This is a genomic window from Bradyrhizobium australafricanum, assembly GCF_020329495.1.
Classification (GTDB): Bacteria; Pseudomonadota; Alphaproteobacteria; order Rhizobiales; family Xanthobacteraceae; genus Bradyrhizobium; species Bradyrhizobium australafricanum.
In genome coordinates, this window is sequence record NZ_JAGKJL010000006.1 from 1 (window position 1) to 57,671 (window position 57,671).

A 57,671-nucleotide genomic window follows, 5' to 3' on the forward strand; every position below is an offset into this window, starting at 1 on the left:
ACGTAGCGGGTGGCTCGGTCGATGGCGACAAAGGCATAGCTGGTGCGGCGCTGCAGTGCCGGCAGATACTTCACGTCGATATGGATGAAGCCGATACTGGCATTCTCGAAGACGCCGGCTTTGGGCTTGTCAGGCTTGGCAAGCCGGCTGATGCCATTGCGCTGCAGGCAGCGGTGAATAGCACTACGGGACAGCTTGGCGTTGATGCATCGCCGCATCACCTCAACGATGTCGTCCAGCGGCAATTGGAGCGACGTCCGCAGTTCACAAACGGCCCTTTCTTCAACCGCGGAGAGGCGCTGGTCGTGAGGTTCTTCGGCCGGTGCGAGCGGTCTTCGACCGTCGTGCGGCTGCGCCAGCGATAAATCGTGGTCTCGCTGACCCCCAATTCGGCCGCCAACTGAGCGACCGACTTCCGGCTGCGCTGGATGTAGGCACGTGTCTTCGGCGTCGTCGTGGCGTTCGCGTGCAAGCTCAGTTCCATGACACGAGGCGCTCCCTAACAAAGGCCACGCCTCGTTCTACACCGATTCCATCCAACCAATCTGCAGGGACCAAACACTTTCGCAGGGACGGCACTGAGTGTGTGAATCGTCCGAGCTTTGCATCTCGTTCCGTTTTGCAAAAGAGGCTTGCGCCGTCGGGCAACTCAGTGATTGGCGCTGGCGCCCTGCCCGGCTGGACGGCCTCGCCGCGACAACCAGGCTACGGCGCGATCCATATCCCAATCACGATGATGGCCAGTGATACGGCAATGACCAGCATATCGGTGGTGAGCCAATCGGGCATTCCGTTTGATGGCTGCTCGCTCATGTCCGCGACTCCTTCTGTTCGCGTCGAGCCGATATGCTGGAGTGGACCGGCGCGAACGAGGATGAACTGGTTCACATAAAGCTAGGAAAAAGCGGCAAATTCCGCGTGTTTTAGCGCGCTGAAGTTGCGCCACACGGTCGATCTGCCGCGCAGGTTTCTGAACATGTTCGACAACGCCGCCGCTTCGGCACAGTCACCATCGTCGTCGTTCAACGCGCTGCGAGAGGCGGCTGAACGTCTCCGGATTGTCGGCGCAACCCGGCGCCGACCTGCCGCCACGCGACAGGCCGCACACGGCCGACGAAGCGGCCGAGGTAGTGGACTCGCCGTCCCGTCCCGATCCTCACAGCACCTTGCGCTGTGCGAGGTTCTTCATCAGCGCACCGACGCCGAAGGTCCAGGGCTCGCATTCGTCGCTATTGCGCATCCGGTTGACCAGCTTGCCGAGCTGCGGCGCGGCGATGGTCACGATGTCGTCGCGCTTGTGGGTAAAACCCTCGCCCTTGGCATCGCGGTCCTTGACCGGCGCGAACATCGTGCCGAGGAACAGCGCAAATCCATCAGGATATTGATGCACGGGGCCGATGGTCTGGGCGACCAGGTCGGTCGGATCGCGGCTGATCTTGCTGATCGAGGAATGGCCCTCGAGCACGAAGCCGTCTGCGCCAGTCACGGTCAGGCCGACATCCATCTTCCTGACGTCGTCGAGCGAGAAGGTCTGGTCGAATAGCCGGAGCAGCGGACCGATCGCGCAGGAAGCGTTGTTGTCCTTGGCCTTCGACAGCAACAGCGCCGAGCGCCCCTCGAAGTCGCGCAGATTGACGTCGTTGCCCAGCGCGGCGCCGACGATCTTGCCGGCGGCGGAGACAACAAGCACGACCTCCGGCTCCGGATTATTCCAGGTCGACTTCGGATGCAGCCCGGCATCCATGCCTGATCCGACCGAGGACAGCGTCGGCGCCTTGGTGAACACTTCGGCGTCGGGACCGATGCCGACCTCGAGATACTGGCTCCAGGCATTCTGATCGATCAGCACCTGCTTCAGTTTCATCGCCTGCTCGGAGCCGGGCTTCAGCTTGGAGAGATCGTCGCCGACCAGGCGCACCACCTCCTTGCGGATCGCGTCCGCCGAGGACGGATTGCCGCGCGCCCGCTCCTCGATCACGCGCTCCAGCATCGAGATCGCGAAGGTGACGCCGGCGGCCTTCAGCACCTGGAGATCGACCGGTGCCAGCAGATGCGGCCTGGTCTTGTCGCGGCCGTCGGGCGGGGTGTTGGCAAGGATCGCCTCGAAATCGCCGATCCGCTCGCCGCGCGTGGCGCGCAGCGCGGCCGCGGGATCGCCTTCCTCGCAGAGCGAGCTCACCGTCGGGAACCGCGCCGTGACGTCGAACACGCCGTCTGCCCGCACCGCGACGACAGCCGGCCCGCCGGCCTGCGGCAGCCAGACCCGCCCGACCAGCGTGCCGGCGGTGCCGTCCTCCGGCAGGACGTCTTTTGGCGTGAGCGAAATCATCGGCACATCTCCCTTTTTGGTTTTGTCGGCTTGTTAGCACAGTCCGCCCGGCGGCGTGAAACAGCGGTCACGGCATTGTCATAGAGGGGTAACATCGCCCGTCAATGCTGCCGTCCGATCCATCTAACACACTGAAAGACGGACCTTCATGACGACCTCCGCCCTCACCGACGAAGCCTCCCGGGATGAAGCCTTGCGCGACGAAGCCTTGCGGGATGAAGCCTTGCGGGATGAAGCCTTGCGGGATGAAGCCTTGCGGGATGAAGCCTTGCGCGCCCGCATCCATCAGGAGATGGCCGACAGCCTCGACGAGGAACTCGAGCTCGAGCTCGACGACATGAGGCTCGACGAGCTCGACCATGACGGCGCCGCCGGCGGGCCGTCGATCGACCGCAAGTTCTATTTCCGCGAATTGCTGCGGCTGCAGGGCGAACTGGTCAAGCTACAGGACTGGGTGCAGCACGAGAAGAAAAAGGTCGTCGTGCTGTTCGAGGGCCGCGATTCCGCCGGCAAGGGCGGCGTGATCAAGCGCATCACCCAGCGGCTCAACCCACGGGTCTGCCGGATCGCGGCGTTGCCGGCGCCCAACGAGCGCGAGCGCACGCAATGGTACTTCCAGCGCTATGTCTCGCATCTGCCGGCCGGCGGCGAGATCGTGCTGTTCGACCGCAGCTGGTACAACCGCGCCGGCGTCGAGAAGGTGATGGGGTTCTGCAGCGACGAGCAGTATGAGGAATTCTTCAACTCGGTGCCGGAGTTCGAGCGCATGCTGATCCGCTCCGGCACCGTCCTCCTGAAATACTGGTTCTCGATCACCGACGAGGAACAGGCGTTCCGCTTCTCGATGCGGATCCAGGATCCGCTGAAGCAGTGGAAGCTGAGCCCGATGGACGTCGAGGCGCGGACCCGCTGGGAGCTCTACACCAAGGCCAAGGAAACGATGCTGGAACGCACCCACCTGCCCGACTCGCCATGGTGGATCGTCGACGCCGTCGACAAGAAGCGCGCCCGGCTCAACTGCATCTCGCATCTCTTGAGCCAGATCCCCTATCAGGCGGTCACTCACCAGCCGGTGGTGCTGCCGCCGCGCGTGCGCAACCCGGACTATCACCGCGGCCCGATCCCGCAGGAGATGTACGTGCCCGGACGATATTGATTCTGGGCACGAGCACGCTCTGTCCTCCCCCGCTTACGGGGGAGGATCACTAAATCGCGATAGTAGATTGTGAGGCAGCTCACTGGTCCTTTTGCGCCCTCCCTCTAAACCAGAGGTTGCTCGCAATTCGCGGGCTAGAAGGAGGCGTACGCTATGTTGAAAGAACATCTTGAAAGCAAAAGCTCGGCGACCGACCAGCCAGAAAGCTATAAGGGTGTTGCGACACATGCTATCCAAACCCTTGACCTCAGTTGGAGCGCGCCTATTCGTTACGGCGATTGCAAGCTGTCCGGCTTCTTGAACGGCACCCTGAACAACGGCCCCACTCTCAGGCTTCGTTCTGACGGAACAGCAGAATTGCTGGCAAAATTTTTCTCGACCGACGACGGTGATGTTTGGGTTATCGATCGTCTCGTTCTTTTGGACATTCACGGGACGGTGCTTTTTCAATTTCCACACCTTTCAAGCCCAGAAACCCAGACAGACAACCAAGTGCTCGATTGGGTAGCCGAACTGAGCTTCCCCGCCGTTTTCTTTTCTTCGGTCACAGGGGCGAACATGACCTATCGTTGCTAACCCCTAAGGGCGCGGTTCGCGGCTTATTCGACCTCCCCCACAAGCGGGAGAGGTGAAGTCCGGCACGTAGGCGACCGCGCCCTCGCCTCGCCTACCAATGGTGCAGGCGCGCGCACTTGCTGGCACCGGATACCGACGCTAGGCTTCCCCCGATCTGGTGCAGGGAGGCCCGCTTGACTCAATCCGACGACATCAAAATCTCCGAAGATCGCCGCGACGCGCTGCGCTATGCGCTCGGGATCGGCAGCGGCGCGGCGCTCGCGGCCGCGATGGCAACGCCGGCCTCGGCGCAGACGCCAGCCGACAACACGCTGGATCGCATCCGGGCCAACAAGGTGCTGCGGATCGCGGTGCTGCCGGGCGAGCTGCCCTATTTCAACAAGGACCTCGCCTCGGGCACCTGGTCCGGCTTCTCGATCGAGATGGCCAACGATCTGGCCAAACTGCTCGACGTCAAGCTGGAATATGTCGAGTCGACCTACGGCAATTCAATCCTTGATCTGCAGGCCAACAAGATCGACCTCGGCTTCGCGCTCAACCCGACGCCGCAGCGCGCGCTGGTGGTCGATTTCACCAATCTGGTGTTTCCGCATCCGTTCGGCGCGATGCTGAAGAAGGGGCTGGAAGCCAAGACCTGGGCCGACATCAACAAGCCCGAGGTCAAGATCGCGGTCGACGTCGGCTCGGCCAACGAGGCGGTGGCGCGCCGCTTTGCGCCGAACGCCACCATCAAGTCGCTGAAGTCGCGCGACGAGGTGATGCTGGAAATGTCGTCGGGTCGCGTCGATTGCGTGGTCAACGCGCTGGTGCTCGGGCTGACCGCGATCGCCAAGAACCCGAACCTCGGCACCTACAAGATCCTGGCCTCGCCATCGGTGACGATCGCGAGCGGCACGGCGGTACGGCGCGAAGCCGACAAGCGCTGGCGCGATTTCCTCTCGGTGTGGATCGACTACAACCGTGGCATCGGCCAGATGCGCGAATGGTTCGTCAAGGGCCTCGGCCTCGCCGGCGTCAAGCCCGAGGATGTGCCGGTGGAGTTGAGTATCTGAGGCGATTGCCGAGACGGCAGTGATCTCCCTCTCCTGCTTGCGGGGGAGGGCCGGGGTGGGGGTGTCGCCACAAGCGACGCCCTATGCATGGAGAGAGCCCCCACCCGGATCGCATCTAACGATGCGATCCGACCTCCTCCGCAAGCGGGAGAGGTCAAGCAACTCACACCTTGTCGTAGGTCAGCCCGCGCTCCAACCGCCTGGCCACCAGCGTCGAGGGGAACAGGATCGCGAAATAGATCAGCGCCACGATGGTGTAGACCTCGAGCGGCCGGTAGGTGTCGGCGTTGATCAAGGTCGCGTTGTAGACGAGATCGGGTACCGCGATGATCGAGACCAGCGAGGTGTTCTTGAGCTGCGTGACCGACTGGTTGACATAGGGCGCCATCATCGGCTTCAGCGCCTGCGGCAGGATCACGAGCCGCATCAGGCGCCAGCCGCGGAAGCCGAGCGCCTTCGCGGCGTCCCACTGCCCGACCGGCACGCTCTCGATCGAGCCGCGCACGATCTCGGCATAGAACGCGCCGCCATAGAGCGACAGCACGCTGACGGCGGCGACATGCGCCGGGATGTTGACGCCGATCACGACCGGAAACGCGTAGTAGAACCAGATGATCTGCACCAGCAGCGGCGTGCAGCGGAATGTCTCGATATAGGCGATCAGGAGCCAGTCGATCACCGGAATGCGCCGCAGCCGCAGCATGCCGACGATCAAGCCGATCAGGGTCCCGAGGATGATGGTGCCGATGGTGTAGGCGATGGTCCAGCCGAGCCCGAGCCAGAACAGATGGCTGTATTTGGCAAGGATGCCGAAATCCCAGACGTAGTTCATCCTGCCCCTCGGTTGCCGCGCGCTTGATCGCCAAACATTGCAGGCGGCCTCGCGCGAGTCACGCGATATACCGGGCGGGCGAAAATGCCTTCACCTCGAACGGCGGCGCATCGCCCGCGATCATCGCCGCAATTGCGGCGCCCGTTCCGGGGCCGGTGGTGAAGCCGATATGCTGGTTGCCGAAGGCGAGCCAGAGCCCGCGATGTCGCGGCGCCTCGCCGATCATCGGCAGGCTGTCGGGCAGCGTCGGCCGCGCGCCGCGCCAGCGCTCGCCGACCGCATCGCCAAATTCGACTACGCTGCGCGCCATCGGCACCACCGCCTCGAGCTGCGAAAAATTCGACGGCGCGTCGCGCGCGGTGAGCTCGACGCCGCTGGTGACGCGAACGCCCTGCTCCATCGGCGTCATCAGAAAGCCGCCCTCCGCATCATGGATCGGCCGCAGCAATTTGCGTGCCGGGTTCGGCACAAAATGCTGGTGATAGCCGCGCTCGAACGCCAGCGGCACGCGGTAGCCGAGCGGCCGCAGCAGTTCGGCCGACCACGGCCCGAGCGCGACCACGACGTGGCGCGCGGCGATCTCGCCGTCGGCGAGCTGCACGCGCCAGCCGTCGCCGTGCGGTTCGATCCGCCGGATCCCGGATTGCCTGATCGTGCCACCACCAGCGGCGAGCATCTGCGCGTAGGCCTTGACCACTGCGCCGGGTGAATCGACCGATGCCGTCTGCGTGTGCAGCAGGCCGACGCTATAGGCAGGGACGATGTTGGGCTCGAGCGCGGAGATCGCCTGGCGATCAAGCACCTCGCTCCTGATGCCGAACTCGGCGAGCGCTGCCTGCTCGGCCTGGGCGGCGGCGAGCCCGTCGCTGCGCCAGGCCTTGAGCCAGCCGGTCTCGCGGATGCGATGGCTGGCGCCGGCCTGCACGATCCAGTCGCGATGCAGCTTCAGCGAGGTCCCGATCAGGCCGTGCAGCGCGGCGGCGCGCGGTTTGGTCTGCGACGGCGTTGCCGCCGCGAGGAAGCGCATCACCCAGCCGGCATTGGCGAGCGCCCACGCAATGTTCCAGCGCAACGCCGGATGCGCGTTGGTCAGATATTTCGGCAGGTTCTTCAGCAGCGACGGCGTATTGAGCGGCAGGATCGAGCCCGAGGAGATGATGCCGGCATTGCCGTAGGAGGTTTCGCTGCCGGGCTCGCGGCGATCGACGACGATGACGGAGAGACCGCGCTGTTGCGCGGCGAGGCCCGCCGAGACGCCGACCATGCCGGCACCGAGCACCGCAACATCGACCTGCTCTGTTGGTTCGCCCTCGCTCATGGCGTCACATCAAGGTCAGGCCGCCATCGACCGGCAGCGTCGCGCCGGTGACGTGGCTCGCTTCCGGCGACAGCAGGAAGGCGACGACGGCCGCGACCTCGTCGGGCTCGGCCAGCCGCTGCATCGGATTGGCCTTTGCGACGCGCTCCCAGGTCGCGGTATCAAGCGCGCCGAACAGGCCGGGATCCTTGCGGGTGTAGCCGGGCATCACGGCGTTGGCGGTGGCGCCCGATGCTGCAAGCTCGACCGCGAGCGATTTCACCAGAACCTCGAGCGCGGCCTTCGCCGCGGCCGATCCCGGATAGGTGGCGCCGGGCACGAAGCGATGCGGCCCGAAGCTCGATACCGCGACGACGCGGCCTTGCGCGCTGCGCGTGAGGTCGGACAGCGCCGCCGCCGCGATTTCATGGAAGGCCGCCGCCATCACCGCGAAGGCGCGCTCCAGCGCCTCGCGCGGCAGGTTGGCGAACTCGCGCCTGTCGGCAAAGCCCGCGGCGTGCACGATGCTGTCGATCGGCCCGAACGCGGTGCGCGTTGCCGCGACCAGCGCGGTGCCGGCGCCGGCTTTGGCGAGATCGCCGGTGCTCACCTCGACCTTCGCGCCCTTGCTGCGGCATTCCTCCGCAACCGAATTCAGCCGCCCGAGGCCGGCGGCCTCGGTGCCCTGACCGTGCAGCATCAGGGATTGAGCGGGGCCGGCGAGCCGGCGCGCGACTGCGGCGCCGATGCCGGAGCCGCCTCCCGTGATGATCGAAATTCGCATGAGGTGCGTGCTGTCAGTGCGATAAGAGACAGCGAACTATAGGTTCGGCGTCACGAAATGCAAACCGCGCCCATCGTCGTTAGTTTAGCGCCGCGTTCAACGCCAAATCAGCGCCACGGCTCGACCAGGATCTTGGTGTGCGCCTCGGGATTGGCGAGATCCGCAAACGCCTGCGCGACGCCGTCGATGCCGACGCGGCCGGTGACCAGCGAGGCGGCGTCGACCTGGCCTTCCGCGATCAGGCGCAGCGAATAGGCGAATTCCTCGGGCGTGTAGCCGAGCACATATTGGACGTTGAGCTCCTTGATGATGCCGAGCATCGGCTCGGACTTGTCGGTCTCCATGCAGACGCCGACCACGACGACACGGGCGTTGCGCGGGGCGCCCTCGAACACCTGCTGCAGCACGCCGGGCACGCCGACGCATTCGAAGATCAGCGCGGGCTTCAGCGGCGGCAATAGCGCCTGCAGCGGCGGACGCGCCGCCTTCTCCGCGTCGGTCATCTGGGCGTGCTCGGCCCAGCTCGCATAGGGCTGCGTCCTGGCGGGATCGACCACCACATCGGCGCCCATCTTCTCGGCGAGCTGTCGCCGCGCCGGCGAATAATCCGCAGCAACGATCGGTCCGAGCCCCCTGATCTTCAGCGCCGCGATCACCGCCAGCCCGACCGGTCCGCAGCCGATCACCAGCGGCACCTCGCCGCCCCTAATGTTGGCCATCGCCACCGCATGCACGCCGACCGCAAGCGGTTCGGTGAGCGCGGCGTGCTCGGCCGCTAGCCCGTTCGGCACTTCGAGCAGCAGCGGCTCGCTGAGCAGCATCTGCTCGGCATAGCCGCCGAGATAATCGTTGGAATAGCCGATGCCCTTCGGGCCCTCCGGCGTCAGCAGCGCCGGCAGCGAGCACACTTTCGTCCCGGGCTTCAGCTTGCGCGTCGTGTTCGGGCCGTAGTCGAGGACCTCGCAGCAGAACTCATGGCCGAACACGACGTCGCGCGACAGATCCATCGGCGTGCGACCGGGCAGGAACTTGCTCAGCTCCACCATGCGGTGGGCATGCTTGCGTGCGTGCAGATCGGAACCGCAGATGCCGCAGGCGAGCGATTTGACCAGCACCTGGCCGGCGCCGGGCTTCGGCTCGGGCACCCGGTCGACGACCATCTCGCCGTTCCTGAAGATCGCTGCGCGCATATTCCCTCCCGCGTGGGTTTTGTCCCACTCATTTTGATGCGTATTTCGTCTCGCGAAATGCTGTCGCGGATCAAGTCCGGGACAAGCTTTCGCCGCAGGAGGCTATAGCACGGAGGGTCACCACGTATAGCGCATAACGCCCTTGCCGGCGTAAGACTGTGTCACGTTGGAGAATTCGCCCTCGAAGGTCGCAGCCGCCGACCAGCCGTTGCGCCACTTCAGCTCGGCGGAGGCCGTGGTCAGCGCCGAGTCGCTGGCCTGCGCCGCGCCGTTGACCACGAAGGCCGCGCCGGGCAGCGTCTGGAACACCGCACCAACGGTGCGGTCCGGATTGAAGTCATGCGCCCAGGCGACGCGGCCGCGCAGCGTCACGATGCCGCCGTCGACCGCGAACGACTTGTCGGCGCGCAGACCGAGTTCGCTCCTGACGCCGGTGACGCTCTTCGCGGCATAATTCAGCGCGAAGGCACCGCCGCCGGAGACCACGCTCTCCGCATAGGCCGGCAGCTCGAAGCTCGTGAACTGCGCCGCCGCATAAGGCGTCAGCCCGATCCACGGCGTGGCAGTGCGATAGCCGCCCTCGAGCCGGCCCGACCAGGCATTGGCATTGAAGTTGGCGCGCAGATGATCGGCGCCGGCCGCGGCGACGATGCGATCGGTGGTGACATCCTGCCAGCCATAGGCGAGCGCCGCGCTCAAGTACGCCGCGCCGACGCTGTGGCGAACGAACGCACCGGCCTGGAACAGATCAGAGCGGCCCCAGCCGAGACCGTTGACCCTGAAGCTGCTCGCGCCGCCGGCGAGCGCAAAGCCGGCAATGGTGTTCGGCAAGAAGCGGTAGTCGGCGCCAACCGCGGTGCCATAGAGGCTGCTGCTGGTGTTGTTCGAGCCCAGCACCGCATTGCCGCTGGTGGTCTGCGAGCCGCCATAGCCCGCCGCCCATACGCTCCAGCGCTGCTCGAAATCGACCAGCCGCGGCGGCGCCTTGGTGTAGATCGCGGCCAGCGCATCGCGCGGCTCGTTCTGGCGCGCCGCATAGGCGAGCGGCATGCTCTCCTCGGCGAACGGCGTCGCCCCCGCGCCGCCGCCAAACCCACCATCGCGCCCGGCGACGAACGGATCGGTCAGCAGACCGAGGAACAGGCCCATCGCGTTGAACGTCGCCTGCTGCGAACCGGTCGCGCCCTCGCCCGAGGCCTGCGTCAAGCCGGCCGGCGACAGCCCGGCGAACACCGCGTTGATACCGCCATTGGCGTTGAAGAAGTTCTGCAGTGTGGCGGCGACGTTCTGCTGATTGACGTTCAGCTTCGACTTCGCGCCGTAATCGAGCGTGAAGTTCAGATAGGTGTTGCTCGCGTCATAGCCGAGCGTCGCGACGAGGTTCGACGGCAGCCCGGTTGAATCGATACCGGCGAACGTGCCGTTGCGGCCGCCGGCCGCCGACAGGATGGTGTATTGCTTGGCAATCGTACTGCCGGCGGCGACGCTGACGCCGACCGATCCGGCCAGCGTCGCACTGCCGCTCACCTTGGCCAAGGTGGACGCCGTCGAATTGAGCCCGACGAGGTACAGTGCCCCCGACTGGAAGGCGAGGTTGCCCGCCACGTTCAGGGATGTGCCTGGTGTCGCGTTGCCGGGCATCAGGATACCGCCGCTTGCAATCGTCGTGTTGCCGACGGTGCCGATGCCGGAGAGCGCGCCGCCGGCATTCACCGTGGTGAGGCTCGACGAGGCGATCGAGCCGTCGACCTGCAGAATGCCGCCATTGACGACGGTGGTGCCGGTGTAGGTATTGGTGCCCGACAGGGTCAGCGTGCCGCTGCCGGTCTTTTCAAAATTCGCCGGACCGGTGCGACCGCCGCCGAAACAGCCACAGATATGGAATGGGTTCAACGGATCGAAGTCGGCAAGCACGCCGCTGAGCGTCGTCGAGAGATTATTGCTGCCAACGGCGAGGGTGTTGCCTGAGCCGATATAATAGAAGCCGGAGCCTGCGATCGAACCCGCGGTGATGCGCCCGTCGCCGTTCAGCCCCGTGCTGAGCGAGAAATCGACCAGTCCGGTGCCGTTGGTGATGAACTGTGCGTTGCCGCCGGTCGCGTTGTTGAAGAACTTAATGGTACTGCCGGCTTCAGTGGTAATGGTGGCGTCGCCCGCGGTAGCGAACGCCGTGAAGATGTGTTGGCTGCCGGCCTGGTTGTCGATAATCGCATTGCCCGCGGTGGCATAGGCATCGAACTGGAGAACGCCGCCAGCCCGATTGACGATCGTCGCGTTGGCCGCGGTCGGCGCCTCCACCGGGTTGATACCGACAGATCCGAAATAGAGCACGCCGCTGTTGTCGAAACTGGCGTTCGCCGCCGTGCTGTTCTGAAAAAAGGCGACCTGACCGCCCGCGAGCGTAACGATGGTTGCCGAAGCCGCAGATGAGGACTCGAAAAACTGCGTCGAGCCGCCATTGGTGCCGTTGGTGATGGTGGCCTGCCCTGCATTGGTGTGGCCCAGAAACACCGCGGCGCCGCCGTTGGAGTTGTCGATCACGGCCTTGGCGGCCGTGCTGGTGTCGGAGCCGCCGGGAGGACCAAACGCGTCGCCGAACACCACAGTGCCGCCGTTGGTGTTGGTGAACCTGGCGTTGCCGGCAGAACTGGTGTCGCGGAACACTGTGAGCGCACCATTGGTGTTGCTCACGGTGGCATTGCCAGCGGTGCTGCTGTCGCGAAACTCCGTGATGCCGAAATTCTGGTTGACGATCGTCGCCGTCGACGCCGTGGTGGAATTGTAGAACGTCGTGGTGGCGATCCCGTTGAAGCCGTCGTTGACGATCTTGGTGATGCCCGCGGTGTTGGCATTCACGATGTCGAACTTGCCGTCGACGGTGACCTCGCCGACGATCGAAGCGGTGTGGCTGGCGTCGCCGAGTTGCAACGTCGCGCAATCGCAGATCGTGGTGCCGCCGGTGTAGGTGTTGGTGCCGAGCAGCACGACGCGGCCGAGGCCGCCTGAATTATCCAGCACCGTCAGCTTGCCGGGGCCGTTGCCGTCGGCGATGTTGCCGGCGATCGTGAGCGTCACGCCATTGGCGTCGATCGCGCTGCCGATCGCCGACGTGTTGATCTTGAAGTTGTTGCTGAAAGTCAGGTTGATGAGGCCGTCGGCCTGAAACGAGGCATTGTCGAGCGTGACGGTGCCTGACCCGACCGAACTGTTGTTGCTGACGACAACGGTCGTATCGACCACCAGCGTGCCGCCGGAATAGGTGTTGGCGCCGGAGAGCTGCACATTGGAGAACGCGGACGCCGACGAGTCGATCAGGCGCAGAACCCCGGCGCCGACGCCGTCGGCGATCACGCCCTGGAGATTGACCTGGGCGCCGTTCGCATCGACCGTGCCGCCGGCCGCATTGACCGCGATGTTGTTGGCGAAGGCGACGCTCGAAACCGTCGGCGACTGCATCTGGAACGTGCCGCCATTGAGCGTGATGGTGCCGGTGCCGACCGAATCCGCATTCGTCACCTGCACGGTACCGGCGGAGATCAGCGTGCCGCCGGAGTAGGCATTGGTGCCCGCGAGCACCAACGTGCTGTTGCCGAGCTGCTGCACCATCGCCGGACCGCCAATGCCGTCGGTGAGGTTGGCGTTGATCGTGATGGTCTGGCCGTTGTTGGCCTGGTTGATCAGGCCGCCGGTCGGCCCGGACAGGCTGAAGCCAACCGGGTTGCCATTGATCGTGTAGGATTGCGAATTGGCGGTGAAGGTCCAGGACCCCGGCAGCATCAAGCCCGGCCCGATGGTGACCGTCGCCGATCCCGATGAATCGAAAATGGCTGACTGGTTCGGGAGGATCGGCGGCGCGCCGGCCGACGTGGTCGACCAGTTGGTCGGGAGTTCGTAGACATCGGTGCTCGTCGAGCTGCCCGTGCCGCCCCAGGTGTAGCTTTGCGCTTGTGCCGAGCCGGTCGGCAACGCGATTGCGCTGGTCAGGGCGCAGAGTGCCAAGGCCATCGCAGCGCGAGACGACCGACCGCCTGACAGGAAAAAGAACGAACCAAAATGCACGTACCCGACCCCCAAACGCTCTGCGGCGCTCTTGGGGCTAGGGTTAGCACGCGGCGAAGTGTGAGGTTGCCGATCGTTTCCGAAATCCGGTGATTCAGCGATCCGAGATCAAAGATTTCGTCCCGACTGTTGTACCCGCGCAACGCTAGTTGAAGCCGGCTTCGCAACCGACGCACGATTTCGTCCGGACGCTCAGGCGTTCGGCGACGGCTCGCTGGCCACGGTCAGCAGCTGCGACCGTCGGACGCGCTCGCGATGCGCGGTGTAGAGGCCTGAGGCGACGATGAAGCCGGCGCCGAGAATGGTCCAACGGTCGGGCACTTCGCCGAAGATCATGAAGCCGAGGATGCTGACCCACAGCAGCTGCGTGTAGGAGAACGGCGCGAGCACCGAGGCATCGCCATAGCGGAACGCCAGCACCACGATCCACTGTCCGACGGTGGACGCAACGCCGATCAGGATGCCGAACATGATGTCGTGCCAGCTCGGCGTGACCCAGACGAACGGCACCAGCGCGCTGACGATGGCGACGCCGACGATCGACGAATAGGTCATCACGGTGATCGGGCGCTCGCTGCCGCTCATCATGCGCGTCAGGATCAACGTGGCCGCCCACGCCAGCGCCGAGACGATCGGAAAGATCGCGGCGGGATGGAAGGCACTGGTGCCCGGCCGTAGGATGATGAACACGCCGGCGAGGCCGACCGCGGTCGCGATCCAGCGTCGCATGCCGACCCTCTCACCGAGGAAAGCGATCGACAGCGCGGTGACGAACAGCGGCGAGACGAAGCTGGTGGCGGAGGCTTCGGCGATCGGCAGGAAGCCGAGCCCCGTGATGAAGATCAACGAGGAGCCGAGCAGCGCGGCGCCGCGCAGCACGTGCAGGCCGAGACGGCTGCTGCGCAGCGCGAACAGCGGCGAGCCTGGCAGCATCGCCGGCGTCATGATCATCGCAAACACCAGGAAGCGGATCCAGGCGATCTCGATCGAGGGCAGCGTGGAGGAGAGATATTTTGCCGTGACGTCGGAGGTGCCCAGGAACACGGTCGACAGCAGGATCAGCGCGATGCCCTTGAACGGCCGGTCGGTGCGGGCGGGCGCCTTGCTTGTCGCTGCGGGCGCGGTCTTTGCGGGCAATGAAAGGGGAACGCTGTCCAGCCTGGCGGCCACGGCTGCGGGGGGCGGTGTCACGGCAATCTCGAAGGCAAAATAAAGGGAATCTGCTCCTCGTACAAAACGCCAATTCCGCCGCGAGAACAATGCCCGAAAACGGGACTCCGATATGCGCCAGCGCGCGCGACCGCCCGCCGCAGGCCGTGTGCCGCCGCAACTGCAACAGTTTGTTAAGAACTGTGTGGAGCGGAACGCGCTCAGAGCATCGGCAGCGAGCGTGGCTTCGGCCCGCGCGGGAACGCGGCATCGAGCGCGGCGAGTTCATCGCCGCTCAGCTTCAGAGTTCCCGCAGCCGCATTCTCTGCCGCGTGTTCCGCGTTCGACGCCTTCGGAATCGCGAGCACGGACGGCAGCCGCGTGAGGAAGCTCAGCGCCACCTGGCGCGGCGTTGCCTTGTGCGCCTGCGCGATCGATTGCAGCACCGAGCCGGCCCTGCTCGACGGCGAGGGAAAATCATTGTGACCGAACGGCGAGTAGGCGACGACGGCGACGCCGTGCTGCTCGCACCACGGGATCACGGCGTGCTCGATGGCGCGCTCCTGCAGATGGTAGAGCACCTGGTTGCAGGCAATCTTGCCTTCACCCGCGACATCGAGCAGTTCGTCGAGATCCTCGGTGTCGAAATTACTGACGCCCCAGGACCGGATCTTGCCCGCCGCGATCAATTCGTCGAACGCCGCGACCGTCTCGGCAAGCGGAGTGGTTCCGCGCCAGTGCAACAGATAGCAATCGAGGCGATCGGTCTTCAGCCGCTTCAGCGAGCGCTCGCAGGCGGTGATAGTGCCGCGCCGCGAGGCGTTGCTCGGCAGGACCTTCGAGACCAGGAACAGTTCGTCGCGCCGGCCGGACATCGCATCCGCGATCACGAGCTCGGCGTCGCCATACATCTCGGCGGTGTCGATATGCGTCATGCCGGCATCGATGCCGCGCTTCAGCGCAGCGACGGCCGCCTTGCGGTCACCGCGATCGAGATACCAGGTGCCCTGCCCGATTACCGAGACCTGCGGGCCGTTGTCGCCGAATTTTTTTGTCTGCACGATCGCCTCGTTCCGCGTGTTCCCTTGTGGCTCCGCGCAGGACGATAAAGCATACGGACGACCATGTCTCCACATCGTCGTCTCCACATCGTCGTCCCGGCGAAGGCCGGGACCCATACTCCGCAGCAGTCGTTGTCGGCGGGACTCGTCATTCCACCCGTGCGCAACAATAGATATTCGTGGTTATGGGTCCGCGGCCTTCGCCGGGACGACAGCTGTATTGTGACGCGCGCTCTCGCGTCTCTCAACGCGCGGTCAAACGTTGAGGTTCATCCACACCGCCTTCGGCTCGGTAAAATTGTCGAGCGCGGCGGTGCCGTGCTCGCGGCCGAGGCCGGAGTCGCGCTCGCCGCCCCACGGCAACCGCACATCGGTGTAGCCATAGGTGTTGATCCACACCGTGCCGGCGCGGGCCTTTTTGGCGAAGCGCTGCACGCGGCCCATATCCGCGCTCCAGACGCCGGCGGCGAGGCTGTAGGCGGTGCCGTTGGCGATGCGCAGCGCATCGGCCTCGTCCTTGAACTTGATCACGCTGACGACGGGGCCAAAAATCTCCTCCTGCGAGATGCGCATCTCGTGCGCGACGTTGGCGAACACCGCGGGGCTGATGAAATAGCCGCGGTCACCGACCCGCTCGCCGCCGGTGGCCAGCAGCGCGCCCTCATGCTTGCCGATCTCGACATAATCGAGGATCGAGCGCATCTGCTTCTCGGAGATGACTGGCCCGAGCGCGGTGGCGCGATCGGCGGGATCGCCGATCCGCAACGCTTCCGCACGGTCGACCAGACGCTCGACCACCTCGTCATAGGCGTTCTCCTGCACCAGCACGCGCGAGCCGGCCGAGCAGACCTGCCCGGCGTTGAAGAAGATGCCGGCAGCCGCGGCCTTGGCAGCGGCTTCGAGATTGGCATCGTCGAAGATCACATTGGCGGACTTGCCGCCGAGCTCGAGCGAGACCCGTTTGAAGTTGCCGGCGGCGCCCTTCATGATGCCGCGGCCGACACCGGGCGAGCCGGTGAACGTCACCTTGTCGACATCGGGATGATTGACCAGCGCGTCGCCGACGATGCGGCCGGGCCCGGTCACGATGTTGAGCACGCCCTTCGGCAAACCGGCCTCGAGCGCAAGCTCGCCGACGCGCAGCGCCGACAACGAGGTCAGCTCGGCCGGCTTCATCACCACTGTGCAGCCGCAGGCGAGCGCCGGCGCGAGCTTCCACATGCCGATCATCAGCGGGAAATTCCACGGCACGATCGCGGCGACCACGCCGACCGGCTCGCGCACCGTATAGGTCAGCGCGTCGTCGCGCGCCGAGACCACATCGCCGCTGATCTTGTCGGCCCAGCCGGCGTAATAGGTCAGCGTGTCGATGGCGGCGGGAAAATCCTGGCGCAGCACACCCGCAATCGGCTTGCCGGCATCGAGGCTTTCGAGCGCGACAATCTCGTCGGCATGCTGCTTCAGCAGTTCAGCCCATCGGAGCAGAATGTGGCCACGTTCGGCCGCGCGCATGGTGCGCCACGGCCCCTCGAAGGCGTGGCGGGCAGCCGCCACGGCACGATCGACATCGGCCTCATTGCCTTCGGCAATCGTCGCGATCACCTGCTCGGTGGCGGGATTGAGCGACTTGAAGTTATTTCCGGACAACGAACGGACGCGGGCGCCGTCGATCAGCAGCAGTTCGTCCCTGATGGTCGGGGCGCGGCGGGCGTCACGCTCATAGTCATATGCAACGGACATCATATTTCCTCCTAGTGTTGTCACTCAACCTAGGAGGCTTTGGTCAGCAGTAAATATGATATCTTGTGCCTATTGGCATGCCAGGATATGAAGTCAACTTCATAAATTGTGACCACAATGCTGCAGATCGAGATCGAGACCGTCTGGCGCTTTCGGAAAGAGGATAGTCCGCAGACCGCGGTCGTGATGCTCGGCATCCTCAACGAGATCCGGAAGACCGGGAAGATCACCAGTGCCGCCAGCGATGCGCAGCTGTCCTATCGCCATGTCTGGAACCTGATCGAGCAATGGACCGAGTTCTTCGGCGTGCCGCTGGTTGAGACCCATCGCGGCAAGGGCTCGAAGCTGACGCCATTCGGCGAGAAGCTCGTGTGGGCCGGCGAGCGCATGCAGGCGCGGCTCGGGCTGCAGCTCGAGAACCTCGCGCAGGAACTGGTCACCGAGATCAAGCCATTTCTCGAGCAGCGACCGTCGGTGATCCGGGTCCATGCCAGCCACGGCTTTGCGGTGTCCAAACTGCGCGAGTTCCTCGACCGCGCGGGCGGCGTCGGCGTCGATCTGCGCTATGTCAGCAACCAGAACTCGCTAGTCTCGCTGGCGCAGGGCGCCTGCGATCTCTCCGGCGTGCACCTGCCGCGCGGCGAATTGCGGGCGCAGGGCATCAAGGCCTGCCGCGAATGGCTCGATCCGCGCGAGGACCGCGTCATCAATTTCGTGACGCGCGAGATGGGCCTGATGGTCAAGCGCGGCAACCCGCTGAAGATCACGACGCTGAAGGACCTGGTCGAGCGCAAGGCCCGTTTCGTCAACCGCGACCACGATTCCGGCACGCGGCTGCTGTTCGATCAATTGCTGGCGCTGCACAAGATCCCGGAAGGGCGGATCAACGGCGCCCAGCACATGGAATTCACCCATGCGGCGGTCGCCGCCTATGTCGCGAGCGGCATGGCGGATGCGAGCTTCGGCGTCGAGGCCGCGGCGCGGCAGTTCGGGCTCGATTTCATCCGCCTGCTCACGGAAGATTATTTCTTCGTCTGCAAGCGCGCCTTCCTCGAGACCGAGCCGATGCAGCGGGTGCTCGACATCATGAAGAGCAGCGAGTTCCACAAGGCGGTGGGCGCCCTTCCCGGCTATGTCGCCTCCCATACCGGCGCCGTCAGCGGGGTGAAGGAGTTTCTCGAGAAGCTGCATTCCGACCGCTGATCAGCCAGACCCCGGCAACGGCCGACCTGATGGCCGTCGATCCTTCGGGACTCGCGCAGGTGCGATAACGATGGTCGACAGTCAGGAAGATAGCTAGCCGAGCCCGCTGATGTCGGCGACCAGCACCGAGCCAGTCACCGATTCCGTGATGTAGAGGCGGTCGCGGTCGGCGCCGCCGATGGCGACATTGGTGCAGCTCGGCCCGGCGCAGGACTTGATCCGCGCGATGCACTCGCCGTTCGGCGCAAACACGAAGACATGGCCGAGCGAGGCGTGCGCGACGAACAGCCGACCGGCGACGTCCATCGTCATGCCGTCGGGTCCGCTCGGGCCGAATAGCGAGCAGAAGCGGCCGACCTTGGAGACGCTGCCGTCCTTCATGAACGGCGCGCGCCAGACCGCATTGTCGCGCGTCATCGCGACGAACAGCACCGCCTCGTGCGGATCGAGCACCAGGCCGTTCGGGCTGATGCCGGTGTCGATCAGGCAGTCGAGCGCTCCGTTCACCCGCAGCCGATAGACGCGGCCGGTCGGATCGTGCAGCCCGGTCTGGCCCTGATCGGTGAAATAGATGTCGCCGTTCGAGGCGATGTGCAGGTCGTTGCAGCCGCGGAACGATTCCGAGTTGCGCGAGCGCAGCAGCGGCGTGACCTCGCCCGACCTCGCATCGAGCTCCATCAGGCCGTGCCGATAGTCGGCGATCAGGATGCGGCCCATCGCATCAATCTTCAGCCCGTTCGGCCAGCCGTCATACTCGGCAACCTGCGACCATGACTTGTCCGGCGCGATCCTGAAGATGCGGCCAAACGGAATGTCGACGATGTAGAGATTGCCGTCGGCATCGAACGACGGTCCCTCGATGAAGCAGTCGGTCACCGCCCCCGGGCGGTTGGCGTCAGCCCATTCGCTCGCCATCCTGCGGCGGAATTCGGCCGGCACGGCGGAGAAGATTTCGGTCGGAATCAGTTTCGGCGGCGTTTCCAGGAACATCATTGTTGGTTCACCCGTTGGCGGAACGGGGCGAACCATAGATGCTTGCGTACTTCATTGCGAGCGCGGCGAAGCAATCCACCTATCCGCGCGATGGCCCGACGGAAGGGCTCTTGCAGCGACGTGGAAGGCTTCAGTCTGTCGCCGCCTGCTATTCGGCCGGCTGCGCCGAGCCATAGGCTTCCGAGATCATGTAGCCGGACAGCGTGCCGTAGGCCGCGGTCCATGCGGCGGCGACGTCAGGTGTCCAGGCTTCGCCGAGCCCCTTCTCCAGCGTCCACAACAACGCGCCGCCGACCACCGGATAATGCTCGGGCTTGGCGCCATAGCCGACATGCCGCTTGGCCAGCGCACTCGCGGCCGGCAGGATCGTGTCGAGATTGCTCAGCCCATTCACGACGACGGCAAGCGTCGTCATCAATTTCTTGCGCTGCTCCTTCATGTCGACCGGAAACATCGCCTTCACCGCGGGCGCGACTTCGAACAAGCGGTCGTAGAAAATGACCGCGGCCTGCTCCGAGATCGGCGCGACCTTGCCAAAGCTGTCCTGAACCAGCTTGATTTGGGCCGGATTCATCTCAATTCTCCTCGGTCATGAAATGAGTTCTGAAACGATTTTTCAAAACGCGAGCATTGGTAGCCGTATCCGGCGTTCCGGTTCAAAGCGGAAACGCTTGCCGTCGACGTGATCATCACGCCGCCTCGACGAAGCTGTGGCGCTCATAGAGGAATTCGAGCACGCGCTGCCGGCACTTCAGGTAGCCTTGGTTGGTCGCGAGCTCGAGCCGCTTGCGCGGCCGCGCCAACGGCACCTCGAGCACCTCGCCGATCCGCGCGCTCGGACCGTTGGTCATCATCACGATGCGGTCCGACAGCAGCACCGCCTCGTCGACGTCGTGGGTGATCATCAGGATGGTGTTGCCGAGCTTCTGGTGCAACGCCATCACCGAATCCTGCAGATGCGCCCGCGTCAGCGCGTCAAGCGCGCCGAACGGTTCGTCCAGCAGCAGCACTTTCGGCTCCATCGCGAGCGCCCGCGCGATGCCGACGCGCTGCTTCATGCCGCCCGAGATCTCGCTCGGCCGCTTATCCTTGGCATGCGCCATTTGCACGAGGCTGAGATTGTGCATAACCCAGGCGTCGCGCTCGGCCTTGCTCTTGGTCCTTGCAAACACCTTGTCGACGCCGAGCTTGACGTTCTCGTAGACGGTGAGCCACGGCAGCAGGCTGTGGTTCTGGAACACCACGGCCCGATCCGGCCCCGGCGAATTGACCTCGCGGTTCTCCAGCAGCACGCCGCCATTGGTGGCGCCGGTGAGGCCGGCGACGATGTTGAGCAGTGTCGACTTGCCGCAACCGGAGTGACCGATGATCGAGACATATTCGCCCTTCGCGATCGTCAGGTTGATGTCCTTCAGCACCTCCGTGGTGGCGTTGCCGCGGGTGAAAATCTTGTCGATGTGATCGAGCTTCAGATAGGCCTGCATGACTTCCTCCTCAGTTCGCCGCCGTGCCGCGGGTCACCACTTTGCCGAGGCCCGCAATGAGCCGGTCGAGCACGAAGCCGATGATGCCGACATAGAACAGTGCCAGGATGATTTCGCTGATATGCGAGGAATTCCACGCATCCCAGATGAAGAAGCCGATACCGACGCCGCCGATCAGCATTTCCGCAGCGACGATCGCGAGCCAGGACAGGCCGATGCCGATGCGCAGGCCGGTGAACATGTAGGGCGCGGCCGCCGGGATCATGATCTTGGTGAAGAACTCCAGCGGGTTGAGCTGCACGACGGCCGCGACGTTGCGGTAGTCCTGCGGGATGTTGCGGATGCCGACCGCGGTGTTGATGATGATCGGCCACACCGAGGTGATGAAGATCACGAAGATCGCCGAGGGCTGGCCGTCGCGGAATGCGGCCAGCGACAGCGGCAGCCAGGCGAGCGGCGGGATGGTACGCAGCACCTGGAACAGCGGATCGAGCCCGCGCATCGCCCAGACCGACTGTCCGACCAGCGTGCCGAGCGCGATGCCCGCAATCGCCGCCAGCGAATAGCCGTAGGCGACGCGCTGCAGGCTGGCGGAGAGATGCCAGAACAGGCCCTTGTCGATGCCGCCATTGTCGAAGAACGGATCGAGGATCAGCTCCTTGGTATCTTTGAACACTTTCGACGGCGGCGGCAGGCTGGAGCCGGCGCGCCGGCAGATCAGCTCCCACACCACCAGCAGCAGCGCGACCACGATCAGCGGCGGCACCACACGCGCCGCGGTCTCCTTCGCCATCCTGGCGTAGGCCTCGGCGCGCGGCGCGCGCTTCGGCGTCATGGTCACGACCGGCGCCGCGGCAGCGGCCGGCGGGATCGCGACCGCCGACACTTCGGTCTTCATGGCAGGCATCGACATTGAACGAAAATCTCCATGGTCAAAAAAGGAGAGCCGCGCTCCTCGCGCGGCTCGCTCAAATCAGACGTCAACACGCTTGATGGACAACGACTTCAGGTAGGCGGCGGGATCGGCGGGATCGAACACCTTGCCGTCGAAGAAGGTCTCCTTGCCGCGCGAGGTCGAGGCCGGAACGTCCGACACGCCAAGCTCCTTGGCGGCCTCCTTCCAGAGATCCTCGCGGTTGACCTTGGCAATCAGCGCCTTGGTGTCGAAACCCGCCTCGTACTTGCCCCAGCGGATGTCTTCCGTGAGGAACCAGAGGTCGTGGCTCTGATAGGGATAGGAGGCGTTGTCGCTCCAGAACCGCATCTGCTGCGGCGAATTCTCGACCACGCGGCCGGTGCCGTAGTCGAACTTGCCCTTCATGCGGTCGGTGATGTCCTCGACCGGGCAGTTGATCCACTGCCGCTTGGCGCAGATCGCCGCGGTCTCCGCGCGGTTCTCCGCCTTCTCGCACCACTGCTGGGCTTCCATGACAGCCATCAGCAGCGCCTTCGCGGCCTTCGGATTCTTGTCGACCCAGGCGGCGCGCAGGCCGAACGATTTCTCCGGATGCTTGTCCCAGAGCTCGCCGGTCGTGATCGCGGTATAGCCGATCTCCTGATGGATCAGCTGCAGATTCCACGGCTCGCAGACGCAGAAGCAGTCCATCGTGCCGACCTTCATGTTGGCCACCATCTGCGGCGGCGGCACCACGATGGTCTCGATGTCCTTGTCGGGATCGATGCCGCCGGCGGCGAGCCAGTAGCGAATCCAGAGGTCGTGCGTACCGCCGGGGAAGGTCATCGCGGCCTTTACCGCCTTGCCGGAGGCCTTCTTCTTCTCCAGCGCCGCCTTGAACGGCGCGGTGTCGATGCCGACCTTGAGATCGGCATATTCCTTGGCGACCGAGATGCACTGGCCGTTCAAATTGAGCCGCGCCATGATGTACATCGGCGTCGGCTGATTGTTCTGCGTCACCTTGCCGGCCGAGATCAGATACGGCATCGGGGTCAGGATATGCGCGCCGTCGATGCCGTTGCCCTCGGAGCCGAGCACGAGATTATCGCGCGTGGTGCCCCACGAGGCCTGCTTCTGCACCTCGACATCGGGCATGCCGTATTTGGCGAAGATGCCCTTCTCCTTGGCGACGAACAGCGGCGAGGCATCGGTCAGCGCAATGAAGCCGAGCTTGGCGCCCTTCACCTCGGGACCGGCGCCCTGCGCGAACGCGCCTGCGGGAAAGTTGAGCTTGGCCGCGGCGAGCAGCGCGGCGGCGCCGCTGGTTGCCTTCAGAAGCTGACGGCGGCTGAGGCCGCGGCTTGGCGGCTTGTCGGTGGGCTTGGTCATCGGTCGTCCTTTGCGTCGTTGCGTTGCGGTGTTGCGTCAGTGCGTCGAGCGCCGTCCTCCGGATGGCGACGCGCGCAGGGCGCAAAAAGGCGTACACCGGGAAGGCCCCGGTCTGGCGGCGTCAGAAATCCGATGGGGTAGCCTCGAGGGACGGCTTCAATGGCGTCGGCTAATGATTATTCAAGCCTTGTGCCAATCTACCGCAGTGCAAAAATCGATTTTGATGCAAAGCCTTGCGCAACATGTCGCAGCCCGCGCGAATTTTCCGCGCGCTGCCAAAACTTGCGATTCGCCCAATCCTTGTGCGGCGCACAAGAATTAGGCAGAAGCGTTCAGAAACCGATCAAGCGTCTTCGGTGAGCTTGGTGCCAAGCGGCGCGGGCGCGATTCCGCCGCCGGGCTTCACACGGAATTCGTAGGTCATCAGGCTCCACGGCCCATCCGATCGCTGGCCATCGGGCATGACAGGATCGGTGCGGCGCTCGACCTTGGCGATCAATTCATCCTTCACGCCGAACACGACGTCGGAATCGATGTACTTGTCGCCCTCGACGAAGACATGCGTGATCAGAGGCTCGTAGCCCTTGGCGTTGACCAGGAAGTGCACATGCGCCGGCCGCATCGGGTGACGGTTGGTCTGCGTGATCATCTGCCCGACCGGGCCGTCGGTCGGGATCGGATAGCTGCACGGCACGATGGTGCGGAAGAAGAAGCGGCCGTCGGCATCGGTGATGAAGCGCGCCCGCGACGACGGACCTTCGGTGGCATAGCTCGGCTTCTGCGAGTCATAGAATCCGTCATCGTCCGCGTGCCAGATATCGACCGGCACATTGGCCAGCGGCTTGCCGTCAAGGTCGGTGACGCGGCTCTGCACGAACATGCGCTCGCCCGGCAGGCTTGCCGAGATGTCGGTGCCGTGCGGCTTCACCTTGTGCTCGCCGACATAGAACGGGCCGAGCACGGTGGTCTCGGTCGCGCCGTCGCGATCGCGATGGTTGACCGCATCGACCAGCATCGACACGCCGAGCACGTCGGACAGCAGGATGAACTCCTGGCGGATGTCGGTGCACTTCTGCCCGGTGCGGGTCAGGAAGCCGATCGCCTGGTCCCATTCCTCGAAGGTGAGATCGGTCCTGCGCACATAATCGTGCAGCGACTTCACCAATTCCTGCAGCAGGAACTTGGCCCGCGGATCGGGTGTCTGGTCGAAGCTGCGGATGACGGCGGCGGTGAGCTCGGTTTCGTTGAACTGGGTCATCTCGGCGTTTCCCTTGACGGATACCTTGGCAGATACTTTGGGCCCCTTCGGGGGCGCGATTGCAGGGGCGACGGTACACCACCAGCTCAATGCCGGTAAGCGGCAGCGGATTGGTGCAGCAGACACTTTTCGGCTATCAAGGCTGCCTTGCAAGCCGGAGAAACGCCTGATGCTAGCCCCCACGCCTGCCTCGCCCGAATCCGCGGGAATGTCGACCACTGCCCTCAACCGCCTCGAAGCGCATCTGAAGAGCCGCTACATCGATGCCGGCCGTTTTCCTGGCACGCAGGTCCTGATCTATCGCCGCGGCAAGATCGTGCATTCCACGGTCCAGGGCTTTGCCGATCTCGAGCGCAAGGCGCCGGTCAAGGACGACACCATCTTCCGCATCTATTCGATGACCAAGCCGATCACATCGGTCGCCTTCATGATGCTGGTCGAGGAAGGCAAGGTCGCGCTCGACGAGCCGGTCGCGAAATATATTCCGGAATGGAAGAACCTCGGCGTATTCGTCGCCGGCACCGCGCCCGCCTTCCTGACCCGCCCACCGACGCGGCCGATGCAGATCGTCGACCTCTTGCGCCACACCTCGGGCCTCACTTACGGCTTCCAGCAGCGCTCCAATGTCGACGCGGCCTATCGCGAGAAGAAGATCGGCGAGGTCATCAAGGCCGGCACGCTCGACGGCATGATCGAGGACCTGGCGAAGATCCCGCTGGAGTTCTCCCCGGGCGAAGCCTGGAACTACTCGGTCTCGACCGACGTGCTCGGCTATCTCGTCGGCAAGATCTCAGGTGTGCCGTTCGAGCAATTCCTGAAGGAGCGCATCTTCAAGCCGCTCGGCATGAACGACACGGATTTCTTCGTACCGGCCGACAAGGCGCATCGGTTTGCCGCCTGCTATTCAGCCGATCCGCAGGGCGGCTTTAACCCGCTCGCCGCCGAGCGCAAGGGCACACTGACGCTGCAGGACGATCCGACCACCAGCTCCTTCCTGGCGCCGCCTTCGCTGATCTCGGGCGGCGGCGGACTGTGCTCGACCGCGGCCGACTACCTGACCTTCTGCCGGGCCCTGCTCAATGGCGGCGAGCTCGGCGGCGTCAGGCTGCTCGGCCCGAAGACGTTGAAGCTGATGACCTCGAACCATCTGCCCGGCGGGGTCGACCTGCCGGCGATGTCGCGCTCGATGTTCGCCGAAGCCGCCTATAACGGCATCGGCTTCGGCCTCGGCTTCGCCGTCACCATGCACCCGTCGCAGACGCTGATCGCCGGCAGCCCGGGCGAATTCAACTGGGGCGGCGCCGCGACGACGTCGTTCTTCATCGACCCGGCCGAGGAGCTGATCACGATTTTCATGACCCAGGTGCTGCCGTCGAGCGCCTATCCGCTGCGGCGCGAGCTGCGCACCATGGTCTACGCCGCGATCACCGAGAGCAATCTCTGACATGACGTCATTCCGCGGCGCACACCTCGTTTGAGCATGATCTCCGCGCGAACGCGTTCCGCGTTTGTCGCGAGGGATCATGCTCAAAGCGCCGCGGAACCTTTCTGATATAAAACTATTTCCTTTGGCGAATTTTTCCCGCCTCCCCTAAGCTCGCAGCGAATGGGCACCGACCCGGGGACTTCGTGCCGAAACTGACATTGCCAGTCCGTCTCGCGCTTCTGGTCGCGGGAACGATGTTGCCGCTGATCATCTTCGCGGTCGGGATCGTCTTCCACAATTATCAGCGGGATCGCCAGGCGGCCACGCAGCGCGTGCTGGAGACGGCGCGCAGCATCCGCCTGCTGCTCGATGCGGAAATGCAGCGCATGACCGGCGGTCTGCAGGTGCTGGCCCTGACCAATTCGCTGCGCAACAGCGACTTCGACAATTTCCGCCGCGTCGCGGTCGGCTTCATCGACCAGTACGGCAAGGACGGCGTGGTGCTGGTGGCGGACCGCGCCGGACGCCAGGTGTTCTCCTCGCTGACGCCGGATACCGCGAGCCTGCCGCCGCGCAACAATCTCGAGATCCTCGAGAAGGTGTTCGCGACGCGGCAGCCGCAATACTCCAACCTGTTCTTCGGCGCGGTGAAGCAGCGGCTGATCATCACTGTCGAGGTACCGGTGATGCGCGACGGCGAGGTGCTCTACGACATCTCCTTCAGCCCGCCGATCGAGGTGTTCCAGGCCATCATCGAGAAGCAGCGCCTCAACCAGGACTGGACCATCTCGATCTTCGACAGCGACGGCGTCAACCTGGCGCGGGTGCCAAATCCGCAGGCGACCATCGGCCAGCGCGCCTCGCCATCGCTGTTCGCCGAGATGTTCCGCCGCGGCGAGGCGACGCTGCCGACCGTCTCGCTGGAAGGCGTTGCGCTGATCACCGGTTTCACCCGGTCGCGCGTCACCGGCTGGACCGTCGCCGCGGGGATCGCGGAGAACTCGCTGGTGGCGCCGCTGTGGCGCTCGCTGGCGATCACCAGCGTGATCGGCGGCGTCCTGCTGCTGGTCGGGCTCGGCTTTGCGGTGCGGATGGCAACCACGATCGCGCGCGGCGAGATGCTGCACGACCTGCTGATCGAAGAGCTCAACCACCGCGTCAAGAACACACTGGCGATCCTGCAATCGATCGCCACGCAGACCTTCCGCAGCGCAAGCCGCACCGAGCGCGACAAGTTCGAGGGGCGGCTCGGCGCGCTGGCCGAGGCGCATAATCTGCTCTCGACCGACAAATGGCAGAGCTCCGACTTCCAGGACGTGGTCAGCCGCGTGCTGCGGCCCTATCTCTTGAACACCTCCGAGCGGGTCAGGATGTTCGGCCCCCGCGCGCCGCTGTCGCCCCGGCTTGCTCTGGTGCTGTCGATGATCCTGCACGAGATGGCGACCAACGCCGCCAAATATGGCGCACTGTCCAACGACACCGGCACGGTGACGCTGGACTGGGAAATCCTCAACGAGAGCTCCGAACCGAAGCTGCGGATGATCTGGACCGAAACCGGCGGCCCACAGGTCACCGCGCCGGTCCAGCGCGGCTTCGGCTCACGGCTGATCGAGCGCAGTGCCCGCGACCAGCTCGGCGGCGAGGCCACCGTGGATTTCCTGCCCCACGGCGTCGTCTACACCGTGACCAGCACCCTCGAAATCGACGGCTGACCCGGCAGGAGTGCCCGATCCTGCGACATCTTGGCACGCAAGTTGCTATGATTGGCGGGTTCGGCCGGCCAGAAACAGGGAGAAGTCATGTCGACCATCGCAGCGGAAGCGACAGTTGCGCGCAAGCCGCTTTACACATCACTGTTCGTGCAGGTGCTTGTCGCGCTGCTGCTCGGCATCGTCATCGGCATGGCCGCGCCCGATTTCGCGATCGGGTTGAAGATATTCAGCGATGCCTTCCTGAAGCTGATCTCGATGATCGTGGCGCCGATCGTGTTCTGCGTCGTCGTGCACGGCATTGCGGGTGCCGGCGACCTCAAGAAGGTCGGCCGGGTCGGCGTCAAGGCGCTGGTCTATTTCGAGGCGATGACGACGGTTGCGCTCGTGGTCGGCCTGCTGCTCGCCTATCTGTTCGGCCCCGGCCACGGCATGAACATCGACACCGCGACGTTGGATGCCAAGGCGCTCGGCAACTATGCCAGCAACGCGCAGAAGCTGAAGGGCGAAGGCATCGGCAGCTTCCTGCTCAACATCATCCCGACCACCTCGTTCGACGCGCTGTCGCGCAACGACGTGCTGCAGGTCTTGTTCTTCGCCATCATCTTCGGCGTCAGCCTGGCACTGGTCGGCGGCGAGAAGGGCGAGAAGATCTCCTCCTTCATCGACGCGGTCTCGACCGTGCTGTTCCGCGCCATGGGCCTGATCGTGCGCTTCGCTCCGATCGGCGTGCTCGGCGCCGTCGCCTATACGGTCGGCAAATACGGCGTCGGTTCGCTGAAGCAGCTGCTATCGCTGGTCGCGCTGTTCTACGTGTCGGTCGCGATCTTCGTGCTCGGCGTGCTCGGCGCCGTGATGGCGCTCGCCGGCATCAACATTCTCAAGTTCCTCGGCTACCTGCGCGAGGAGCTGATGATCGTGGTCGCCACGGCATCGTCCGACGCGGTGCTGCCGCAGGTGATGCGCAAGCTGGAGCGTTTCGGCGTCAAGGATTCGGTGGTCGGCCTCGTGATCCCGACCGGCTATTCCTTCAACCTCGATGCCTTCTCGATCTACCTGACGCTCGCGGTCGTGTTCATCGCGCAGGCGACCAAAACGCCGCTGTCGTTCGGCGACCTGATGCTGGTGCTCGGCGTGTCGCTGATCACCTCGAAGGGTGCGCATGGCGTGCCCGGCTCGGCGATCGTCATCCTGGCGGCGACGCTCAACGCCGTGCCGAGCATCCCGGCGATTGGCCTCGTGCTGGTGCTCTCGGTCGACTGGTTCATCGGCATGGCGCGCGCAGTCGGCAATTTGATCGGCAACTGCGTCGCCACCGTCGTGGTCGCGGCATGGGAAGGTGACCTCGACCGCGACAAGGCCCGTCGCGTGCTCGAAGGCGCCGAGGCGGTTGACGTGACTGCGGGCTGAGCCGCGCGTCCCAAGCCGAGCAGCGTCCCGCGCGTAGCGCGGGGCGTGACTTACTTGATCAGCCTCAAATACGGCGGCAGTTGCCGGGTCGTCGATTGTTCCAGCACGGGCTCATCCGAAGCGATCATGTCACAGAGGGCCTTCAGCTCGGAATCCGTCACCTTGTGGAGCTCCATCCGAAGCTCGAGGATGGCAAGGGACAACAGCCGTGCCGTCTCCGTGTTCGCCCGGTCGGTCAGGAACGCCTGACATTCCTCCAGCGTTGCGAGCAGCGCCAGCAACCGTTCTTCCGTGTTTGCGACCGGCATATCTTCAACTCCCGAAGCCGCGAGGTAGAGTCGAGGCGTTCCCCTCTTTCGCTTCATTGGCCCCTCCCGCCAGAGTTCGCCGGCTTGTCGTAGGCACACATTTGTTCCAGATGATTGAGAACTTTTGGGCAATTGTCCAGCAACATTCCGAAAGCCTGACTTGGACTTACGTCAAACTCTTGCAAATCGGATGATTCAGTCAAGCACCCGCCGGCCCCTTCTCGACCTCAGGCTGCACTAGCTGGGGTTGCATCCGTGCAACGACGCCCGTACAATATAGTGGCCCGTAGAACTACGGGCGCTGTGCATTGACGCCTATTATGCATGTGCGCAAAATCTGTGTCGATCAAACTCGCGCTAGTTGTGGTTTGGTCAATATTTTGCCAAATGTAGAGGGCGGGGTGTCGACAGACACCTTGGCGCGGTCGACTTCAGGTAGTCGACCGAGTCGGTACTAGGGTGTTTCCTTGCGCGTTTGCGTTTGGATACCATCCCGCGATCTTCCTGGATTTCGTAGTTCAGACGAACTGGCGATCCACTCGAGCTTAACGCGGTACATCATGAACGTGTCCCTGACCCAGCCGGGCCAGGGATTCTCGATTTGAAGGACGGGTCACAAGAATGAACAGATCAGCAGCAAAGAAGATGAAGCAGCGCAGTGCCGGCAAGCCGGACATTGAGTTGGGCAAGCGGATTCGCCTACGCCGTGTCGAGCAAAAGATCTCGCAGGCCGAACTCGGCGACAAGCTTGGCGTCAGCTTCCAGCAGGTTCAAAAGTACGAGAAGGGCGTCAACCGTGTCGGCGCTGCCCGCCTTCAACAGATCGCGACCGCGCTGGATGTGCCGGTCACCTTCTTCTACGACGGCGACAATAAGGCGCGCGAAGTCGAGAGCCTGCTGTTCCTCGACAGCGCGTTCAGCCTCCGGTTGCTGCGCGCCTACAGCAAGATCAAGGATCAGACGGTGCAACGTCAGCTGGTGTCGCTGATGGAATCGATCGCCGCCAACGAAGACTGAGCGCAGATCGGGTCGCGTCACCGCGAACGCGATCCCACCACACCGCAACGGCCGGTCACCGGCCGCTGCGGCTGCACACGCCGGTCGGGCCAGGAAGACGTCGAAGCGCTGCCATCGCCGATGGCGGCGCTTTTTCTTGAGGCGCTTCTGTCTTTCAAGATTTTGTGATCCAGGCGGATAGCTTCAATACCCGCCGGATGCACGGTCTTGAAGCGGCGACGAGCATCGCGCCATGATCTCACCGCTCCACGTGAGCATGATCTTCGCGCAGGTAGCCGCGCATGCGCGTCGCTCTTTTCAGCTCGCGCTTCGACTGCCCATCTCGCGCAGCGCATGCGCGCGCAATGCGTCGCTATTCTGTCGCGCGGCCAATTGTCGCCCGCACATCAGGCGACCTCATAACTCCCGCATTTCCTCAGTTGAACCGGCGCCGCCAGAACCAAGTGCACGAGCCTGTCTTTTTTGTCGCAGCAACGAAGTGGCCCGCATGGACGTTCTCAGGCTTCAACCAAGGAGATCTCGATGAATATCAAGCTTGCCGTTATTGGACTCGCCGCGCTTGGAAGCGCAGCGTTGATGTCCGGCGCGGCATCCGCGATGCCCAACGGGCTTCCGCAAGCCGGTCACATCGCGGGCGAAACGTCCAATGTCGACAAGGTGCGTCAGGTCTGCGATCGCTGGGGCCGCTGCTATTGGCGACCGGGCGCATACGGCTACTACGGACCGCGCCATCACGGATGGCATCATCGTCCGCAATTCCACCATCGCCCGCATCATTACGGGCACCGCCCTCATCACGGCGGACATCATGGTGGCCATCACGGCGGCGGACACCACGGCGGACACCATCGCTAATCATCAGCGAGGGGGCTTCGGCCCCCTCACCCTTCCGCGCTAGAGCGCTGCCAGCACCGCCTTCGCGACATCGGTCGTGCCGTTGCTGCCGCCGAACTCAAACGGCTTGATGCCGTCGGCGTAGACCTTGTCGACCGCGCGCTCGATCCGCTCGCCGGCCTCGGCGGCGCTTTCGAGTCCATGCTTGTCGGCGAGCCAGTCCAGCATCATCGCGGCCGACAGGATCATCGCGGTCGGATTGGCCTTGCCCTGCCCCATGATGTCGGGCGCCGTGCCATGACACGGCTGAAACACCGCGTAGCGGTCACCGATGTCGGCTGACGGCGCCATGCCCATGCCGCCGATCAGACCGGCGGCGAGATCGGACAGGATGTCGCCGAACATGTTCTCGGTCACCATGACGTCGAAGTCCCACGGACGCTTCACCAGCGCAGCCGCGGTCGCATCGATGTAGAGGTGGTCAGCCCTGACGTCGGGATGACGCCTCGCAGTCTCGTCGAAGATGTTCCGGAAGAATGCGAACGCCTTGAACACGTTCGCCTTGTCGACGCAGGTCAGCCCGCCATTGACCTTGCCGCGCGCCTTGCGGCGTTCGGCGAGCCGGAACGAGAACTCGAACAGCCGCTCGGAGGTGTGGCGCGTGATCACCATCGTCTCGCGCGCCTCGCTGTCGGTGACGACGCCCTTGCCCATCGAGGCGAACAGCCCCTCGGTCGATTCCCGGATCACGACGAGGTCGATACCCTTCTGGTCGGCGCCGACGATCGTGCTCGATACACCGGGGATCAACCGCGCGGGCCGCACGCCGGCATAGAGATCGAAGATCATGCGCAACTCGATCTGCGGCGCGATCTCGGTGTTGTCGGGGTAGCGCACCGACGGCAGGCCGCAGGCGCCGAGCAGGATCGCGTCGGCCTCCTCGCACAGCCGGATCGTGCTCTCCGGCATCGACTTGCCGGTTTCCTTGTAATGGCCCGCGCCGGCCGGCGCCTCGGTGAAGCGGAATTTGAGACCGGCCGACGCCTCGATCTTGCGCAGCACGTCGAGTGCCGGCGCCATCACTTCGGGGCCGATGCCGTCGCCACCGAGGACGGCGATGTGGAGTGGGTCGTTGGCGGACATGGGATTCTCCGGAACACAACAGTCATTCCGGGGCGATGCGGAGCATCGAACCCGGAATCTCGAGATTCCGGGTCTGGTGCTGCGCACCATCCCGGAATGACGGTGAGTTGATCTACGGCGTCAGCACCGCGCGGCCGACCAGCTGGCCCTTCTGCAGATTTGTCAGCGCCTCGTTCGCCTTTGCCAGCGGCATCGGCGTGACCGGGATCGCCGGAATCTTCTTGGTCCGCACGAGGTCGAGCAGCTCCTGGGTCTCGCGCAGATTGCCGACATAGCTGCCCTGGATGGTGACCGCCTTGATCGGGATCAGCGGCAGCGCCCAGGGCGCGCCGCCGCCGAACAGGCCGACGATCACGAGCTTGCCGCCCTTGGTCAGGCAGTCGAAGCCGAGCTGCGAGGTCTGCGCGTTGCCGACCAGATCGATCGCGGCACGGATCGGCTGGCCGGCCTTCTTGACGAGCTGTTCCAGCGCGTCGGGCGCCTTGCCGTCGACGGTCGCGAGCGCACCCGCGGCCTCGGCCGCCTCGCGCTTCCTGGCGTCGATATCGACCACGATCGCGCCCTTGCCGCCCATCGCCTTCAGCAGCGAGAGCGCCATCAGCCCGAGACCGCCGGCGCCGAAGATCACGATCGGTGTGTCGAGATCCTTCTCGACCTTCTTCAGCGCGCTGTAGGTCGTGACACCGGAGCAGGCATAGGGCGCGGCCGTGACGGGATCGAGCCCCTTGAGGTTGAGCAGATACTTCGGATGCGGCACCGTCATGTGGTCGGCGTAGCCGCCGTCGCAATAGACACCGAGCGCATTCGGCTTGATTGCGCACATGTTCTCGTCGCCGCCGAGGCAGGTCGGGCACTTGCCGCAGCCGAGCCAGGGATAGGCCAGCGCGACATCGCCGACCTTGAGGCCGCCCTTGTCGGCGTCCTTGACGTCGGGCCCGAAGGCCACGATCTCGCCGACCGTCTCATGGCCCATCGTGCGCGGCAGCGAGACGCCGCGATCCTTCAGCGACAGCGGCTTGCGGCCGTGGCCGAGATCATAGCCGCCCTCCCAGATGTGCAGATCGCTGTGGCAGACGCCGGCGGCCTTGACCTTGATCAGCACCTGCGTGCCGGACGGCTGCGGCGTCGGCTGATCGACCTCCTTCAAGGGGGCGTTGAAATCGACGACCTGGAAACTCTTCATCGCTGTTCTCCCGTAGCTTGTTCTTGCGGCGGACCTTGCCACGCCTGCCCGTCCGGGACAAACGCGGTGTCGGCCTCCGGATATTTAGATCAGGGGATGATGGCAAGCCGCGAACTGGCCGGGCGCAACCACACGCAGTTCTGGCACTTCGCTGGCGCAGCGCGTGTCGGCCCGGGGGCAGCGGGTGCGGAAACGGCAGCCGGAGGGCGGCGCGATCGGCGACGGCGGCTCGCCGACCGGAACGCTCTGGGTCGGGCGGACATCCGGATCCGGCACCGGGATCGCCTCGATCAGCAGCGCGGTATAGGGATGCGCCGGCCGTGCAAACAACTGCTCCGACGGGCCGACCTCGCAGAGCCGGCCGAGATACATCACCGCGACGCGATCTGAGACCGCCTTCACCACGGCGAGGTCGTGGGCGATGAACAGCAGGGTCAGGCCGTAGCGCGCCTTCATCTCCTCCAGCAGATTGAGGATCTGGGCGCGGATCGAGACATCGAGCGCGGACACCGGCTCGTCGCAGATCACGAATTCCGGATTGAGCACCAGCGAGCGGGCGATGCAGATGCGCTGGCATTGTCCGCCGGAGAATTCATGCGGCAAGCGTCCGCTCACCAGCGCCGGATCGAGGCCGACCGCCGACAGCACGTCACTGACGCGCCGTCGGCGTTCCTCGGGATCCTTGACGCCCGCGATCGCCAGCGGCTCGGCGACGATGTCGCCAATCCGCCGCCGCGGATTGAGCGAGGCAATCGGGTCCTGGAAGATCAGCTGCACGCGCCGGCGCATCTTGCGCAGTGGCTCGCCCTTCAGCGTGGTCAGATCGTGCCCGTCGAACAGCACCTTGCCGGAGACGGCCTGGCGCAATTGCAGCACCGCGCGGCCGAGGGTGGACTTGCCGCAGCCGGATTCGCCGACCAGCCCCAGCGTCTCGCCGCGCGCGATCTCGAGACTGACATCGGAAACGGCATGGATGGTCTTGCCTCCCACCGAATATTCGACGACGAGGTTTTCCACCTTCATCAGCGGATCGGGTGCTGCCTGCAGCATCATGCGCGGATCCCCGCGGTGATCGGATGGAAGCAGGCGTAGAGATGCTCCGGCGTTTCGGCCCGGCTGAGCTGCGGCTTCTCCGCGCCGCAGCGCTCCGCGGAATAGCGGCAGCGCGGCGAGAACGAGCAGCCCTTGAGCGGCCGGGTCGGATCGGGCGGCCGCCCGGAAATCGCCGGCAGCGGCGTATGCGGCGCGACGTCGAGCTTCGGCAACGCGGCGAGCAGCGCCTCGGTGTAGGGCATCCGCATCTGCTTGAACAAGGCCGGCGTCGGCGCGCGTTCGACGACGCGCCCGGCATACATCACCGCGACCTCGTCGGTGCGGCCGGCGACCACGCCGAGGTCATGCGTGATGATGATCATCGCCATGTGACGGCGCTGCTGCTCGCGCGCCAGGAGATCGAGGATCTGCGCCTGGATCGTGACGTCGAGCGCGGTGGTCGGCTCGTCCGCGATCAGGAGCTGTGGCTCGCAGGACAGTGCCACCGCGATCGCGACGCGCTGGCGCATGCCACCGGAGAGCTGGTGCGGATATTGCACGAGGCGCTGCTCGGGCGCGGGAATGCCGACCGCCGCCAACAGTTCGATGCTGCGCTGCCGGGCCTCCGCAAGATCGAGCTCGAGATGTTCCACAATGGTCTCGATCAGCTGGGTGCCGATGGTCAGCACCGGATTGAGCGAGGTCATCGGGTCCTGGAACACAACCGCGAGCGAGCGGCCGCGCAGCTTGCGCAATTTCTCGGCCGGGAGTTTCGTCAGGTCCTGCCCGTCGAACATCACGCGGCCGGACAGTTTCGCCTTCTTGGGCAACAGCTGCAGGATCGCGCGCGACAGCATGGTCTTGCCGCACCCGGACTCGCCGACGATGCCGAGCGTCCTGCCGGCACCGACGGCGAGATCGACATGATCCACCGCCCGCAGATTGCCGCGCGGCGTCGGCAGGTCGACCACCGCATTCTCGACCGAGAGCAGCGTCCGGCTCATAGCGCCCCCTGCCTGGGATCGGTCAGCGCGCGCATCGTATCGCCGATCAGGTTGAACGAGAGCACGGTCAGGAACATCGCGATCGCCGGAATGAAGGCGAGCCGCGGCGCCACCTCGAGGCTCTCACGGCCCTCCCCGATCATGCTGCCCCAGCTCGAGATCGGCGGCGGCACGCCGAGGCCGAGAAAGGACAGCGAGCCCTCGACCACGATTGTGACGGCGACGCCGAGCAGGAAGAAGGCGAGCAGCGGCAGCATCACATTGGGCAGCAGCTCGCGCAGCAGGATGCGCGCATGCGTTGCGCCGAGCGCCTGCGCCGCGATGACGAATTCGCGCCGCGCCAGCGACAAGGTCGCCGCCCGCGCCACCCGCATGAAGGCGGGAATGCCGAGCACGCCGAGGATGCAGGTCAGATTGAAGATCGACTGGCCGAGATAGGCGGTGACCGCAAGCGCCAGGATCAGCGGCGGGAACGCCAGCAGCACGTCCATGCTGCCGACGACGAAGGATTCGAACCGGCCGCGGAAATAGCCCGCGAGCATGCCGAGCGCGCCGCCGATGGTGACACCGATCATCGGTGCGCAGAGGCCGACGATCAGCGAGATGCGCGCGCCATAGATCAACCGCGACAGCTCGTCACGGCCGAGACCGTCGGTGCCGAGCCAATGCTCGGCGGAGATCGGCGCCCGCCGCTCCAGCATGTCCATGTCGGTCGGGCTCGGCAGCGGCAGCAGGTCGGCAAAGATCGCGACCGTGAACACCAGCGCCATCCAGCCGATCGCGATCCAGAACAGCATGCCGAGCCCGCGGCGGCGCCGGGCCGGCGTCGCACCGGCCTCTTCCTCGAGGCTGAGCTCAAGCGTGGCCATGGCGAATCCTCGGATCGAGAAGGGCGTAGAGCATGTCGACGATGAAATTCATGATCACGAAGCCCGCGGCAACCAGCAGCACCACGCCCTGCAGGATGATCAGATCGCGGGTATAGATCGCGCCGACCAGGAGGCGGCCGATCCCCGGCAAGGCGAAGATCGACTCGACGATGACGGCGCCACCGATCAGGCGGCCGATATTGATGCCGGTGATGGTGACGAGCGTCAGCGACGACGGCTTCAGTGCGTGCACGAACAGGATGCGCGACGGCTTGAGGCCCTTCGCCTTGGCGAGCGCGATGTAGTCCTCCTGCAGCGCCGCGATCATGTCGGAGCGCAGCACGCGCATGATGCCCGGCCATTCCGCAAGCCCGAGCGTCAGCGCCGGCAGCACCATGAAGCGCAAATTGGCGACCGGGTCCTCGGTGAACGGCACATAGCCGGTCGCCGGCAGCAGGCGCAGCTCTACCGCAAACAGATAGATCAAGAGGATCGCGGACAGGAAGGTCGGCACCGACAGCATGCCGAAGGCCGAGCCGGTCATGAAGCGGTCGAACGCGCTGCCGGCCTTGGCCGCGCAGGCGATCGCCAGCGGCACGCCGATCGCGAGCCCGATCAGCTCGGCCAGGATCATCAGCTCGAACGAGACCGGGACGCGGTCGCTGACAGCCTGCAGCACCGTCTGCCCGGTGCGGAAGGATCGTCCGAAGTCACCCTGCAGGATGTGCCACAGCCAGCCGAGGTAGCGCAGCCAGATCGGCTGATCGAGCCCCATGTCGTGACGCAGGGCCGCGACGTTCTCCGGCGTCGCCTGGTCGCCGAGGATCACATAGGCCAGATCGCCGGGCAACAGCGAGGCGATCACGAAAGTCAGGACCGAGACCGCGATCAGCACCGGTACCAGGTACAGGAGCCTGCGCGCGACGAAGAACAGCATGAAAGGCTATTCCTTCCAGGCGTCGGAGACGTCGAGCACCCCGTTGAACATCTTCGGCACGCCCTTCACCTTCGCGCTCGAGATTGCGTAGTAGGTGTTCTGGAAAGTCCAGAACCAGATTGCTTCCTTGTTGATCAGGCGGCTGATCGCGCAATAGTCCTCGGTGCGCTGGGCGACGTCGGCCGTGGTCCGCGCATGCTCCAGCAACCGGTCCAGCTCCGGATTGGAGTAGTTCGCGAGCGCCACCGGGCTGCCGGTGTGGAAATTGGCGTACATCTGCGGATCGGGATCGGCGAGATCGACGATGCGCCACGGCGTGAGCTGGAACTGGCGCATGAAGGCGCGCGGCGGAATGGTCGCCTGATCGACCTGCTCGATCTCCATGTTGGCGCCGATGCGCTTCCAGAATTGCTGCAACACCTGGCCGCCGGTGCGGCCGCGCGGCGTCGCCGTGACCAGCATCTTGAATTCGACCGGCTTGCCGTAATCCTTGATCAACGCCTTGGCCTTTTCGACATCGTAGGGCAGCGCGCCGTCATCCTTGCACTTCACCCAGGACCCGTCGCCGTAGGGATTGCTGGCCGGTCGCGCCAGGCCATTGGTAATCGCCTGCGACATCTTCGTACGGTCGAGCGCCATCACCAGCGCCTGGCGCACGCGCACGTCGTCGAACGGCGGGACCTTGGTGTTGAAGGCAGCGACTGCAGCCCCCGAGCCTTCATAGGTATGCACGGTCAGGCTCGTGTCCTTGCGCGCCCTGATGATGTTGTCGGCATCGGCTTCGTCGTCCCAGATGATGTCGGCCTCGCCCGATTGCAGCGAGGCAAAGCGCGACTGTGCATCCGGCAAGGGCTTCAGGACGATGCGGTCGAGATAGGGCTTGCCCTTGTTCCAGTAGTCCGGGTTCTTCTCGAGCACCATGCGGTCGCCGGCGGTCCAGGACTTCAGGATGTAGGGACCGGTGCCGACCGGGTTGCGGTTGTAGTCGTCGCCCTTGGTCTTCCATGCGGTCGGCGACTGCATGACGTTGTTGGAGCTTTGAATGGTCTGCGTCGCCGGGAAGTTCACGGCCGGGTCGCTGAAATTATAGACCACCGTCAGGTCGTCGACCGTGTTCACGCTGATGATGTTCGTGATGTAGAAGGCGCAACGGCATTTGTTGGCGGGATCCTTCTGGCGGTCGAAATTCTCCTTCACAGCCTGCGCGTTGAACGGCGTGCCGTCATGGAATTTGACGCCTGGACGGAGCTTGATGGTCCAGGTCTTGAAGTCTTCCGAATGCTCCGACGACAGCGCGAGCTTCGGCTTCACCTCGCCCTTGTCGTCGAGTGTGGTCAGCGTGTCGAAGATTGCGGCCGCCGCGGTATTGGCTGAGGTGTCGTAGACGCCGACCTTGAGCGGGTCGAAGCCGGGAATGTCGAGTTCCTGGCCAACGTTGAGCGTGCCGCCCTGCTTCTGCGCATTGGCCGGTGCAGCGAATGCCGCGGCACTGAATCCCGCCACAAGAAATATGCGCGCAACGGCGTGCGCGCGCCCAACCAGCTTCATCAATGCTCCCTCCCAGGTGGGCGACGTCCGGTGTTCCGGATCGTCGTCTGTTGGGCGGCAGATTGTCCGGAATCGCCGCGCGCGACAAGACCGTAATGCGGATGAAAAGCCGCAGGCTTAATGACGCGCCGTCTTTGCCGGTTGCGCTGCGAAGCCTGCGATCTGATCCTCGGAGAGCCCGATCTCCTTCAGATAGGACAGCGTGTGCTCGCCGAGCGTCGACATCCGCTTGCGCGCACCGACCGCAGCGCCGGACATACGGAACGGCAGATTGAGCACCTTGAAGCTGCCGCCGCCGTCCGCAACCTCGGCCAGCGCGCCGCGATGGGCGATTTGCGGATCGGCGAGCGCCTCGCGCACGGTGCGATAGGCCGATGACGGCACGCCATACTCGTTGAGCGCGGCAAGACAGGTCTGCGTGCTGACCGAGCGCGACCACGCCTCGACGCCCTCCATTAGGCCCGCCCAGTTCTCCCGCCGATCGGCATATTTGGCGAAGCGCGGATCGGACACCCAATCGGGACGGCCGATCACCTGCATCAGGTTCTGGAACGTCTTCTCGCTGGCGATCGCCACCATCACGTAGCCGTCGGTGGTCTCGATCGGGCCGAACATCGGGCGCTGGGTTTGCTTCACCTCGAATTGCGACCATTGCAACTCGTTCAGGGTCAGGCTCAGCATCGATTCCAGCATCGAGACGTCGATATGCTGGCCCTTGCCGCTGGCGGCGCGCTGATAGAGCGCCGCCGAGATCGCACCGAAGGCGTAAACGCCGGTCAGCACATCGGCGTGGTAGATGCCGCAATAGTCCGGCCGGCTGCGGCCCGGCTGGTAGGCGAGATGCGCCATCTCGTAGCCCGAGGCGGCATGGATCACCGGCGCATAGGCCGGCAATTCCGCCGATGGGCCAGTCTGGCCGTAGCCGGAGATCGAGCAAAAGATCAGCTTCGGATTGATGTCGCGGACAGAGGCGTAATCGAGCTTCAGCCGCCGCATCACGCCGGGACGGAAATTCTCCACCAGCACGTCGGCGGTGGCGATCAGCCGGCGCACGGCTTCGACGCCGGCCGGCGACTTCAGGTCGAGCACCAGGCTGTTCTTGCCGATATTGAGCTGGCCGAACGCCGTCGAGCAATTGTTGCGCACCGGCGGCCGCGTTCGCATCGTCTCGCCCTCGGCGGGCTCGATCTTGATTACCTCGGCGCCCATGTCGGCGAGCATCCGCGTGCAATGAGGTCCGGCGATCGTGGTCGAAAAATCGAGCACGCGAAGGCCGTCGAAGCTCCGTGTCAAATTCCCCTCATCGTCAGCGGCTATGGTCGTCGGCAAAGCTTCCTCCACCTTCGTCATTGGTTGTTCGGCGTCGCGTGACCCTAAAGTGAGCCGCCCTGGCGGGAAAGCGTCTCGTCCAGACCGGGAGCGCGGGCCGTCTTGCATTTTACTCAAAGGCAGATTGGACCCGATCTTGCATAGCCATGTCACGGGCTGGAACGAGGGCGCTTGTTGAAGGTCTTATTCGTCACGACGGAGATGGACGATTTCGTCCGCGTGGGCGGGCTCGCCGCCGTTTCCGCCGCCCTTCCACGGGCGCTCCGCCCGTGGAGCGACGTCAGGATCATGCTTCCCGGCTACCGGGATGTGGTCGAACAGTTCACGCATATTGAAATCGTTGGGCAATGCCGAGCGCTCGCCGAGATGCCGGCCTGCACGCTCGGGCGTGCGTCGACCAGGGACGGACTTCCGGTCTACGTGCTGCTGTGCCCGCAACTCTACGAAAGGCCGGGCAATCCCTATGGCGATGAGTCCGGCCGCGACTGGCCCGACAACGACATCCGCTTCGGCCGCTTTGCCTCCGCCGCTGCCGAACTTGCAGCCGGGATGCTGGACAAGAATTGGGCAGCGGACCTCGTACACGCCAACGATTGGCAGGCCGCGCTCACACCGGCCTATCTCGCCTGGCGCGGCGCGCGGATTCCATCGATCCTGACCATCCACAATCTCGCCTATCAGGGCCTGTTTCCGAAGGACTCGCTGCGGCGGATCGGCGCACCGGAAAGCTCGTTCCACATCGACGGGCTGGAGTTCTACGACAAGCTCTCCTTCCTCAAGGGCGGCCTCGTCTACGCCTCGCATCTGACTACGGTCAGCGCGACCTACGCCAGGGAGATCACAACCGCGGAGCTCGGCTGCGGTCTGGAAGGCCTGCTCCGCGTGCGCTCCGACGCCGACCAGCTGACCGGCATCCTGAACGGCATCGACGAGAGTTGGGATCCGCGCCATTGCGCGCAGCTCGCACAGCCGTTCGGCTCCGGCGACTGGAAGGGCAAGCAGGCCAACGCCGACTATGTCCGCCGCCAGTTCGGGCTTGCGGTCTCGCGCGGGCCGATCTTTGGCCTCGTCGCACGCCTCGTGCATCAGAAGGGCGTCGACCTCGTGCTATCCGCCGCCGACGAGATCATCAGGGACGGCGGACAGATCGTCGTCACCGGCAGCGGCGAGCCCGCCATCGAGGATGCGCTGGTGGCCGCGCATCGCCGCCGGCCCGATGCGATCGGGGTGATCATCGGTTTCAACGATGGGCAGGCGCGCCGGATCTTCGCCGGCAGCGATTTCACCCTGATGCCGTCGCGCTTCGAGCCCTGCGGCCTCAGCCAGATGTATGCGCAGCGCTTCGGCTCGCTGCCGATCGGCCACCAGACCGGCGGGCTTGCGGAAACCATCGCCGACGGCGAGACCGGCTTCCTGTTCGCGCAGCCGTCGGCGGAATCCTTCCTCGGCGGCGTCAGGCGCGCCTTCGACGCCTACCGCGCCAAGGACCGGCTTAACGCCATGCGCTCCAGCGCGATGGCCAAGTCCTACAGCTGGGACCTGTCGGCCGCCTGCTATGGTGCGCTGTACAAAAGGCTGGTCATGCCGCGCGTGATGGCATAGGCGGCCCGCCTCGCGGGCTTGTGGAGCCCGGCGGCTGTGGGATCCCACCGGCCCGGTAACAATCGGGTCATTGCACCGAACCTTTCAGGCGATCACGTCGCCACACGGCTGGACGACGACGCATGCGTGAAATTGCGAATGATGACTTTTGGCCAAACGCGATTGCGATGGAGGAACATCATGGACGTCAACGAAGAGCGCCTCAATTCATTCATGGGAAAGATGATCGGCGATGTCGGCGCGGCGATGAATGCCTCGTTGATGCTGCTGGGCGACAAGCTCGGGCTGTACAGGGCCCTCGCGCAGGGCGGGCCGATGAATGCCGCGGCCCTGGCCAAGGCAACGGGAACGGCCGAGCGCTACATCCAGGAGTGGCTGTCGGCGCAGGCGGCCTCCGGCTACATCGAGTACGACAAGGCATCCGGAAAATTCTCGATGCTGCCCGAGCAGGCGCTCGCGCTGGCCGACGAGGACAGCCCGGTCTTCCTCGGCGCCGTCGGAAGCCTGGTCGGCGCGACCTTTCTCGATGAGCCGAAAATTACCGACGCCTTCAAGACCGGCAAGGGCGTCGGCTGGAACAGGCGCAGCGAGTGCCTGTTCTGCGGCACCGCCCGCTTCTTCCGCACCAGCTACAAGCACTATCTGGTGCAGGAATGGCTGCCGGCGCTCGAGGGCGTTGTCGACAAGCTGAAGAAAGGCGCTGTCGTCGCCGACGTCGGCTGCGGGCACGGCGTCTCGACACGACTGATGGCGGAAGCGTTTCCAAAATCAACCTTCTACGGCTTCGATTATCACGAGGGCTCGATCGAGGCGGCGCGGAAGTCCGCGCGGGAGGCGGGATTGTCGGACCGCGTTCATTTCGAAACGCATTCCGCCAAGACATTCCCGGCCAAGGGCTATGACCTCGTATGCTTCTTCGACTGCCTGCACGACATGGGCGATCCGGTCGGCGCCCTCAAGCACACCCGCTCCACCCTCGCCGACGACGGCACCTGCATGCTGATCGAGCCGTTCGCCAACGACCGGCTGGAGGACAACCTCAATCCGATCGGGCGCGTCTACTACGCCGCCTCGACGATGATCTGCACGCCGGCGTCGCTGGACCAGGAGGTCGGGCTCGCGCTCGGCGCGCAGGCCGGAGAGGCGAGACTGCGCGAGGTGGCGCGCCAGGGCGGCTTCTCGCGGTTCCGCCGCGCCGCGGAGACGCCGTTCAACCTGATCCTGGAAGCTCGCCCGTAAGACGGGCAACCGCACAATGCGATTGGGCGGCGGCATCACGCCGCCGCCCAACGCTGCAATGCCGATCTGACGCCGCGGCCGCTCGTTGCGGCCTGCGTCCTCGACGCTCCGCTACCAGTCCTGTTGCGATTGCCAGAAGTACTGGCCGCCGCGCCGGCGCGGATTGGCCGCTTGCGGATTGCCGTAAATCTGGGGATTGCCGTACTGGGGATTGCTGTATTGGGGACTGCCATACGGGGTGCCGTATTGGGTGCCCGATTGGGGATTCCAGCTGCGCTGAGAGAAGAAGCCGAAACCGTCGTCGTCCCTGCTCGCAACCATGTCGTCGGTCATCATGGGCCGGGTCGGCTTGCGCGTGATGAAACCACCCTGGGGCTGGTTGCTCAGAACGGCGACGAACTCGGTGCGATAGTTGGTCTCGGCGCTCAACGGCTCGTCCGAGATGATGATCGAAGAGCGCGCAACGGCAGTCGGCGCGATGCGATCCAGCACATCCTGCGGGATGGTGACACGGTCGAGCGCGTTCCTGGCGTTGTCGCCGTCGTCGATCGACACCTCGGTCCAGCGCAGGCCGCCCGCGTCGTTGCGCGCCATCGCCGTATAGATGTGCGTGCCGATCGGTTTGTCCGGATCGCGAATGGTGACGGGAACCTCGATGCTCGAGTCGAACACCTCGCCGCCATCAGCCCACGGCTTGTGGGTGTTGCGCCGAACGTAGAGCTTTTGCGTCGCGCGGCTGATGTAGACGGAGACCGGCTCCAGCGCGAGCTTGGCCTCGGTCGCCGCCTTCTGGGTATCGGCTTTCTTGGTCTCGGCCGCCTTGGCGGCGTCCTTGGCGGCGGCTGCGGCGTCGAGCTTCGGCTTGGCGTCGCCCTGCGCGGCCTCGAACTGCGCGGTCGCTTCCGCGGCCTTGGCCACCGCCTTCTGCTTCAGATCCTCGGCGCGCGCCTTGGCCTGGTCGGTCTTGGCCGCGGCGAGCGTCTTGTCGGCCAACGCAACCGCCGCGTCGGCACGGGTCTTGATCTGTTGCAATTTGCGCAGCGACGCCGGCGTGAACAGTGCGGCTTCCTTGGTCGCGGCTATCGAAGCCTTCTTCGCCTCGTCGGCCGCCTTGGCGGCATCCGCGGCCTCGCGGCTGAGCTTCTCGGCGCGCGCCGGAGCTGCCGCAATGGCTTGCGCGTTCGGCACGAACAGCGCCGGATGGGTGAAATCGACCGGGGCCGGATCGTTCGGCGCGATGATCACCCGCATCCCGATCCGGGTCTTGTCGAACAGCTTCTCGGCAAAATCGTAGGGCATCCGCACGCAGCCGTGGGAGGCCGCATATCCCGGCAGCGGTCCGCCATGCAGCGCGATGCCGTTCCAGGTGATGCGCTGCATGTTGGGCATCCAGGCATCGTCATAGAGGGTCGAGTGGTGGTCCTTGTCCTTCTCGATCAGCGCAAAGACGCCGGCCGGCGTCTCGCGTCCCTTGACGCCGCTCGACACCGGCGCACGGTGGATCCAGCCCTCGGCGTCGTAGAGCGTCACCTTCTGGGCCTTGATCGACACGATCGCCATGATCGGCTCGCCAGCGGTGCGCGGCGCGGTCGCCTCGACGGCTGCCGCGGGACGCTGCTCTTTCGCCGCGACGCCGCCGGTCAGTGACGCAAGTGTGACCATCGCTGCGAAAGTCACAAAGGCGGGTTGGCCCCAACGCCGCATCGCTCCGGTGGTTTGCGCCGTCGTCCTTCGATGTGCCATGCCGCTCCTCGGTCGAAATGCCTGCCCGCGCTGCGTCAATCCCGTACCAGACCGCGATTTTGGATTGATTAATCGCCGCCACGGTCCAACGCGCGAACTCGCTCCTGGGGACCATCGGACTCGTTCCAGCAGCAAATCACTTATGTATTCACTCATATATGACGGCACATGCAGGAGAAAGGGTGCCGCGCAGCAAAACCGACCGGTAGCCGCATCCCGGGTCTGGTCGGTGGCAGCCTGTGGTGCCGCGGTTGCGCCCTGCCATCATGCCGTCCGCCGCGTCTCCGGCATCACCAGCCAGATCACGAACAGCCCGAATGCGGCGATCCCGGCCAGCCCCACGAAGGCGGTGCTGCTGCCGAGCTTGTCGCTGACATAGCCGGCCAGCACCGTGCTGAGCGACGCGCCAATGCCGACTGCGGTGCCGACAATGCCCTGCGCCAGGTTGAAATGGCCGCTGCCGAAGGCGATGTCGGCCACGATCAGCGGCACCATTACGCTGAAGATCGCCGCGGTAATGCCGTCGAAAATCTGCACCATGACCAGCACATAAGGGTCGCGCACCGTCGCGAACAACAGGCCGCGAATCGCCAGCGCGGCGAACGCGATCAACAGCAGCGGCCGCCGCCCCCAGGCCTGGGCCTTGCGGCCGACCGACGGCGAGGACAGCGCGACGATCGCCTGCGGCACAATGATGCAGGCCGCGATCAGGACCGGCGCCCATTGGCTCGACCGTGTCGTCACCACGCCCGCCATCAAGGGCAGCATCGCGGCATTGGCGAGCTGGAACAGCATCATCGCGCCGGCGAAGATCAGGAGCGGCCGCTGCCGCACCAGGCTGACGACGCTGGTGGCGCGCTTGTCGGGGACTTCCCGTTTCACCTCGCCATGGGCCTGCGCGATGTCGATCTCGCGCTCGCGGATCCGGGCCAGCGACAACAGCGTCGGGATCGCCAGAATGAAGGTGACGAGGAACACCGAGCGGCTCGACAGCAGATAGCCGCAGGCGCCCATCAGTGCTGCGGCCGAGCCGCTGCCGAGCGAGGCGAAGCGTGCATTGCGGCCGAGCCGCTCGCCGATCGCAAGCGGCCCGACCAGGCCGAGGCTGATCGCGGCGATCGCCGGACCAAGCACGCAGCTCGCGAGCGCGTGCAGCGTTGCGGCGAGCGTCACCACGGGAAAGATCGGCCAGAGCGCGTAGGCTAGCGCGCTGGCGCCGATCGCGGCCACCGCACAGCCCGCAACGACCCGCTCCGAGCGCGCCGCATCGACGATCGCCCCGCCGGGCATCTGGCCCAAGAGGCCGATAATGCCGCCGATCGAGAGCACGAAGCCGATCTCGACCTGGGTCCATTTCTGCGTCGTCAGGTAGACCGCGACGAACGGGCCGAAGCCGGTCTGCACGTCGGCCAGGAAGAAGATGAACCAGTCGAGGCCGCGCTGGCTTTCCCGCGACGGTCCGCGCGGTTCCTCCGGAGTGGGCTGATCGGGGACAATTGACACAACGTTGGTGCTGCCGGCTGATCGCTCGCCACGATCGTCGCCAACCGTCTCTAAAGAAGAGTTCGGACGCGCGACCAGCTCTACCCCCCTAATGTTCGTAATCCCATGGATGCAGGCTTCCCGCTGCGCCCAGCACGATCAGCGGCGTATCTTCCTTGTACTCGGGCGCAGCGCTCACCTGCTGCTTGTTGAGGTCCAGCGTGATGCTGTCGCTCTTGCTGGAAACACCGGCGAAACGCAGCGCGTTCCAATCGACCACGATCTTGCGGCTGCCAACGCCGAGGAAGCCGCCGAAATCGATCACTGCGGCGCGGACCTTGCCGTCGCGGTCGACAATGACGTCGACGATACGGCCCATGTTCTCATTGGCGGAACTACGAACATCGCGCCCGAGAATGCCGTGCGCATCGCGCGCGCCGATCACGGTCACCGACGGCGGCGGCGACGGTTCCTTGGATGGTTCCTTGGACGATTCCTTTGAGGGCTCCTTCGCCTGCTCCTTCGGCGCCGCGGAGGCTGCTGGCGGCGCCTGGGCTGCCGGCGGCGCAGGAGTTGCTGGGGTTGCTGGCGGCGCCTGCGCTGCCGGCGGCGATGGTGCAGGCGCCGGCGCTTCGTCGTCGGCGGCGCGGGCACCCGCGCATGTCAGCAGCGCCGCTGCGACCAGCATCATCGTAATCCTCGGACGCATCTTACTCTCCCCGCGATTTCCGGCGCACGCATGCCGCGCGACGACGCTCAATGCGTCAGTACGATCGACACCTGGATCTGGCCGCGTGTGCGCAACACTTCCAGCGACACCTCGTCGTCATGGCGGCGCAGCCTCAGATCGACACTGGAAGCGCCGAGCCTGAGGTCGCGCAGCACCACGTCGTTGAGGAACTCCGGCAGCCGCGGATCGCGCAAACGAATCTCGCCGCGCGCGGTGTCGAACTCGAGGCCAAGCGCAGCCTCTAGCAGCGTGAACGGCGTCGCGCTCGCCCAGGCCTGCGGTGCACAGGCCACGGGATAGAGCACCGGGCCGCGCCGGCGCTCGCGGCGGAAGCCGCAGAACAGCTCCGGCAGTCGCCGCAGTTCCATATAGCTGGCGGCGTCGAACAGGCCCTTGAACAGATGCGCGACCGAATGCTTGAGGCCGTAGCGGGCAAATCCGAGCGCGATCAGCGCATTGTCATGCGGCCAGATCGAGCCGTCGTGATAGGACATCGGGTTGTAGCGCACTTCGCCCGCGGCGACGGTGCGGATGCCCCAGCCCGAAAAGAACTTCTGACTCATCAGGTCGGCGGCGACCCGTCGCGCGCGGTCTTCCCGCACCATGCCGGAAAACAATGTCTGGCCGGCATTCGAGGTGCGCACCTTGCACGGCTGCTTGGCGCCGTCGAGCGCGACCGCATAGGTGCCGATCTCCTCGCACCAGAATGCTTCCTCGAACCGCTCGCGCAGCCGCTCGGCCTCGGCTTCCAGCTTCGCAGCCTTGTCGGCAAAGCCGAGTTTGCGCGCCGCGCGCGCGGCAAGCTGCTTGCCGGCAAACACATAGCCCTGCACTTCCGCCAGCGCGATATTGCCCTCGGCAAGCGTACCGTCTGCGTGGAAGATGGCGTCGAACGAATCCTTCCAGCCTTGATTGCGAAGCCCCTCTTCGGTGGCGCGCTGATATTCGACGAAGCCGTCACGGTCGGGATCGCCCGGGCCGTCGATCCATTGCAGGCCGGCCTCGACCGCGGGCCACAGCTCGCGCAGAGTGTCCAAATCGCCGGTGCGCTCCAGATAGAGCCCGGCGAGCAGCACGAACAGCGGAGTCGAATCGACGCTGCCGTAATAATGCGCGAACGGCACCTCACGAAGCGCGGCCATTTCGCCGCCGCGCATCTCATGCAGGATCTTGCCCGGCGCGGCATCGGCCAGCGGATCGACCGCCTTGGCCTGGAACAGCGCGAGCCGCTTCAGCACGCCCTTGGCGATCCGCGGATCGACCCACAGCATCTGCAACGCGGTGATCAGTCCGTCGCGGCCAAACGTCGTCGAATACCAGGGAATGCCGGCATAGGGGTAACGGCCCTGCGGCGTCTCGGTCATCAGCATGTTGAGGTCGGCCATCGCCTGGCACAGCACCTCGTTGAAGATGTTGTTCGAGGTCTCGATGCTGGCCGCGCCGGCCGACGACGTCCGCATCTCGCGGCGATGCGCCAGCAGGCCGCGGAAGAACGGCACCGGCTTCTGCATGATCGGCTTGTTGCAGGAGACCGCGACGAACAGCGACGTGACCTGCCCCGGATCGAGATCGAAATGATAGGTCGCCGCGTTGACCGACAGCCGCGTCGGCCGCGGATCGAAATGCAGCGCGGTGATCCGCGTCTGCTCGTCGAGGCCGCAATATTCCAGCACCACGTCGGTCGGGCCGAGCAGCTTGCTCGAACCGATGCCCCGCCGCGGCCGGCGCTCGCCGCGCACCTCGAACAGATCAGCAAAGTCGTTGTCGAACAGCAGCGTGAGATCGAAGCTCGCGGCATGGTCGCCGTGATTCTGCAGGCCGATGCGCTGATAGGCCGTGCCGCGCCACAGGAAGATCGAGCGCACGATGTGCAGCGTGTCCTTCGGCAGGGTCAGACGGTCGTCGCGATAGACGTCGGAATTGGTGAGGTCGACCGTCAGCGCCGAATTGTCGTCGCGCATGTTGGAGCCGAGCAGGAGCGGCTGCACGTCCTCCAGCACCATTTCCAGCCGCGCCAGGTAGCGGGTGTCGGCGTTGAACAGGCCGTCCGGCCCGCCGGCCGAGGCGCCGATGTCGCCATGGCTATCGAGCACGATGAAGGTGTCGTCATGCTTGAGCGAGCGCCGCGGCCGCGCCGCGGGCCCGGTCATCGGAATGTAGAACGGCGATTCGGCGACGTGCTCCGTGATGCGAGCGGTGATGATCTGCGTAACGACGTCAGCTGCCATCTGAACCTCTGGCGACTTTGCTTGGCCCGTATCCTGGTTCGAACGAACGCACCGGAACGCACAAACGCACTTGACGACGCGGGGTCAGGCCGCGCTGGTGGAAAGGCGGCCCATCTCACGCGCGACCAGGTCGCGGTAGGGGCCCCTTCCCTTCACGAGGATATCGGGCGGACCGTCCTCGACGATCCGGCCGCCCTGCAGCACAAGCACGCGGTCGAAGCTGCGCAGCGTCGCGAGTCGGTGCGCGATCGCGACCACGGTACGCCCGCGCATCAGCCGCGACAACGCCTCGCGGATCGCCTCCTCGGAGTCGGCATCGAGCGCCGCGGTGGCCTCATCGAGCAGCAGGATCGGCGCGTCCTTCAGGAAGGCGCGTGCGATCGCGATGCGCTGGCGCTGGCCGCCGGAGACCTTGACGCCGCGATCGCCGACGATGGTGTTCATGCCCTCGGGCAAGCTCTCGATGAAGTCGCAGCGCGCCGCGATCGCCGCCCGCAGCACCTCGTCGTCGGTGGCGTCCGGCCGGCCGTAGCGGATGTTCTCCAGGATCGAACGGTGGAACAGCGAGATATCCTGCGGCACTACCGAGATTGCCGCGCGCAGGCTCTGCTGGGTGACGCGCGAGATGTCCTGGCCGTCGACGGTGATGTTGCCCTGCTCAACGTCGTAGAAGCGCTGCAGAAGGGTAAACAGTGTTGACTTGCCGCCACCGGAGTGGCCGACCAGGCCGACCCGCTGGCCGGGCTGGATGCGCAGGCTGAAGCGCTCGAACACCTGCAGGCCGCCGGGATAGCGGAACGAGACATTGTTGAAGGCGATCGCGGCGCCGCTCTTCACCAGCGCCTCGGCCTCCGGATGGTCCTTCAGCTCGTGCGGCTGCAACAGCGTCGCCAGCGCCTCGGTCAGGCGCGCGACATGCTGGGTGACGTCGACCAGCGCGACCGCGAGATCGCGGGTGGCGCTGAGGATCGAGATGCCGAGCGTGCAGACCAGCACCACGTCGCCGGTGGTCGCCGCGCCCTGCTGCCAGAGACTGAGCGCCCAGGCCAGCATCGCGATCGTCAGGATGACGGTCACGCCGGCGTGAATGAGACGAAGCTTCTCGAGGTAGCGCAGGGAACGGCCACGCGCGACGAGTTCCCGATTGACGGTCGCGTCGAAGCGTTCGTGCTCATAGCCGAGGCCGCAGAACGCGCGTACCAGCGGCAGGTTGTTGATGACGTCGACCATTTCGCCGTCCACGGCAGCAGCCCTGTTGGCGAAATCGTCATGCAGCGGCCGGCCGGCGGCGGCGATGCGGAACATGGCCACCACCATGGTTCCCGCGATCAAGATCAGCACTGCTGACATTGTCACGCTGACTGTTCCAACCAGGGCGATCGCCGCGAAGGTCGCGATGCAGGGCGGCAACACGTTCCATACGAACATATTCTCGACGGTGAACACCGCGTTCGAGGTCGCCGTGATCCGGCTGGTCAGCATGCCCGGCAGCCGGTCCGTGAAATAGCTCGGCGCGTGGCCGGTGAGATGGCGGAACATGTCGCGGCGAAGATCGCCGGTGACGCTGACAAAGGTGTAGCTCGCGGTCCAGCTCGCGATCCGCCACAGGAAGTTGTCGGCTGCAATCAGTGACATGAGCAGAGCGAATGCCAGCCATACGCCGTTCGCGGCCGACGGCCCTGCCGACAGCGCATCGACCAGATTCTTCACGCCGTATTGCGTGCCTACCGAGCAGGCAACCGCCGCAACAACGGCTGACAAAATCACAACATGCGACGGCAGACGCCGGCGCAGATAGCGCAACACAAAGGGAAACGGACGATGCGCGTATCCTGACAGATGGTCCATGACGTCCTGCAAAGCTGTTGAAGGTGAACGAGAAAATTCTAGTCGAAGCTCTCGCGCACGATGACGTGAAGGGCGGCGGTGGGATTCCTTGATGCAGCCATCACTGCGCAACAATTTTGCAACGCTGGCATAGGCAAAACCGTGTTGGAGCGTGATGGCATCAGCAAGACCACAGTGTGATGGAAGAAAGAAGCGGCAGATCTCCCACATCTAAGGAACCTCGCACGTGCGAGAACGTTCCCGTCTTTGGCATGTCGGTGCCATCTGAGGGCTGAGGGTAGTTCATTCCACATTACAAACAGGAGACGGAGAGATGCGCATCGCGCAGGTTGCCCCGCTGACGGAGGCTGTTCCCCCCAAGCTCTACGGCGGCACCGAACGGGTCGTGCACTGGCTGACCGAAGAACTTGTAACACTTGGACATGACGTGACGTTGTTCGCCAGTGGCGATTCTCAAACCTCCGCGAAGCTCGATGCGACCTGGCCGAAGGCACTGCGGCTCGACGGCTCGGTCCGCGATCCCAATGCGCTCCACATGGTGATGCTGGAACGCGTGCGGCAGAAGGCCGACGACGAGGAGTTCGACTTCCTGCACTGCCATCTCGACTATTATCCGTGGTCGCTGTTCGCGCGGCAGCCGACGCCGTTCGTCACCACCTTGCACGGACGGCTCGACCTGCCGGAACATCAGCCGGTCTTCAACACCTTCTCGAAGATTCCGGTGATCTCGATCTCCAACGCACAGCGGCGGCCGGTGCCGCAGGCGCATTGGGTGCGCACCATCCATCACGGCCTACCGGAGAATCTGCTGACGCCGCAACCGGCGAAGCCGTCCTATCTCGCGGTACTCGGGCGCATCGCGCCGGAGAAAGGCGTCGATCGCGCGATCAAGATCGCAACCCGCTGCGGCATTCCGCTGAGGATCGCGGCTAAGGTCGATCGTGCCGACCAGGAATATTACGATGAGTTGATCAAGCCGCTGATCACCAGCAACCCGTTGGTCGAGTTCATCGGCGAAATCAGCGACCGCGAGAAGCCGGATTTTCTCAGCGGCGCGATCGGGCTCCTGGTTCCGATCGACTGGCCGGAGCCGTTCGGCCTAGTGATGATCGAAGCGATGGCCTGCGGCACGCCCGTCATCGCCTATAACCGCGGCTCGGTGCCGGAGATCATCGAGGATGGCCTGACCGGCTTCATCGTCGAGGACGAGATCAGTGCGATCTCCTCCGTCGGCCGCCTAGGAACGCTCAATCGCGACGCGATCCGCAAGCAGTTCGAGACCCGCTTCACCGCGCGGCGCATGGCGCTCGACTATCTCGCCGCCTTCCGCGGCCTGATGGAAGCCGAGCCGCGCTTCAAGCTGGTGGCGAGCGCGGAGTAGCAGTTGCAGCGGCCGATCGAATGATCCGGCGGGCCGGCCGGCACCATCCGTGCCGGTCCGTCGGGTCGTTCGATTGTCAATAATACCGTCGTGCGCGGCGGCAACTCTCACGCAGCAAAACACTACGCATGCCCGCGTCGCACGATTGCTGCGACGCACCAGCGACGACATGTTTCCCCATCAGTTCGGCTGATATCGCCTTTGCGAATGCCGAATTACGTGCTCTTATGCGCCGCGCTTGAGCAAAAAATAATAAGCGAGCGGACGGAGCAACCGTGCCGTGATCGCGCAGGGGGAACGCCATGACAGGGGACCGCAAGCCGTCGGCCATTAATAATGCCGCACCGACCAGAGCCTCACAAAACAAGCTGAACCGTCGCAAATTCCTCGCCAAGACCGGCGGCGTGATGGCGGCAGGCGCGTTCGGCGCCGTTCCGCTGCGCGGCTGGGCGGCCGATCCGATCAACATCGGCGCGCTCTATCCGACCACCGGCAGCATGGCGCAGATCGGCGTCGGCTGCGTGGCTGCGGCCAAGCTCGCGGTCGACATGGTCAACGAGGCCGGCGGCATCAAGTCGCTCGGCGGCGCCAAGCTCAACCTCATCGTCTCGGACGTGCAGAGCGACACCACGGTGACGCGCACCGAGACCGACCGCCTGATCACGGGCAACAAGCTGTCGGCGATCCATGGCTGCTATGCCAGCGCGCTGACCTTGATCGCGAGCGAAGTCTGCGAACGGGCGAAGGTCCCGATCATCACCGGATCGAGCTCCGATCAGCTCAACAAGGGGCGCACCTACACCTTCACGCCGTTCGCGCGCGCCTCGCAGTTTGCCAAGGCGCAGCTGCAGATGGCCAAGCTGGTCAGCGAGCAGGCCAAGGTCGCCGTCATTTTCGAGAACACCGCGTTCGGCACCTCGACCTCGAACGGGCTGAAGGAGCTGGCGCCGGGCGAAGGCGTCGAGATCGTGATGTTCGAGCCCTATTCGGCCGGCTTCACCGACGCGAGCCCGCTGATCAACAAGGTCAAGGCCTCCGGCGCCAACACGCTGTTCTCACTGTCCTATCTCAACGACCTCATCCTGATCGTGCGCACCGTGAAGCAGGTCGGGCTCAACATTGCGATCAACGGCGGCTCCGGCGGCTTCGTGATGCCGGACTTCTACAAGAATGTCGGCAATGCCGCCGAGGGCCTGCAGGGCGTTGCGCACTGGAACCACGACGTCAGCGACGACGCGCAGAAGGTCAATGTCGAATTCAAGAAGCGCACCGGCGAGTTCGCGTTCGAATATGCTGGCGGCCTGGTCGCGCAGACCTTCATGCTGGCCGACGCGCTGGAGCGCGCCGCCTCCGCCGATCCCAAGAAGGTGCGCGAGGCGCTCTCGACGCTCGATGTTTCCTCGGGCTTCGCTGCGATGGCGCCGGGCGGCAAGGTGAAGTTCGGGCCGGACGGCAAGAACGTCTACGGCCGCCCGGTCGGCGTGCAGTGGCAGAACACCGATCTCGTCAGCGTCTTCCCGAAGGAAGACGCCCGCGCCCCGCTGATGAAGACCTGAGCCGCGGTCGCATCGCATGTGGGAGACACTGGCCCAGGCCGTGATCAACGGCCTGCTCATCGGCGGCATCTATGCGCTTGTCAGCATCGGCGTCACGCTGATCTTCGGCGTGGTCAAGATCGTCAACTTCGCCCAGGGCGAGTTCGTGATGATCGGGATGTATATCTCGTTCTTCCTCGCCACCCAGTTCGGCATCGATCCGCTGGTTTCGCTCGTGGTCTCGATGCCGGTGCTGTTCCTCGCCGGCGTCCTGATCCAGCATTTCCTGATCCGCAGGGTGCTGGGGCCGAACGACATGCCGCAGATCTTCCTGACCTTCGCGCTGTCGCTGTTGCTGCTCAATCTCTCGCTGATGTTGTTCAGCGCCAATTACCACACAGTCCACACGTCCTATTCGGATGCGGCGTGGCATATCGGCGGGCTGTACATCCCGGTGGCGAAACTGATCGCCTTCGCGGTCGCGATGGCGCTGAGCGGGCTGCTGTGGGTATTCCTGCACACCACCGATCTCGGCCGCGCGATGCGCGCCGCATCGCAGAACCGCGACGTCGCGATGCTGATGGGGATCAATCCGAACCGCGTGTTCGCGGTCGCGTTCGGCACCGCGCTGGCGCTCGCGGGCGCCGCCGGCTCGCTGCTGATGCCGTTCTATTCAGCCTATCCATTCGTCGGCCAGGTGTTCGTTCTGATGGCGTTCGTCGCGGTCGTGATGGGCACGCTCGGCAATGTGATGGGCGCGCTGATCGCAAGCCTGATGATGGGCGTCGCGGAATCGCTCGGCATCCAGTTCGTCGGCGCCGATTCCGGCTTGATCGTGGTGTTCGCGCTGCTGCTGCTGACGCTCGCGTTCAGGCCGAGCGGGCTCGGCGCCAGGAGGGGCCGGTGATGCAGACGTCCAGCAACTTCAAATGGCTGTGGCTCGCGATCGGGGCGGTCGTCATGCTCGCCTTGCCCCAGCTCGTCACCTCATCGTTCGCGATCGACATCTTCATCCGCATCCTGCTGTTCTCCTTCATCGGCGTCGCCTGGAACCTGATGGGCGGCTACGCCAAGCAGCTGTCGCTCGGCCACGCCGCCTATTTCGGGCTCGGCGCCTACACCTCCACCATCATGCAGGTGAACTACGGCATCTCGCCCTGGATCGGGATGATCGCGGGCGGCGTGGTCGCGATGCTCGCAAGCCTGCCGATCGGCTGGCTCTGCTTCCGCCTGCGCGGCCCCTATTTCACCATCGCCACCATCGCGACCGCCCAGGTGCTGATGTTGATCTTCCTCAAGTTCCGCGACTTCGCCTGGGGCGCCGAAGGCACCACGATCCCGAACCTCGGCAGCGCGCCGCTGATGATGCAGTTCGAGGAGAAGTCGTCGTACTATTACGTCGTGCTCGGCCTGCTCGTGGTCGGGCTGTGGATCACCCACAGAATCGAAAAATCCTGGATCGGCTACTATCTCGTCGCGATCGGCGAGGATGAGGACGCCGCCGAGGCGGTCGGTGTCAACGCGCCGAAGGTCAAGCGCGACATCTACATGATCAGCGCGTTCCTGACCGCGCTCGCCGGCACCTTCTACACGCAATACATCTACTTCATCGATCCCGCGACCGCGTTCAGCTTCAACGTCTCGATCGAGGCGGCGCTGGTGTCGATCGTCGGCGGCATCGGCACGCTGTGGGGACCGGTGATCGGCACCGTGCTGCTGGAGACCACGTCGGCGCTGCTGCAAAGCTGGCTCGGCAGCTCGGTCGGCGGCATCCAGCTCACGGTCTACAGCCTGATCCTGATGGCTGTCATCCTGTGGCGGCCGACCGGACTGATCGGGTTCGCGACCGACATCTATCACCGCACCGCCCGGCGCAAGCCGGCGCGCGCCTGAGGTCGTCGCGATGGCAGACGCACTCGTCATCAAGGGTCTCAGCAAGCGCTTTGGCGGCCTGCGCGCCGTGCAGGACGTCAGCTTCACGGTGCAGGAGAACGAGACGGTCGCGCTGATCGGGCCGAACGGCGCCGGCAAGACCACGAGCTTTCATTTGATCACGGGATTTCATCGACCGGATTCCGGCTCGGTGCTCGCCTTCGGTCACGAGATCGTGGGGCTCAAGCCGCATGATGTCTGCGCGCGGGGCCTTGCCCGCACCTTCCAGGTGGCAAAGCCGTTCGGCGCGATGACCGTGCTCGCCAATGTGATGACCGGCGCGTTCCTGCGCGACCGGCATATCGCGGCCGCGCGCAACAAGGCGCTCGAGGCGATCGAGTTCGTCGGCCTCTCCGCCAAAGAGCAGACCCCGGCCAAGGACCTCACCACAATCGACCAGCGCCGGCTGGAAATGGCCCGCGCGCTGGCAACGCAGCCAAAGATCCTGCTGCTCGACGAGGTGATGGCCGGACTCAACCCGGCCGAGACCGACCAGGCGGTGGCGCTGGTGAAGAAGCTCTCCGCCAGCGGCCTCACCATCGTGATCGTCGAGCATGTGATGCGCGCGATCATGGCGGTGGCTCGCCACATCGTGGTGCTCGACCACGGCCAGAAGATCGCCGAGGGCGCGCCGAAGGAGATCGTGGAGAATCCGGAAGTGATCCGCGCCTATCTCGGCTCCTATGTGCATCCGCCGGCGCAGGGAGACGCCCATGCTTGAGCTCTCGCGCGTCAGCGCCAGCTACGGCTCGGTCCCTGCCATCACCGATGTCAGCATCTCCATTGGCGAGGGCGAAGCCGTCGGCCTGTTAGGTGCCAACGGTGCCGGCAAGAGCACGACGCTGCGCGCCGTCTCCGGCCTCGTCAAGCTGTTCGGCGGCAAGGTCACGTTCGACGGCGTCGACCTCGCCACGCTGCCGCCCTACCGGATTCCCGAGCTCGGCATCGCGCATGTCCCGGAAGGCCGCCAGGTGTTCCCGGAAATGACGGTGCAGGAGAATCTCGAGATCGGCGCCTACACGCCGAAGGCCAAGGCGGATCGGGCGCGCACGATGGAGCTCGTCTACAGCATCTTCCCGCGGCTCGCCGACCGCAGGAAACAGCTCGCCGGCACCATGAGCGGCGGCGAGCAGCAGATGGTCGCGGTCGGCCGCGGGCTGATGCTGAAGCCCCGTCTTCTGATGCTGGACGAGCCCTCGCTCGGCCTCGCCCCGGTGATGACCGACGTGACCTTCGAGAAGATCGGCGATATCCACAAGATGGGCACCGCGATCCTCTTGGTCGAGCAGAATGTCAGCCGCGCGCTGTCGCTGGTGCAGCGCGCCTATGTGCTGGAGAGCGGCAACGTGATCATGCAGGGCACCAGCGCCGAGCTCGCGGGCAACAAGCAGGTGCAGGCGGCGTATCTCGGGATTTGAGGCATCGTCTGCCAACCCGTCATCCTGAGGAGCCGCGTAGCGGCGTCTCGAAGGATGAATCGGCCACCAGCCGGGCCGTTGACCCTTCGAGACGCGCGTTCCGCGCTCCTCAGGGTGACGGTTTGTAAATTCCGCGTGCGTGGCTCTACGTCACCGCCGTCCGCTTCGGCTCGACAATCTCGAACATCCGCGGGAATTCGTCCATCAGCGCCATCAATTCATCGAGCCGCTGCGGCTCGCCGGATGCCTTGATCCTGCCGGCATCGACGGCGTCCAGGAACGTGGTCAGCTTGGCGATGACCTCGTCGAGCACGCTGCGCGCCAGCGTGAAGCTCGC

Annotated in this window: 48 protein-coding genes and 1 pseudogene (1 of these 49 running past the window's edge); 17 read left to right on the forward strand and 32 right to left on the reverse strand. The window is 64.9% G+C overall.

Going from position 1 to position 57,671, the window contains the following annotated elements; translation table 11 throughout:
• The 3 genes and pseudogenes from J6525_RS07400 to J6525_RS07410 all read right to left on the reverse strand — a co-directional run.
• Positions 1 to 245 (reverse strand): annotated as a pseudogene (locus tag J6525_RS07400) (IS481 family transposase); the annotation flags it as partial.
• Positions 218 to 484 (reverse strand): helix-turn-helix domain-containing protein, encoded by a 267-nt coding sequence (locus tag J6525_RS47445; RefSeq protein WP_225643279.1) that lies wholly within the window; start codon positions 482 to 484, stop codon positions 218 to 220. The pseudogene J6525_RS07400 and the gene J6525_RS47445, both read right to left, overlap by 28 nt.
• A gap of 672 nt (positions 485 to 1,156) precedes the next feature.
• A complete protein-coding gene (locus tag J6525_RS07410; protein ID WP_225643280.1) occupies positions 1,157 to 2,329 on the reverse strand; it encodes a fumarylacetoacetate hydrolase family protein in 1,173 nt (390 codons plus the stop codon).
• Positions 2,330 to 2,621: 292 nt separating this feature from the next.
• On the opposite strand from J6525_RS07410, the gene ppk2 reads away from it, so the two are divergent.
• The 3 genes from ppk2 to J6525_RS07425 all read left to right on the forward strand — a co-directional run bounded on the left by ppk2 (position 2,622) and on the right by J6525_RS07425 (position 5,113).
• Entirely contained in the window at positions 2,622 to 3,485 is an 864-nt protein-coding gene (ppk2, locus tag J6525_RS07415) for a polyphosphate kinase 2 (RefSeq protein WP_225643555.1), read from the forward strand.
• 153 nt (positions 3,486 to 3,638) lie between these two features.
• Positions 3,639 to 4,061: a DUF6294 family protein gene (locus J6525_RS07420; RefSeq protein WP_028331873.1), complete on the forward strand. Its 423-nt coding sequence runs from the start codon at positions 3,639 to 3,641 to the stop codon at positions 4,059 to 4,061.
• 173 nt (positions 4,062 to 4,234) lie between these two features.
• Positions 4,235 to 5,113 (forward strand): transporter substrate-binding domain-containing protein, encoded by an 879-nt coding sequence (locus J6525_RS07425; protein WP_028331874.1) that lies wholly within the window; start codon positions 4,235 to 4,237, stop codon positions 5,111 to 5,113.
• A 163-nt stretch (positions 5,114 to 5,276) separates the two neighbouring features.
• Here the strand turns inward: J6525_RS07425 and J6525_RS07430 are convergent, their stop codons facing one another.
• From J6525_RS07430 to J6525_RS07465, 8 genes are all read right to left on the reverse strand, one after another.
• Positions 5,277 to 5,945, reverse strand: coding sequence for an amino acid ABC transporter permease (locus tag J6525_RS07430; RefSeq protein ID WP_074128493.1), 669 nt, complete (start codon positions 5,943 to 5,945; stop codon positions 5,277 to 5,279).
• A 58-nt stretch (positions 5,946 to 6,003) separates the two neighbouring features.
• Positions 6,004 to 7,263 (reverse strand): NAD(P)/FAD-dependent oxidoreductase, encoded by a 1,260-nt coding sequence (locus J6525_RS07435; protein ID WP_225643282.1) that lies wholly within the window; start codon positions 7,261 to 7,263, stop codon positions 6,004 to 6,006.
• A 4-nt stretch (positions 7,264 to 7,267) separates the two neighbouring features.
• Positions 7,268 to 8,026, reverse strand: coding sequence for an SDR family NAD(P)-dependent oxidoreductase (locus J6525_RS07440; protein ID WP_225643283.1), 759 nt, complete (start codon positions 8,024 to 8,026; stop codon positions 7,268 to 7,270).
• A gap of 107 nt (positions 8,027 to 8,133) precedes the next feature.
• On the reverse strand, positions 8,134 to 9,216 hold the full coding sequence (locus tag J6525_RS07445; RefSeq protein ID WP_092082707.1) for a zinc-binding dehydrogenase: 1,083 nt from the start codon (positions 9,214 to 9,216) through the stop codon (positions 8,134 to 8,136).
• A gap of 117 nt (positions 9,217 to 9,333) precedes the next feature.
• Positions 9,334 to 13,221 carry an autotransporter domain-containing protein gene (locus J6525_RS07450; protein ID WP_225643285.1) on the reverse strand — a complete coding sequence of 1,296 codons (3,888 nt, stop codon included), beginning with the start codon at positions 13,219 to 13,221 and terminating at the stop codon, positions 9,334 to 9,336.
• Positions 13,222 to 13,467: 246 nt separating this feature from the next.
• Positions 13,468 to 14,412, reverse strand: a complete 945-nt coding sequence (locus tag J6525_RS07455) for a DMT family transporter (RefSeq protein WP_225643557.1) — start codon at positions 14,410 to 14,412, stop codon at positions 13,468 to 13,470.
• Between the two features lie 233 nt (positions 14,413 to 14,645).
• Positions 14,646 to 15,485: an aldo/keto reductase gene (locus J6525_RS07460; protein WP_225643287.1), complete on the reverse strand. Its 840-nt coding sequence runs from the start codon at positions 15,483 to 15,485 to the stop codon at positions 14,646 to 14,648.
• Between the two features lie 255 nt (positions 15,486 to 15,740).
• A complete protein-coding gene (locus tag J6525_RS07465) occupies positions 15,741 to 17,225 on the reverse strand; it encodes an aldehyde dehydrogenase family protein (RefSeq protein ID WP_225643289.1) in 1,485 nt (494 codons plus the stop codon).
• A 117-nt stretch (positions 17,226 to 17,342) separates the two neighbouring features.
• Here J6525_RS07465 and J6525_RS07470 point away from each other — a divergent pair, with 117 nt between their 5' ends.
• On the forward strand, positions 17,343 to 18,428 hold the full coding sequence (locus tag J6525_RS07470) for a substrate-binding domain-containing protein (RefSeq protein WP_225643291.1): 1,086 nt from the start codon (positions 17,343 to 17,345) through the stop codon (positions 18,426 to 18,428).
• A 93-nt stretch (positions 18,429 to 18,521) separates the two neighbouring features.
• Here the strand turns inward: J6525_RS07470 and J6525_RS07475 are convergent, their stop codons facing one another.
• The 6 genes from J6525_RS07475 to J6525_RS07500 all read right to left on the reverse strand — a co-directional run bounded on the left by J6525_RS07475 (position 18,522) and on the right by J6525_RS07500 (position 24,447).
• Positions 18,522 to 19,421 (reverse strand): SMP-30/gluconolactonase/LRE family protein, encoded by a 900-nt coding sequence (locus J6525_RS07475; RefSeq protein ID WP_225643293.1) that lies wholly within the window; start codon positions 19,419 to 19,421, stop codon positions 18,522 to 18,524.
• A 148-nt stretch (positions 19,422 to 19,569) separates the two neighbouring features.
• Positions 19,570 to 19,995, reverse strand: a complete 426-nt coding sequence (locus J6525_RS07480; protein ID WP_225643295.1) for a globin family protein — start codon at positions 19,993 to 19,995, stop codon at positions 19,570 to 19,572.
• Between the two features lie 115 nt (positions 19,996 to 20,110).
• On the reverse strand, positions 20,111 to 20,905 hold the full coding sequence (locus J6525_RS07485) for an ABC transporter ATP-binding protein (RefSeq protein WP_225643297.1): 795 nt from the start codon (positions 20,903 to 20,905) through the stop codon (positions 20,111 to 20,113).
• A gap of 10 nt (positions 20,906 to 20,915) precedes the next feature.
• Positions 20,916 to 21,818 (reverse strand): nitrate ABC transporter permease, encoded by a 903-nt coding sequence (gene ntrB / locus J6525_RS07490; protein WP_225643299.1) that lies wholly within the window; start codon positions 21,816 to 21,818, stop codon positions 20,916 to 20,918.
• 60 nt (positions 21,819 to 21,878) lie between these two features.
• Positions 21,879 to 23,189, reverse strand: coding sequence for a CmpA/NrtA family ABC transporter substrate-binding protein (locus J6525_RS07495; protein ID WP_225643301.1), 1,311 nt, complete (start codon positions 23,187 to 23,189; stop codon positions 21,879 to 21,881).
• A 343-nt stretch (positions 23,190 to 23,532) separates the two neighbouring features.
• Positions 23,533 to 24,447: an intradiol ring-cleavage dioxygenase gene (locus J6525_RS07500; RefSeq protein WP_225643303.1), complete on the reverse strand. Its 915-nt coding sequence runs from the start codon at positions 24,445 to 24,447 to the stop codon at positions 23,533 to 23,535.
• Between the two features lie 169 nt (positions 24,448 to 24,616).
• Here J6525_RS07500 and J6525_RS07505 point away from each other — a divergent pair, with 169 nt between their 5' ends.
• The 3 genes from J6525_RS07505 (at position 24,617) to J6525_RS07515 (ending at position 28,992) form a co-directional block, all read left to right on the forward strand.
• Entirely contained in the window at positions 24,617 to 25,891 is a 1,275-nt protein-coding gene (locus J6525_RS07505) for a serine hydrolase domain-containing protein (RefSeq protein ID WP_225643305.1), read from the forward strand.
• Positions 25,892 to 26,076: 185 nt separating this feature from the next.
• Positions 26,077 to 27,585 (forward strand): sensor histidine kinase, encoded by a 1,509-nt coding sequence (locus J6525_RS07510; RefSeq protein WP_225643306.1) that lies wholly within the window; start codon positions 26,077 to 26,079, stop codon positions 27,583 to 27,585.
• Positions 27,586 to 27,672: 87 nt separating this feature from the next.
• Positions 27,673 to 28,992 (forward strand): dicarboxylate/amino acid:cation symporter, encoded by a 1,320-nt coding sequence (locus J6525_RS07515; RefSeq protein ID WP_225643308.1) that lies wholly within the window; start codon positions 27,673 to 27,675, stop codon positions 28,990 to 28,992.
• A gap of 50 nt (positions 28,993 to 29,042) precedes the next feature.
• Here J6525_RS07515 and J6525_RS07520 read toward each other — a convergent pair whose 3' ends face one another.
• Positions 29,043 to 29,300, reverse strand: coding sequence for a hypothetical protein (locus J6525_RS07520; protein WP_225643310.1), 258 nt, complete (start codon positions 29,298 to 29,300; stop codon positions 29,043 to 29,045).
• A 621-nt stretch (positions 29,301 to 29,921) separates the two neighbouring features.
• On the opposite strand from J6525_RS07520, the gene J6525_RS07525 reads away from it, so the two are divergent.
• Both J6525_RS07525 and J6525_RS07530 read left to right on the forward strand, forming a co-directional pair.
• Complete coding sequence (locus J6525_RS07525; protein ID WP_016844123.1) at positions 29,922 to 30,317, forward strand: helix-turn-helix domain-containing protein; 396 nt, start codon at positions 29,922 to 29,924, stop codon at positions 30,315 to 30,317.
• Positions 30,318 to 30,839: 522 nt separating this feature from the next.
• A complete protein-coding gene (locus J6525_RS07530) occupies positions 30,840 to 31,172 on the forward strand; it encodes a hypothetical protein (protein ID WP_225643312.1) in 333 nt (110 codons plus the stop codon).
• Positions 31,173 to 31,211: 39 nt separating this feature from the next.
• Here the strand turns inward: J6525_RS07530 and J6525_RS07535 are convergent, their stop codons facing one another.
• The 8 genes from J6525_RS07535 to J6525_RS07570 all read right to left on the reverse strand — a co-directional run bounded on the left by J6525_RS07535 (position 31,212) and on the right by J6525_RS07570 (position 40,217).
• Positions 31,212 to 32,294, reverse strand: a complete 1,083-nt coding sequence (locus J6525_RS07535; protein WP_225643314.1) for an isocitrate/isopropylmalate dehydrogenase family protein — start codon at positions 32,292 to 32,294, stop codon at positions 31,212 to 31,214.
• 112 nt (positions 32,295 to 32,406) lie between these two features.
• Complete coding sequence (locus J6525_RS07540; RefSeq protein ID WP_028334327.1) at positions 32,407 to 33,477, reverse strand: alcohol dehydrogenase; 1,071 nt, start codon at positions 33,475 to 33,477, stop codon at positions 32,407 to 32,409.
• Positions 33,478 to 33,561: 84 nt separating this feature from the next.
• Positions 33,562 to 34,530: an ABC transporter ATP-binding protein gene (locus tag J6525_RS07545; RefSeq protein WP_225643316.1), complete on the reverse strand. Its 969-nt coding sequence runs from the start codon at positions 34,528 to 34,530 to the stop codon at positions 33,562 to 33,564.
• On the reverse strand, positions 34,527 to 35,513 hold the full coding sequence (locus J6525_RS07550; RefSeq protein ID WP_225643318.1) for an ABC transporter ATP-binding protein: 987 nt from the start codon (positions 35,511 to 35,513) through the stop codon (positions 34,527 to 34,529). Before J6525_RS07550 ends, J6525_RS07545 begins: the two co-directional genes overlap by 4 nt.
• On the reverse strand, positions 35,510 to 36,382 hold the full coding sequence (locus tag J6525_RS07555; RefSeq protein ID WP_092082680.1) for an ABC transporter permease: 873 nt from the start codon (positions 36,380 to 36,382) through the stop codon (positions 35,510 to 35,512). The genes J6525_RS07550 and J6525_RS07555 overlap by 4 nt, the downstream gene beginning before the upstream one ends.
• Positions 36,369 to 37,319, reverse strand: a complete 951-nt coding sequence (locus J6525_RS07560) for an ABC transporter permease (RefSeq protein WP_057017526.1) — start codon at positions 37,317 to 37,319, stop codon at positions 36,369 to 36,371. Before J6525_RS07560 ends, J6525_RS07555 begins: the two co-directional genes overlap by 14 nt.
• 6 nt (positions 37,320 to 37,325) lie before the next feature.
• Positions 37,326 to 38,867, reverse strand: a complete 1,542-nt coding sequence (locus J6525_RS07565; RefSeq protein WP_225643320.1) for an ABC transporter substrate-binding protein — start codon at positions 38,865 to 38,867, stop codon at positions 37,326 to 37,328.
• Positions 38,868 to 38,984: 117 nt separating this feature from the next.
• Complete coding sequence (locus tag J6525_RS07570; RefSeq protein WP_225643322.1) at positions 38,985 to 40,217, reverse strand: CaiB/BaiF CoA transferase family protein; 1,233 nt, start codon at positions 40,215 to 40,217, stop codon at positions 38,985 to 38,987.
• Between the two features lie 153 nt (positions 40,218 to 40,370).
• On the opposite strand from J6525_RS07570, the gene glgA reads away from it, so the two are divergent.
• Both glgA and J6525_RS07580 read left to right on the forward strand, forming a co-directional pair.
• Complete coding sequence (gene glgA, locus J6525_RS07575; protein ID WP_225643324.1) at positions 40,371 to 41,798, forward strand: glycogen synthase GlgA; 1,428 nt, start codon at positions 40,371 to 40,373, stop codon at positions 41,796 to 41,798.
• 180 nt (positions 41,799 to 41,978) lie between these two features.
• Positions 41,979 to 43,037, forward strand: coding sequence for a class I SAM-dependent methyltransferase (locus tag J6525_RS07580; RefSeq protein ID WP_057017529.1), 1,059 nt, complete (start codon positions 41,979 to 41,981; stop codon positions 43,035 to 43,037).
• Positions 43,038 to 43,148: 111 nt separating this feature from the next.
• On the opposite strand, the gene J6525_RS07585 is transcribed toward J6525_RS07580, so the two are convergent.
• From J6525_RS07585 to J6525_RS07605, 5 genes are all read right to left on the reverse strand, one after another.
• Positions 43,149 to 44,780 carry a L,D-transpeptidase gene (locus tag J6525_RS07585; RefSeq protein WP_225643326.1) on the reverse strand — a complete coding sequence of 544 codons (1,632 nt, stop codon included), beginning with the start codon at positions 44,778 to 44,780 and terminating at the stop codon, positions 43,149 to 43,151.
• A 264-nt stretch (positions 44,781 to 45,044) separates the two neighbouring features.
• Positions 45,045 to 46,283, reverse strand: coding sequence for an MFS transporter (locus tag J6525_RS07590; protein WP_225643328.1), 1,239 nt, complete (start codon positions 46,281 to 46,283; stop codon positions 45,045 to 45,047).
• 88 nt (positions 46,284 to 46,371) lie between these two features.
• Positions 46,372 to 46,971 carry a PRC-barrel domain-containing protein gene (locus tag J6525_RS07595; RefSeq protein ID WP_225643330.1) on the reverse strand — a complete coding sequence of 200 codons (600 nt, stop codon included), beginning with the start codon at positions 46,969 to 46,971 and terminating at the stop codon, positions 46,372 to 46,374.
• A 47-nt stretch (positions 46,972 to 47,018) separates the two neighbouring features.
• Positions 47,019 to 49,220 carry an amylo-alpha-1,6-glucosidase gene (locus tag J6525_RS07600; protein ID WP_225643332.1) on the reverse strand — a complete coding sequence of 734 codons (2,202 nt, stop codon included), beginning with the start codon at positions 49,218 to 49,220 and terminating at the stop codon, positions 47,019 to 47,021.
• 84 nt (positions 49,221 to 49,304) lie between these two features.
• Complete coding sequence (locus J6525_RS07605) at positions 49,305 to 51,068, reverse strand: ABC transporter ATP-binding protein (RefSeq protein ID WP_092082665.1); 1,764 nt, start codon at positions 51,066 to 51,068, stop codon at positions 49,305 to 49,307.
• Between the two features lie 313 nt (positions 51,069 to 51,381).
• Between J6525_RS07605 and J6525_RS07610 the strand changes: the two genes are divergently transcribed.
• The 6 genes from J6525_RS07610 to J6525_RS07635 all read left to right on the forward strand — a co-directional run bounded on the left by J6525_RS07610 (position 51,382) and on the right by J6525_RS07635 (position 57,334).
• Positions 51,382 to 52,449, forward strand: coding sequence for a glycosyltransferase family 4 protein (locus J6525_RS07610; RefSeq protein ID WP_057017535.1), 1,068 nt, complete (start codon positions 51,382 to 51,384; stop codon positions 52,447 to 52,449).
• Positions 52,450 to 52,751: 302 nt separating this feature from the next.
• Entirely contained in the window at positions 52,752 to 54,005 is a 1,254-nt protein-coding gene (locus J6525_RS07615; RefSeq protein ID WP_225643333.1) for an ABC transporter substrate-binding protein, read from the forward strand.
• A gap of 16 nt (positions 54,006 to 54,021) precedes the next feature.
• Complete coding sequence (locus tag J6525_RS07620; protein ID WP_225643336.1) at positions 54,022 to 54,891, forward strand: branched-chain amino acid ABC transporter permease; 870 nt, start codon at positions 54,022 to 54,024, stop codon at positions 54,889 to 54,891.
• Positions 54,891 to 55,877 (forward strand): branched-chain amino acid ABC transporter permease, encoded by a 987-nt coding sequence (locus J6525_RS07625; protein ID WP_076827047.1) that lies wholly within the window; start codon positions 54,891 to 54,893, stop codon positions 55,875 to 55,877. The genes J6525_RS07620 and J6525_RS07625 overlap by 1 nt, the downstream gene beginning before the upstream one ends.
• A gap of 10 nt (positions 55,878 to 55,887) precedes the next feature.
• The gene (locus tag J6525_RS07630; RefSeq protein WP_225643338.1) at positions 55,888 to 56,637 is read left to right on the forward strand and encodes an ABC transporter ATP-binding protein; all 750 of its coding nucleotides are present in this window, start codon (positions 55,888 to 55,890) and stop codon (positions 56,635 to 56,637) included.
• Positions 56,630 to 57,334: an ABC transporter ATP-binding protein gene (locus J6525_RS07635; protein WP_210189588.1), complete on the forward strand. Its 705-nt coding sequence runs from the start codon at positions 56,630 to 56,632 to the stop codon at positions 57,332 to 57,334. The genes J6525_RS07630 and J6525_RS07635 overlap by 8 nt, the downstream gene beginning before the upstream one ends.
• Before the next feature lie 145 nt (positions 57,335 to 57,479).
• Here the strand turns inward: J6525_RS07635 and J6525_RS07640 are convergent, their stop codons facing one another.
• Positions 57,480 to 57,671 carry the final stretch of an alkyl/aryl-sulfatase gene (locus J6525_RS07640; RefSeq protein ID WP_225643339.1) on the reverse strand. Its footprint extends 1,752 nt past the window's final position, so the window shows 192 of its 1,944 coding nt (coding positions 1,753–1,944); its start codon lies beyond the right edge, outside the window; the stop codon is at positions 57,480 to 57,482.

Excerpts from the sequence above, each read along its gene's own strand:
- J6525_RS47445 (WP_225643279.1), bottom strand. The coding sequence starts at position 484 with ATGGAACTGAGCTTGCACGCGAACGCCACGACGACGCCGAAGACACGT.
- J6525_RS07410 (WP_225643280.1), bottom strand. The coding sequence starts at position 2,329 with ATGATTTCGCTCACGCCAAAAGACGTCCTGCCGGAGGACGGCACCGCC.
- ppk2 (WP_225643555.1), top strand. The coding sequence starts at position 2,622 with ATGGCCGACAGCCTCGACGAGGAACTCGAGCTCGAGCTCGACGACATG.
- J6525_RS07420 (WP_028331873.1), top strand. The coding sequence starts at position 3,639 with ATGTTGAAAGAACATCTTGAAAGCAAAAGCTCGGCGACCGACCAGCCA.
- J6525_RS07430 (WP_074128493.1), bottom strand. The coding sequence starts at position 5,945 with ATGAACTACGTCTGGGATTTCGGCATCCTTGCCAAATACAGCCATCTG.
- J6525_RS07435 (WP_225643282.1), bottom strand. The coding sequence starts at position 7,263 with ATGAGCGAGGGCGAACCAACAGAGCAGGTCGATGTTGCGGTGCTCGGT.
- J6525_RS07440 (WP_225643283.1), bottom strand. The coding sequence starts at position 8,026 with ATGCGAATTTCGATCATCACGGGAGGCGGCTCCGGCATCGGCGCCGCA.
- J6525_RS07445 (WP_092082707.1), bottom strand. The coding sequence starts at position 9,216 with ATGCGCGCAGCGATCTTCAGGAACGGCGAGATGGTCGTCGACCGGGTG.
- J6525_RS07450 (WP_225643285.1), bottom strand. The coding sequence starts at position 13,221 with ATGGCCTTGGCACTCTGCGCCCTGACCAGCGCAATCGCGTTGCCGACC.
- J6525_RS07465 (WP_225643289.1), bottom strand. The coding sequence starts at position 17,225 with ATGTCCGTTGCATATGACTATGAGCGTGACGCCCGCCGCGCCCCGACC.
- J6525_RS07470 (WP_225643291.1), top strand. The coding sequence starts at position 17,343 with ATGCTGCAGATCGAGATCGAGACCGTCTGGCGCTTTCGGAAAGAGGAT.
- J6525_RS07475 (WP_225643293.1), bottom strand. The coding sequence starts at position 19,421 with ATGATGTTCCTGGAAACGCCGCCGAAACTGATTCCGACCGAAATCTTC.
- J6525_RS07480 (WP_225643295.1), bottom strand. The coding sequence starts at position 19,995 with ATGAATCCGGCCCAAATCAAGCTGGTTCAGGACAGCTTTGGCAAGGTC.
- J6525_RS07485 (WP_225643297.1), bottom strand. The coding sequence starts at position 20,905 with ATGCAGGCCTATCTGAAGCTCGATCACATCGACAAGATTTTCACCCGC.
- ntrB (WP_225643299.1), bottom strand. The coding sequence starts at position 21,818 with ATGTCGATGCCTGCCATGAAGACCGAAGTGTCGGCGGTCGCGATCCCG.
- J6525_RS07495 (WP_225643301.1), bottom strand. The coding sequence starts at position 23,189 with ATGACCAAGCCCACCGACAAGCCGCCAAGCCGCGGCCTCAGCCGCCGT.
- J6525_RS07500 (WP_225643303.1), bottom strand. The coding sequence starts at position 24,447 with ATGACCCAGTTCAACGAAACCGAGCTCACCGCCGCCGTCATCCGCAGC.
- J6525_RS07505 (WP_225643305.1), top strand. The coding sequence starts at position 24,617 with ATGCTAGCCCCCACGCCTGCCTCGCCCGAATCCGCGGGAATGTCGACC.
- J6525_RS07515 (WP_225643308.1), top strand. The coding sequence starts at position 27,673 with ATGTCGACCATCGCAGCGGAAGCGACAGTTGCGCGCAAGCCGCTTTAC.
- J6525_RS07520 (WP_225643310.1), bottom strand. The coding sequence starts at position 29,300 with ATGCCGGTCGCAAACACGGAAGAACGGTTGCTGGCGCTGCTCGCAACG.
- J6525_RS07525 (WP_016844123.1), top strand. The coding sequence starts at position 29,922 with ATGAACAGATCAGCAGCAAAGAAGATGAAGCAGCGCAGTGCCGGCAAG.
- J6525_RS07530 (WP_225643312.1), top strand. The coding sequence starts at position 30,840 with ATGAATATCAAGCTTGCCGTTATTGGACTCGCCGCGCTTGGAAGCGCA.
- J6525_RS07535 (WP_225643314.1), bottom strand. The coding sequence starts at position 32,294 with ATGTCCGCCAACGACCCACTCCACATCGCCGTCCTCGGTGGCGACGGC.
- J6525_RS07540 (WP_028334327.1), bottom strand. The coding sequence starts at position 33,477 with ATGAAGAGTTTCCAGGTCGTCGATTTCAACGCCCCCTTGAAGGAGGTC.
- J6525_RS07545 (WP_225643316.1), bottom strand. The coding sequence starts at position 34,530 with ATGATGCTGCAGGCAGCACCCGATCCGCTGATGAAGGTGGAAAACCTC.
- J6525_RS07550 (WP_225643318.1), bottom strand. The coding sequence starts at position 35,513 with ATGAGCCGGACGCTGCTCTCGGTCGAGAATGCGGTGGTCGACCTGCCG.
- J6525_RS07555 (WP_092082680.1), bottom strand. The coding sequence starts at position 36,382 with ATGGCCACGCTTGAGCTCAGCCTCGAGGAAGAGGCCGGTGCGACGCCG.
- J6525_RS07560 (WP_057017526.1), bottom strand. The coding sequence starts at position 37,319 with ATGCTGTTCTTCGTCGCGCGCAGGCTCCTGTACCTGGTACCGGTGCTG.
- J6525_RS07565 (WP_225643320.1), bottom strand. The coding sequence starts at position 38,867 with ATGAAGCTGGTTGGGCGCGCGCACGCCGTTGCGCGCATATTTCTTGTG.
- J6525_RS07570 (WP_225643322.1), bottom strand. The coding sequence starts at position 40,217 with ATGACGAAGGTGGAGGAAGCTTTGCCGACGACCATAGCCGCTGACGAT.
- J6525_RS07580 (WP_057017529.1), top strand. The coding sequence starts at position 41,979 with ATGGACGTCAACGAAGAGCGCCTCAATTCATTCATGGGAAAGATGATC.
- J6525_RS07585 (WP_225643326.1), bottom strand. The coding sequence starts at position 44,780 with ATGGCACATCGAAGGACGACGGCGCAAACCACCGGAGCGATGCGGCGT.
- J6525_RS07595 (WP_225643330.1), bottom strand. The coding sequence starts at position 46,971 with ATGCGTCCGAGGATTACGATGATGCTGGTCGCAGCGGCGCTGCTGACA.
- J6525_RS07600 (WP_225643332.1), bottom strand. The coding sequence starts at position 49,220 with ATGGCAGCTGACGTCGTTACGCAGATCATCACCGCTCGCATCACGGAG.
- J6525_RS07605 (WP_092082665.1), bottom strand. The coding sequence starts at position 51,068 with ATGGACCATCTGTCAGGATACGCGCATCGTCCGTTTCCCTTTGTGTTG.
- J6525_RS07610 (WP_057017535.1), top strand. The coding sequence starts at position 51,382 with ATGCGCATCGCGCAGGTTGCCCCGCTGACGGAGGCTGTTCCCCCCAAG.
- J6525_RS07615 (WP_225643333.1), top strand. The coding sequence starts at position 52,752 with ATGACAGGGGACCGCAAGCCGTCGGCCATTAATAATGCCGCACCGACC.
- J6525_RS07620 (WP_225643336.1), top strand. The coding sequence starts at position 54,022 with ATGTGGGAGACACTGGCCCAGGCCGTGATCAACGGCCTGCTCATCGGC.
- J6525_RS07625 (WP_076827047.1), top strand. The coding sequence starts at position 54,891 with ATGCAGACGTCCAGCAACTTCAAATGGCTGTGGCTCGCGATCGGGGCG.
- J6525_RS07630 (WP_225643338.1), top strand. The coding sequence starts at position 55,888 with ATGGCAGACGCACTCGTCATCAAGGGTCTCAGCAAGCGCTTTGGCGGC.
- J6525_RS07635 (WP_210189588.1), top strand. The coding sequence starts at position 56,630 with ATGCTTGAGCTCTCGCGCGTCAGCGCCAGCTACGGCTCGGTCCCTGCC.